We start from the raw sequence: 57,671 nt of genomic DNA on the forward strand, positions 1-57,671 counted from the left end.
ACGCTTGGGGCCCTGCCGGTCACGGCCAACGGCAAGATCGACCGCCGCGCCCTGCCCGAGCCCGAGATCTGCGTCACCGAGGGGCGTGAGCCGCGTACGCCGAGGGAGGAGATCCTCTGCGGCCTGTTCGCCGAGGTCCTCGGGGTCGAACGGGTCAGCCTGGATGACGGCTTCTTCGACCTGGGTGGGCACTCGCTGCTCGCGACCAAGCTGGTCAGCCGGATCCGCACCGTCCTCGGAGTCGAGCTGCCGATCAGGGCACTCTTCCAGAATCCGGACGTGGCCAGGTTGGAGCGGTACCTGGCCACCGAGCAGGCCGGTACCGTACGGCCCGCCCTGGCCGCCATGACCCGGCCCCAGCACGTCCCGCTGTCCTTCGCCCAGCAACGCCTGTGGTTCATCGAACAACTCGAAGGGCCGAGTGCCCTCTACAACACGCCCTTCGCCGTACGGCTCCACGGTTCCGTCGACACCCGGGCGTTGGAGGAGGCCCTCGGGGACCTGGCCGACCGGCACGAGGCGTTGCGGACGGTCTTCCCCTCGGTGGACGGCGTGCCGTACCAGAAGGTGCTTGAGGACGCCCGGCCGGTGCTGCACCTGACGGGTGAGCTTTCCGAGGTCGTCGGCCGTGCCTTCGACCTGGCGGCTGAGCCGCCGCTGCGGGCCTGGTTGCTGTCGTACGGTGCGGACGAGCACGTGCTGGTCCTGCTGCTGCACCACATCGCCGGGGACGGCTGGTCGCTGCGGCCGCTGTTCGACGACCTGGCCGCCGCCTACCAGGCACGACTGGCCGGGGACGCCCCTGACTGGGCGCCGTTGCCGGTGCAGTACGCCGACTACGCCCTCTGGCAGCGCGACCTCCTCGAAACCGTCCAGGACGAGCAGCTCGCCCACTGGCGCAACGCACTGGAGGGGATGCCCGAGGAGTTGGCGCTGCCGTACGACCGGGCCAGGCCCGCTGTCCCCAGCCACCGGGGCGACCTCGCCGAGTTCAGGGTGGACGCGGAACTGCACGGGCGGCTGGTCCGGGTGGCGGCCGAGCGGCAGGTCAGCCTGTTCATGCTGTTGCAGGCCGCCGTCGCGACCCTCTACAGCCGCCTCGGAGCCGGAACCGACATCCCGCTCGGCACCCCCACGGCCGGACGCACCGACGAGGCACTCGACGACCTGGTCGGCTTCTTCGTCAACACCCTCGTCCTGCGCACCGACCTGTCGGGAAACCCGACCTTCACCGAACTGCTCGACCGGGTCCGCACGACCAACCTGGACGCCTACACCCACCAGGACGTGCCCTTCGAACGGCTCGTCGAGCACCTCAACCCGCCCCGTACGCCCGCCAGACACCCGATCTTCCAGACCGTCGTCACCTTCGACAACCAGACCCGCGCCGAGCTGGACTTCGCCGGGCTGCGCGGGACCATGGAACCGGTCGGTGAGGCGCACGCCCAGTTCGACCTCAATGTCACCTTCACCGAGACCCCTGACGGCCTGACCGGTGCGATCGGGTACGCCTGCGACCTGTTCGACCACGGCACCGCGACGGCTCTGGCCGAGCGGCTGGTCCGGGTGCTGCGGGCGGTGGCCGACGACCCCGAGCTGGCGGTCGGCGCCATCGACGTGCTCTCCGACCAGGAGCGGGAACTGCTGCTGGTCACCCGGAACGACACCGCCGTGGAGACCGACTTCGGCCGTTGCGTCCACGAGCTGTTCGAGGCCGAGGCCGCCGCCCACCCCGGCACGGTCGCCGTGGTCCTCGGCGAGACCGGTGTCACCTACGCCGAGCTCAACGCCCGCGCCAACCACATCGCGCGCACCCTGCTCGACCGGGGGCTGGTTCCCGAGGAGCCGGTCGCGGTGCTGATGGAGCGGAGCGTCGAGCTGGTCGCCGCGATCCTGGCCGTGGCGAAGGCGGGCGGCACCTACGCGCCGCTCGACCCGCGTTATCCGCTACCCCGGCTGCGGCACGTGCTGGACGCGACGGACGCCCGTTTCGTCCTGGTCGACACCGAGCACACCGGGCACCCGATCGCGCAGGACCCGCTCAGGAGCGTCCTGGAGATCACCGGCTCCGGAGCCGTGGCGGAGAACCCCGGGCTGAGGATCCACCCCGACCGGCTTCTCTACGTGATGCACACCTCGGGTTCGACCGGCCTGCCCAAGGGGGTCGGGGTCACCCACCGCAACGTCGTCGACCTGCTGGCCAACCCGCAGTTCCTGACCGGCGCGCACGAGCGGACGCTGCTGCACTCGCCGACCGCGTTCGACGCCTCGACGACGGAGGTCTGGGTTCCGCTGGTGACGGGAGGCCGGATCGTGCTGGCCCCGCCGGGCGCGCTGGACGCGCACACCCTGGCCAGGACCGTCGCCGAGCACCGGGTGACGCTGGTCCAGGCCCCCTCGGGGCTGCTCAGTGTGCTGGCCGCGGAGTCGCCGGAGAGCTTCCGCGAGGTGCGGCAGGTGTGGACGGGCGGGGACGTGGTCTCGCCCGCCGCCGTCCGCGACCTGATGGCGACATGTCCTGGAATAACGGTTGTCGCGGTCTATGCCCCGACGGAGACCACGGCCATCAAGACCTGCCACATCATGACCGCCGAGACCGGCGTCCCCGCGACGGTCCCCATCGGCCGTCCGATGCGCAACACCAGGGTCTACGTCCTGGACGCCGGGCTGCGACCGACCCCGGAAGGGGTCGCGGGTGAGCTGTACATCGCGGGCACCGGCCTGTCCCGGGGCTACGTCGGCAAGCCCGGCCTCACCGCAGAGCGGTTCGTCGCCTGCCCGTACGGCCCGCCCGGCGAGCGGATGTACCGCACCGGGGACCTGGTCCGCTGGAACGCCTCCGGCGAACTGGAGTTCGTCGGCCGTGTCGACGACCAGGTGAAGATCCGTGGCTTCCGGGTCGAGCTCGCCGAGGTCGAGGCGGTCCTGGCCGCCCACTCCTCGGTACGGCGCGCCCTGGTGGTGGCCAGGGACAACCGGCTGGTCGCCTACGTCACCGGGGAGGGCGATCCCGAGCAGGTGCGCGCCTACGCCGCCGGCAGGCTGCCGGACTACATGGTGCCCGCCGCGGTCATGGTGCTGGACGCGCTGCCGGTCACGGCCAACGGCAAGGTCGACCGGCGCGCGCTGCCTGAGCCGGACTTCGGCACGGCCGGAGAGGGACGGGGACCGCGCACCCCGCGGGAGGAGATCCTGTGCGGCCTGTTCGCCGAGGTCCTCGGCGTGGAGCGGGTGGGCGTCGACGACGGCTTCTTCGACCTGGGCGGACACTCGCTGCTCGCCACCAGGCTCGTCAGCCGCATCCGCACGGCCCTGGGCGTCGAGATGTCCGTCAGGACCCTCTTCCAGCACCCCGACGTCGCCGGGCTCAGCCGTCACCTGGAGCAGGCGGGACGGGACGACGTCCGCCCGCTGCTGCTGCCGGTCGTCCGTCCGGAACGGGTGCCGCTCTCCCCCGCCCAGTCGCGGCTGTGGTTCATCGAGCAGATGAAGGGCACCGGCGGCCTCTACAACTCGCCGCTGGCACTGCGCCTTTCCGGCCCGCTCGACCTGGCCGCCCTGCGGGAGGCGCTCGGCGACGTGGTGGAACGGCACGAGGTGCTGCGCACGGTGTTCCCGGTCGAGGGTGGCCTGCCGTACCAGGAGGTGCTGGCCGGGGTGCGTCCCGAGCTGCACGTGCGGGACGTCAGGGACGAACGGCACCTGCGTGAGTGCCTCGGTCTGGCCCAGGGGCACGTCTTCGACCTGGCGGTCGAGCCTCCGCTGCGGGCCTCGCTGTTCGTCCTTGGTCGTGGGGAGCACGTGCTCGCGCTGGTCATGCACCACATCGCCGGGGACGGCTGGTCCATCGGGGCGCTGCTGCGCGACCTGGGAGAGGCCTACGCGGCGCGGCTGGCCGGGGAGGCGCCCGGCTGGGCGCCGTTGCCGGTGCAGTACGCCGACTACGCCCTCTGGCAGCGCGACCTCCTCGAAACCGTCCAGGACGAGCAGCTCGCCCACTGGCGGCGGACGCTGGAGGGGGCGCCCGAGGAGCTGGCGCTGCCGTACGACCGGCCCCGGCCGGTGATCCCGACGAACCGGGGCGACTCGGTCGAACTGCGGATCGGTCCGGAGACGCACGCCGCCCTCACCGCCCTGGCCAGGAGGGAGAACGCCAGCCTGTTCATGGTGGTCCAGGCGGCGCTGGCCGTACTGCTCGGCGGGCTCGGCGCGGGCACCGACCTGCCGGTCGGCACCGTGATCGCCGGGCGCACCGACGACGCGCTGGACGACCTGGTCGGCTTCTTCGTCAACACGCTCGTCCTGCGGACCGACCTGTCGGGCGACCCCACCTTCACCGAGCTGCTCGGCCGGGTGCGGACGCTGGACCTGGACGCCTACGGTCACCAGGACGTGCCGTTCGAGCGGCTGGTCGAGGCGCTCAACCCGGCCCGTTCGATGGCCAGGCACCCGCTCTTCCAGGTGATGCTGACGCTGCACGACACCACGGGAGAGGCTCCTGAGCTGCCCGGCCTGCGTGCGGAGGTCATGGAGCTTGAGACCGACGTCGCCAAGTTCGACCTGTCCTTCGGCCTGTGCGAGACACGCACCGGAGACGGCCTGACCGGGGTGCTCGAATACGCGACCGACTTGTTCGACCGGATCACGGCCGAGGAGATCGCGGGACGGTTCGTCCGGGTGCTCGAAGCGGTGGCGGCCGATCCCGGCCTGCGGGCCGGTCAGGTGGACGTGCTGACCCCCGCCGAACGTGAGCGCCTGCTGCGCGGTACGGAGTTCACCCCGGCGCCGAGCACGCTGAAGGACCTCTTCGAGGCGCAGGCGGCCCGCACCCCGGAACGGGTCGCGCTGACCTTCGGTGAGGAGGAGCTGACCTACGCGGAGCTGGACGCCAGGGCCAACCGGCTGGCGAACCTGCTGGTCGAACGCGGGGTCGGTCCTGAGGGCCTGGTCGCCCTGGCGCTGCCGCGCTCCGCGGACCTGGTCGTGGCGATCGTCGCGGTCATCAAGGCGGGTGGCGCCTACGTGCCGATCGACCCCGGCTATCCGGCCGACCGCATCGCCTACACCCTCGACGACGCGGCCCCGGTCCTGCTGGTCAGCACGGCCCCGACCGTGGCCGGGCTGCCCGCGACCGCGCTGCCGTACGTGCTGCTGGACGAGCTGGACCTCGGCGGCCACACGGTGACCGGCCCGGTGACCGGCCCGGCGCCGGAGAACCCCGCCTACGTCATCTACACCTCCGGCTCGACCGGCAGGCCCAAGGGCGTGGTCGTCCCGCACGGCAACGTGGTCCAGCTGATGTCCGCGACCGAACGTCACTTCTCCTTCGGTCCCGACGACGTGTGGACCCTGTTCCACTCCTGCGCCTTCGACTTCTCCGTCTGGGAGCTGTGGGGCCCCCTGCTGTACGGCGGACGCCTGGTGGTCGTGCCCTTCGAGGTCAGCCGCTCGCCGAGGGAGTTCCTCGGCCTGCTGGCCAGGGAGCGGGTCACCGTGCTCAACCAGACCCCCTCGGCCTTCTACCAGCTCGTCCAGGCCGAGGCGGAGGACCAGGAGACCGGTTCGAAGCTGGCGCTGCGCAGCGTCGTCTTCGGCGGTGAGGCACTCGACCTGAGCAGGCTCGCCGACTGGTACGGCAGGCACCCCGACGACGCGCCGGTCCTGGTCAACATGTACGGCATCACCGAGACCACGGTGCACGTCTCCTACCGGGCCCTGGACGCCGCGACCGCGGAAGGGCAGAGCCGCTCGCTCATCGGGACCGCCATCCCCAGCCTGCGCGCCTACGTTCTGGACTCCGCGCTGCGGCCCGCCCCGGTGGGGGTCGCCGGGGAGCTGTTCGTCGCCGGGGAGGGCCTGGCCCGGGGTTACCACGACCGGCCCGCGCTGACCGCGGAACGGTTCGTGGCCGACCCCTACGGCCCGCCCGGCACCCGGATGTACCGCACCGGGGACCTGGCCCGCCGGACCCGCGACGGGGAGCTGGAGTACCTCGGCAGGATCGACGACCAGGTCAAGATCCGGGGCTTCCGCATCGAGCTCGGCGAGGTCAACGCGGTCCTCGGCGCCCAGCCGGGTGTCGCGCACAGCGCGGTCGTCGTCCGGGACGACCGGCTCGTCGGTTACGTCGTCCCCAGAGGCGGTGCCGGGATCGGGGCCGGGATCGACGTGGCCGCGCTGCGGGCCGTACTGGCCGCGACTCTGCCCGAGCACATGGTGCCCGCCGCGCTGGTCGTCGTCGACGCGCTGCCGCTGACCCCGAACGGCAAACTCGACCACCGGGCGCTGCCCGCCCCCGAGTACGCCGCCGCCCAGGACGGTCGAGGACCCAGCGACGCGCGGGAGGAGGTGCTCTGCGAGCTGTTCGCCGACGTCCTCGGCCTGGACAGGGTGGGCGTCGACGACAACTTCTTCGACCTGGGCGGGCACTCGCTGCTCGCGGCCAGGCTGGTGGCGGAGGTCCGGCTCAGGGCGGGGCTCGACGTGGGCGTCCGCGACCTGTTCCAGGCGCCGACCGTCGCCGAACTGGCCGCGCTCGGCGGTTCGCCGAACCGGGAGGCCTTCCCCGTGCTGCTGCCGATCAGGGCACGCGGGACGCGCAACCCGCTGTTCTGCGTGCATCCGGCGGCGGGCATCAGCTGGGTCTACACCGGCCTGCTGGGGCACATCGACGCGGACCGCCCGATCTACGGTCTCCAGGCGCCCGGCCTGGGCGACCTGTCCCTGCACCCGGCCAGCGTGGAGAAGCTGGCCCTGACCTACGTCGAGCAGATCAGGGAGGTCCAGCCGGAGGGCCCCTACGCCCTGCTCGGCTGGTCCTTCGGCGGGGTGGTCGCGCACGCGGTCGCCGCCGAGCTCCAGGCCATGGGTGAGCGGGTCGAACTGCTCGCGATCCTGGACGGCTATCCGGAGCTCGACGAACGTCCCGCCGACCGGGACCCCGCCCTGCTCGCCGCCATCCTCACCTCCCTCGGGCAGCCCGTGGGAGAGATCCCCGCCTGGCCGGAGACCCCGCAGGAGCACGCCGCGCTCGTCGCGCACGGCCAGGGACCGCTGTCCGGGCTGAGCGGTGAGGCCGTCGCCCGCGTCATCGGGGTGTTCCTGGCCAACCTGGCGCTCGCCGCGGACAGGCCGAGACGGGCCTACGACGGCGACGTGCTCTTCTTCCTCGCCGCCGCGGACCGTCCCGGCGACGCCCCCGACCCGGCGGCCTGGCACCCGCACGTGACCGGCCGCCTCGACATCCACCCCGTCCCCGTCACACACGGCGAGATGACCGGCGCGGACGCGCTGTCGGTCATCGGTCCCGTGCTCGACTCGCACCTCTGAACCCCTCCCTGAGATTGGACGAAAAATCATGAACAAGTACGACATTCCCGAGCAGTGGCACGGCCAGGCGTCCACCCCGATCGCCCCCGCCGACGCCTACAACGGATACATCGCCGCGAACGTGGTCTTCGCCCTGGACCGCCTCGGCCTGATGGAGCGGATCGGCAGGGGCGACAGGCTCTACACCGAGGACTACGCGGGCAACGGGCGGGCGGTGGCCCTCCTGCGCGCCGCGACCTGCTGCGGCTACCTCAAGGCCGACGACGACGTCTACATCCCCACCGAAGCCGGCCAGGAGATCGCCCGCTCGCGCGGCTACTTCACCTGGGCGGTCGGCGGCTACAACGAGGTGTTCGCCAACGCCGGGCAGCTCACCGGGGGCTTACGCCACTACGACCCCAGCGACATCCACCGCGAGGAGTCGATGGTCGCTCTCGGCTCCGCCCAGTGCGACCAGGCCATGTTCGCCGCGCTGCTGGACGAGGTGCTCGACGACGTCGAGTTCGGCACCATCGCCGACCTCGGCAGCGGCAACAGCGCCCGGGTCAGCCGGGTCGTGGCCCAGCGGCCCGGAACCCGCGGCATGGGCATCGACATCAGCGAGCCCGCGACCCTCATGGCCAGGCGCGACATCGCCGCCGCCGGCCTGCAGAACCGGGTCCAGGCCGTCCAGGCCGACGTGCTCGACGTCCTCGACAGGCAGCGGCAGCTGGAGATCACCGGCGAGGTGGACACGGTGATGAGCTTCTTCCTCCTGCACGACCTGCTCGCCGACCCGAAGACCCGCGCCGACATCATGCCGCGGATGCGGGAGGCCTTCCCCAACGCGCGCAGATTCATCCTGGGCGACACCATGCTCCGCGACCGGATCGACCACGAGAGCATGCAGCCGATCTTCTCGGTCGGGTTCGAGCTGGCCCACGCCATGATGGGCATCCCCCTGCACACCAGGTCCACCTACGACCGGCTCTTCACCGACGCGGGCCTGCGCATCGCCAGGGTCGAGCCGTTCGCCACCCCGCACTCCTGGCTCTACGTCCTCGACGTGGTGTGATGATGAAGCATCTTCTGGCACAGAACGAGAACCCCTTCGGGCCGCTGCCCTCCGTCCGCGCCGCCCTGGTCCGGGCGATCGACGGCCTCAACCGCTACCCCGAGTTCCGGCCCGCCTCGCTGACCCGGACGATCGCCGCCTGGCAGGGTGTCCAGGACTCCGAGGTGATCGTGGGCACCGGCTCCGCGGGCGTCGCGCACGACCTGTTCCGCGGTCTGCTGCGCCCCGGCGACGCGGTCCTGCACAGCGACCCCTGCTTCGACGTCTACCCCATGCTCTGCGCGATGGCCCAGGCCGAGTCGGTCGCCGTGCCCCTCGGCGCCGACGCCCGGCACGACCTGGCCGCCATGGCCGGGAGGATCGACGAACGGACCCGGCTGATCGTCCTGTGCAACCCGCACAACCCCACCGGGACGGTCTACACCTGGGACGAGCTGACCGCCTTCTTCGCCCTGGTCCCGCCCTCGGCGGTGATCCTGCTGGACGAGGCGTACGTGGACTTCGCCCCCGACCTGGGGGCGCCCGAGGTGGCCGGCCGACTGGCCGACTGGCCCAACCTCGTGGTCCTGCGCACCTTCTCCAAGTCACACGGCCTGGCCGCGCTGCGGATCGGCTACGCGCTGGCCAACGCCGAGATCGTCGAGCGGGTCACCCCGCACCAGGTCCCCTACACCCCCGGACAGCTCCAGCTCGCCGCCGTCCAGGCCGCGATCGCCGCCGACGACGAGGTACGGCAGCGCATCCGGCTGATCTCCTACCAGCGTGACCGGCTGCGCGGGAAGCTGGTCGAACTCGGCTGGTCGGTCACCCCGAGCCGGACGAACTTCCTGTGGATCACGGCGGGCGACCCCGCCCGGCTCGACCTCGCGCGAGCCGCCCTCGAACGGCACGGCGTGGCCGCCCGGACCTATCCGGGACGGGCCATCCGGCTGGCCGTCGGCGACCAGGTGGCGAACGACGCGGTGATCACCGCACTGTCCACCCTCAAGAACGAGAGCACCATGCCTGTTGACGTCACCCTGGACCACATCGAACTCTACGTCGAGGACATCGCCTCGCAGATCGACCGGCTCACCACGGGCTACGGCTTCGACCTGCTGATCCCGCCGAGCCGCCGCGCCGGCTACGAGGAACAGCTGTCGGCGCTGCTCGGCCAGGGCGGCATCCGCATCCTGCTCACCCAGCCGTTGTGCGCCGAGCACCCGGCCACGGGCTACCTGAGACGGCACGGGGACGGCGTGGCCGACATCGTGCTGCGGGCCTCCGACGCGGGCGCCGTCTACACCGAGCTGATCGAACGCGGCGCGGACGGCCTGTCCCGGCCCGCCGGACGCGCCGGATGCGTCGTCGCCACGGTCTCCGCCTTCGGCGACGTCGCGCACACCCTCCTCGAACGCGCCCCCGGCGTCCCCGCCGACCGGATTCCCGGGCTACCCGACCCGCTGTCACCGGGCGAGGGAGGGGTCGGGCTGCGGACCATCGACCACTTCGCGATCTGCCTGCCGCTGGGCGAACTGGACAAGACAGTCCGCCGCTACAACGAGGTCTTCGGCTTCTCCACCATCTTCTCCGAGCGGATCGAGATCGGTGCGCTGGGCATGGACTCGACGGTCGTGCAGAACGCCGACCGGACCGTCACCTTCACCCTGATCGAGCCGCTCTCGGTGAACTCCGGCGGCCAGATCGTCACCTTCCTCGCCGACCACGGCGGCGCCGGGGTGCAGCACGTCGCCTTCGACTCGCACGACATCGTCGAGACCGTCGGTACGATGGCCCGGCGGGGCGTGCCCTTCCTGCGCGCCCCCGAGGTCTACTTCGACCGGCTGCTCGACCGGCTCACCCCGATGCGCCACTCGGTGCAGCAACTCCAGGACCTGCACCTGCTGGCCGACCAGGACCACGACGGCCAGCTCTACCAGATCTTCACCCGCTCCGAGCACCCACGCGGCACCCTGTTCTTCGAGGTGATCGAACGGGCCCGCGCCAGGACCTTCGGCAGCAACAACGTGCGCGCCCTGTACGAGGCGGTCGAACTGCAGAACAGCGCCAGGGAGAGCACGGGGAGCCCGGGGAGTGCGGAATGACCCGGCTCGCCGTGACGGACTTCGCGGCCGAGGCGAGAGCCGTACTGGACACCTCGGTCTGGGACTGGCTCGACGGGGGCGCCGAACGCGAGTGGACGGTCGCGGGCAACAGGGCGGCACTCGACCGCGTCGCCCTGGTCCCCCGCGTCCTGGCCGACGTCTCCGGCTGCGACATCAAGACGACGCTCGTCGACAGCGGGGCGAACCTGCCGGTGGCGATCGCGCCGGTGGCCTACCACCGGCTCTTCCACCCCGAGGGGGAACTGGCCACCGCGCGGGCCGCCGCCGCGGCGGGCGTGCCCTTCACCGTCGGCACGCTGAGCAGCGTCGGCCTTGAGGAACTCGCCGAGACCGGCGCGGTCCTGTGGTTCCAGCTGTACTGGCTGCGCGACCGGGGCCGCCTCCTCGACCTGGTACGGCGGGCCGAGGAGGCGGGCGTCGAGGCGCTGGTCGTCACGGTCGACGTGCCCTTCATGGGGCGGCGGCTGCGGGACGCGGCCAACGGCATGACCCTGCCGCCGACGGTCCGCGCCGCGTTGCTGGACGAGGGCTCCTCGGGCCGCGCCCACCGGTCGGCCCGGGACTCCTCCGCCATCGCCTCGCACACCGCCGAGATCTTCTCCCCCGCCGTCACCTGGCACGACATCGCCTGGCTGCGCGGCCAGACCCGGCTTCCCCTGCTGCTCAAGGGGGTGCTCGACCCCGAGGACGCCGTGCGCGCGGCGGCGGAGGGGGCGCGCGGCGTGGTCGTCTCCAACCACGGCGGCCGCCAGCTCGACCAGGCCGTCCCCGCGGCCATGGCGCTGCCCGCCGTGGCCGAGGCGGTCGCGGGGCTGCCGGACTCACGCTTCCAGGTGCTGGTCGACAGCGGCATCCGCAGCGGCTCCGACATCCTGTCGGCCCTCGCGCTCGGCGCCTCCGGCGTCCTGCTCGGCCGGCCGGTGATCTGGGGTCTGGCGGCCGGAGGCGAGAGCGGCTGCGCACGGGTGCTCTCCCTCCTCGAAACCGAACTGCGCAACGCCCTGGGGCTCGCGGGCTGCCCGGACCTGCGGTCCGCGACGCGCCTGCGGGTCGCCCGCATGCCCTACTTCCCGGGAAAGACGCCATGACCGTACGGACTCCACTCCGAGACGACCTGAGCCTGGACGACCTGCACGGCTCGCTGACCGACCCGGCCATGAGCTCGATGAACCTGCTCAACGAGATATCGATGCGTTACCCGGCGGCGATCTCCTTCGCCGCCGGGCGACCGGCCGAGGACTTCTTCGACGTCGCCGACGTCCACGAGTACCTGGAGGTCTTCCACGACCACCTGCGCACCGAGCGGGGCCTGACCGAGCGGGAGGCCCGGAGCCTGCTGCTCCAGTACGGCAGGACCAAGGGAATCATCCACGACCTGGTCCGTGAACACCTGCGGGTCGACGAGGACGTCCACGTCCCCGCCGAGTCGATCGTGGTGACCGTCGGCTGCCAGGAGGCGATGTTCCTGGTGCTGCGGGCGCTCGCCACGACGCCGCAGGACGTGCTGCTGGCCGTCTCCCCCACCTACGTCGGCCTGACCGGCGCCGCCCTGCTGACCGGGTTGCCGGTCTGGCCGGTGCGCGGCGGGGAGGAGGGGCTGGACCTGGCCGACCTGCGCGCCCAGATCGACCGCGCCAGAGCCCAGGGGCTGCGACCCCGCGCCCTCTACCTGGTGCCGGACGCGGCCAACCCCACCGGGGTCAGCCTGCCCCCTCACGTGCGTCAGGAGGTGCTGAGCCTGGCGTCGGCCGAGGACATCCTCCTGCTTGAGGACAACCCCTACGGCTTCTTCGGCGGGGGCGAGCCGCTGCCGACCCTCAAGGCCATGGACACCGAGCGAAGGGTCGTCTACCTGGGATCCTTCGCCAAGACCGCGCTGCCGGGCGCCAGGATCGGCTATGTCGTGGCCGACCAGCGGATCTCCGACGGGTCGCTCCTGGCCGACCGGCTGGCGATGATCAAGAGCATGACGACGGTGAACACCTCGCCGATCGCCCAGGCCGTCATCGGCGGCGCCCTGCTCAAGCACGGCTGCAGCCTCCGCGCGGCCAACCGCAGGCAGATCGACCTCTACCGCAGGAACCTGCGGCTCGTCCTCGACGGGCTGGCCGAACGCTTCCCGCCCGGCCGCGGGGTCACCTGGACCACCCCGTCCGGCGGCTTCTTTCTCGTGGTGACCGTCCCCTTCCCGGTCGACGACGAACTGCTCGAACACTCGGCGAGCCACCACGGCGTCATCTGGACGCCGATGTCGCACTTCTGCCCGGACGGCGGTGGGGAACGGCAGCTCAGGCTCTCCCTCAGCCAGGTCACCCCGGAGACGGCCGGTCAGGGCCTGGACCGGCTGTCCGCCCTGATCGAGGAACGGCTGCGCTGAGCGGGACCTCCAGCGTGCGGGGTCTCCGCTCTTCCGCCCACGGCCTCCGGGACGCGGTGACCGTCAGCCCGGCGGAGGATGATGCAGGGATGCTGATCCGTATTGAGGCGTCCGAGTTGCCGGGGCGGGAGTGCGAGCGGGCACCGGGTTTCCCCGGCTACCGGAACATTCACGTGGGAGTGCAACGAAGGGAGCACCCCGGCGAGTTGCTCGACCCGCGTCCGGCGGACGTTCCCTCGGTGGTCTGGGAGCTGGAGGCGACCACGAGCCGCAGGGAGACCGGGTGGGACCTGCGGGGCCCGTATGTGCAGGGCAGGCCGGGCGGCCGGTTCGTGTACCTGTCGTGGGGGGCGGTCGACGACGCCGGGGTGTTCTCCATGTTCCGCCGCGCGAAGCTCATGCTGGACGGAGTCCCCGCGGCCGTGCTGGACACCGCGGTGGAAGGCGGGCTGCTGGTGGCGCGGCTGGGGCTGACGGACTCCCACGGTCACCCGTTGTGCGCGGCCGTCCGCCCGCCGCTGGTGGAGTGGTCGGCCCCCGCTCGCTGAAACCCTCCGTCGGCGGGACAGGCGCCGAGGGGACGGCGGTTCAGTAGCCGATGGTGAAGCGCCGCTGGACGAATCGAGGCAGTTCCGCCTCGTCGACGAGGGCGACGGCGGCGTCCTCCGAGGAGATGCGGCTGCGTCCGTCCGCATCGAGGACCGGCTGGTCGCCGCCGATCCTGAATCGGCCGGTGCGCGGGCCGGGGGCGATCTCCTCTGCCGGGCTGAAGTAGGTCCACAGCCGGTTGGAGGTGCGCAGGACGTTCAGGGCGTCCCGGTGCCCGCGCACGGCGGCCGCGTACTCCCTGGGCAATCCCAGCTGGTCGAGGCTCCGGTGCAGGAGTTCGTCGGAGTCCGCCCGGGTGAGGCCGGGCTCGATTTCCAGGCTGCCCGCGCCGCCGATCACGATCAGCCGGGTCCGGGGGTGGCTCTCCAGCGCCTTGAGCAGCGCCCGGGCGGCGCCGGCGTAGACCGTGGGGTCGGCGATCGAGCGCGACACGGTGTCGTCGAAGTCTCGGGCGGCGTTGCCGGGCTGGTATCCGCTGATCAGGACATCCATTCCGGGCAGGACCGCGGCGATGCTTTCGGCGTCGAGGACGTCAACGGTCTTCCAGACGATGTTCTCCCGGTTCTTCTGCTCTTCGCCGATCCGGGTGGCGTCGCGGGTGAGCGCCGTGACGTGATGCCCTCGCAGGAGGGCTTCGGTGACGACACGGCTTCCGATGCCGCCGGTGGCTCCGATGATTCCGATGCGCATGGGTCTCCTCGTTCATTGAGTGGCGTGAAGGAACTATACGGCGTGAAGTTTCCGTACGCCAGTCATCCAAGTGACGCTGTAGAGTGATCGCTGTGGGAAGCATGGGAGGACGACGCGAACGGCTGCGGGCCGAGACCACAGCGGAGATCAAGCAGGTCGCGCTCAAGCTGATGGCCACGGGCGGACCCGACGCGATCACCCTGCGGGCCATCGCCCGCGAGATGGGCATGACCGCCAACGCGATCTACGGCTACTTCGCCACCCGTGACGACCTGGTCACCACACTGATCAACGAGGTGTACACCGCGCTGGCCGACGCCGTGGACTCCGCATGGGCCGAAGCCGCCGCCGCTCATCCGGCCGGTCGGATCCAGACATGGGCGCGAGCCTTCCGGGACTGGGCCCTGGCCAACCCCGAGGGATTCCGCCTCATCTACGGCGACCCCGTGCCCGGTTACCAGGCACCCGAGGGCGGTGCCGCCCCGGACGCCGCACACCGGGTCTGCACCGGCATCGCCGCCCTCGCCGACGCCGCCTGGCCGTACGCCGAATCTCTTTACGCGCACAGCGACTTCCAGTGGTCCGACTTCGACGACGGGCTGCTCGGCAAGGTTCGTCCGGCGTTTCCCGACCTGCCACCGGCCGGCGTGGCACTCGCACTACGCATCTGGGGCCATCTGCACGGCCTGGTGTCACTGGAGATCTACGGACACCTGCACACCCAGACGATCAACCCCGACAAGCTCTTCCAAGAAGAACTGACCCAGCTCGTCCGATCACTGGGCGTTGCGCCCGAAGCATGACAGCGACCGCGGGCCTGCCCCGGGCCCAAGCACGTCCGCGTCGCGACGCGGTCTTCTCGTCGCCCGCCCCTGAAGCCCGTAGACGGACGAGGCACGCGGGCTTGGCCGCCGCCCAGAGGGATTTCGGCATCAGGGGCCGGAAAGCCGAGCCGACGTCGACCGATGAGGACCGCACCTGTGAGCGCCGCCGGATCACTCACCCAGCGTCGACGCGGGAACAAGGAACCGCCGAGTACGGCCTACGGCGGCCGGTACAGGCGAGCCGAGGCGGCGGGTCGCCAAGGGTGGGCCGGGACAAGCCCGGGTTCGCGGTGATCGTGCGATGGGAACCACCGGGTCACCGGCCCCCGGCGTGGTTGATCGAACCGGAAGCCGATGGGTGACGTCAAGGCAGCGGGTACACGAGGGCGTCCCCTCCGCCCTCGGGGCCTCCGCTGATCAGGGCGACCCCGGTGGAGCCCTCGTAGACCGAGCCGCCGCTGTCTCCTTCGGCCGCCTGAACGGTGGTGAGGGCCAGGCCGTAGACCGGCCCGTCACCGTAGTTGGTGGTGACGTCAAGGCTGACGACCGTGCCGCAGGTGGTGCCGGTCGTGGCGCCGGTCTTGCACAGCTCCTGGTTGATCGACGGCCTGCCGAACCGGGTGATCGGCTGGATGCTCCCGTCGGCCTGACGGACAGCCGAGGGAAGCTGCCAGCCGGTGGTGGGGGTGATGTAGGAGATGTCGCCGCCCGGATAGTGGAAATCGGTGATCCTACCCAGGAGCTGGCCGGCCAGACCCCAGGTGATCCCGGCCTTGCGGCAGTGTCCTGCGGTGAGGACGGCCGGCTGCCCGTTCCTGGTGACGTTGAAGCCGGTCGTGCAGTAGACGCCGCTCTGGGTCACGATCTGCTGGCCCCCGTAGACGGTCTCGGCCAGGGCGGCGGAGCCGGTCATCGGCGGACGGAGCGGTGCCGTCGCGGTGGAGACATAGGGCCTGACGGGTTCATCCACGGTGAACGTGCTGGTGAGATCGGAGGGGCCGGCCGTCAGGAAGGATCTGGTCGTGACATCGAGGGGGCCTTTCAGTACCGCGATGCGGACCTTGCCTTCTGCGGCGTTGATGTACCAGTACTGCGCGTTGCCGGCTTTTCCCTGTTCGGCGAGCCGGTCGAGCTGTGCCTTCAGCTCTGTCAGTTCGGGAAGCGGGGCCGCCGTCCGCGGGGTGCTCGAAGAGGCGGAGGCGGGGAGCGCGTATCCGGAGACGATCACTGTGAGGACCGTCGCGAGGGCGTGGGAGAAGAGTCGGGGGAAGCGCGATCGCACAGGGGACTCCTGTAGCCAGAAGGGTTCAGTAACACACAGATATCTACCAACTACTTAGAGTCACCAAACCCGGGATCTACGTCCGGCGGGTAGGAGGTCCTTCCTGCGACCGTGTCCTCAACCGTCAGGCAACCCGCTCCAACGCCCCAACAGGAAGGCGGAGCGACCGCCGGTCAACTGAGCCGAGCCGATTCGGGTCCGATCCGGCGAGCCACGAAGCGGGGCCATGCGGCCGAAATATGGCAAAGAGGAAGGTCCCCGTTCCCGCCGATCGGTGCTCACCTGAAGGTGCCCCTCTCACTTGGCCATGAGGAGCCACCCATGAGAATTCGCCGCTTACTCGCAGTCCTCCTCGCGACGGCGTTGAGCACCGGCATCCTGGCCGCACTCGCACCCGCCCCCGCGATCGCGTCCACCGGCCGCCAGGCAAGTGCGGTCACGAGCATCGTGTGGATGCCCTACTGGAACTACGAAGTCGGCGACCTCGTCTACGGCCTGACCAACCGTTCCGCTATGTACAGGTGCCTTGTCGACCACTTCTCCATGCCCGAGTGGGCACCGGAGGACGCCCCCGCCCTGTGGCAGCGGATATGACCCGTCCCCTCTCCATGGCGGACTTCTGCGGCGTCACCCACCGGGGAGAGCGAGCAGGACGGTCGACGGGCCTTCGTCGGCGCGGGTTCGAGCCGTTGACGTAGGCGGTCCGCGCAGGGCCGCAGCGTACAGCCGGTCCCAGGACCGGACGAGATCGCGTACGGCTCGTTCGACACGAACCATGAGTGGTACCGAATGCGTACGCGCCGCCGTCGAACGCCGTGATTTCTCGACAGCGACCACCGTCAGCGCAGCCGTGACACAACCATGACACGGCGCGGACGAGGCCGGGACGCGGCCGATCGACAGTGGACGAGGTCGACGGCGAGAGAGCAGGGCCTCGAACCGCTCCTGACCTGAACCGTTCTCCGTGGGCTGGAAGCCCTGCCTGCCAGGTCGGAGGCGGTCTGCGGCACGGTGACCGTACCGGTCGACGGGTCGAAGCCGAACGGGCCGCCTGCCCAGGGGCCCGGCCCGATGTGAGGCCATGACCCGGTGCCTGCGTCGGGCCGGGGGCGTCTCCCCCGTCAAGCAGGGCGAGATGAGCCGGCCGTGACCGTCCTTCGGGCGGAAGGCCACGGCGAAGATGATCACGAAAAGGAGAAGGCGTGACTGATGACAGGAACCGGGGTTGGCGTTCGCCGGTATGGGGCGCCGCCGGTGTCGTCATGTTGACGATGGCCTGTGCCGGGCCCGCCACCGCCGCTCCGGCGCGGGCCGGGAACGTGCAGAGGGCGATGGAGGAACTGGCCAGGGTCCCCGGGGTCGTGGGGGCCGTCGGCGGGGCCTACGTCGATGGGAGATCCATCGGGCTGGGCAGCGCAGGCTCCCGGTTGCTGAACGGCAGGGGCGGGAGGATACCCACGAACGCCCGCTTCCGGATCGGGTCGCAGACCAAGGAGATGGTGGCCACCGTGGTGCTGCAACTGGTCGAGGAGGGCAGGCTGGGCGTGGACGACAAGCTCGGCGACCTGCTGCCGGTGGTGGCGAAGGAGAACCTGGTGGCGCGCGCCGATGAGATCACGGTACGGCAGATGCTCCGGCACACCTCCGGCATTCCCGACTGGTACGCCAAGGAGCCGAACCCGGACGGGAGCGAGGGAGACGTCTCGTTCGACGTGTTCGACTTCACGACCCCCTATCAGCCGCTCGATCTGGTGAAGTGGAGCCGCGGTCGGCCCCGTACCGGGGAACCGGGTGAGAAATACTCCTACTCCAACACCAACTACACCCTCCTCGGCATGATCATCGAGAGGCTGACCGGCCACGACCTGGCCACCGAACTGCACAGGCACCTGTTCGGCCCGCTCGGGATGACCAGGACCTACCTTCCCGTCAGGCCGCCGGAAGGCATCAAGGGGCCACACGGCCATGGCTACTACCCCGACGCCGACGGCGAACTGCGCGACGTGGACCGGTTCAACGCCGGTTTCGGCGGAGCGGCCGGAGGGGTGGTCTCCACCGCGCACGACGTGAGCGCCTTCAAAAGGGCGTTCTCCCAGGGCAAGCTACTGCCGCCGGCACTCCAGCGAGTCCTGACGGACCGGTTGCCCAACGACCCACCCCCGGGTGGGGGCGGCCCCGCCTTCTGCGACGGCGAACTCGACGGCTTCTTCATGGGCGGGAGCACCGCCGGATACCTCGCCATGACCTTCTCCACGAAAGACGGCAGCCGTCAGCTCTCGATGTCGACCACCCTGAGCGTCAAGGACATCAGCGGGCCGGCCGAAGGCATGTTCAAGGCTGTGGAGACCGTCTTCTGCCCATCCTCGTCAGCTGATTGATAATGATCCGTTCTGGGTCTATCCCGTATTGGTCTTTCCCTCGTCTGCACATCGAGCCCTAACCTGCGCATATGACGCTTCAACTGACCGCAGCACCGGACATCGCACTCACGCACACCGCCGATTTCGAGTCCGCTCTCACGGGTCTCGCGAAGGCCGCGGCCACCGAGCCCGGTGTGCTCGACGACGGATTCCGGCGCGACCCGACCCACCCGGGCCCTCCCCGATGTCGTGACCTTCGTCGGCGACCTCCCGCTGCGGCCGGCCACCGACTCCCACGCGCTCCTCGAAGCCACCTCCGTCCTCACCCAGATTCCGATGCTCCGTACCCAGCGAGGCCGGCGGCAGTTCTCAGCGGGAGCTTCCAGGTCACCCGGAGCGTTCTGGACGGAGGTCGTCATGCATAAGTTGGTGGTCCTGTATTCCAAGCCCGCCGACCCTGACCACTTCCGCGACTACTACGTGACCAACCACCTTCCGCTGGTCATGGATTGGCCCGGCCTGCTTGCGTGGCGCTACAGCTTCGACGTGGCGGCCACGGGAGAAGCGCCGTATTTCGCGGTCTTCGAAGGCGACTTCGCTGACGCCGCCGCCATGGCCGCGGCACGGGAGTCGCCGCAAGGCCGGCGACTGGCCGCCGATGTCGCCAACTACGCCACCGGCGGTGCGGTCATCATCCACTATCCGGTGCAGGACGGCACCGGCTGAGGCAGGACGGTACGCTCCGGTGCGCGTTCGGTCGGCCGTCGCGGCCGGGTCGGGCTGTCGGTGCGACGCCGTTCGCGGTTGCCGGTTCGTTGAGCGTCAAGGGGGGCCGATGTCCTGGCCGGATGTCACGGTGGTCGATGCGTGCGTGCGGCGTGACGGCCGGGGCGGCAGCCCCACGGCCGTCACCGACGACGACCCGGCGGCGACGGACGCGGACCGGCGTGCGGTCGCTGCTGCGGCCGGCACCTCGCACGCGGCGTTCCTCGGCCCGGAGCGGACGCCGGACGGTGGCCGGCCGGTCCGGTTCTTCACCGCCACCGCCGAACTGTCCGGCTGCGGCCACGGCACCGTTGCCGCGCAGGCCGTCCGGTTGACCCGCGCCGCGCTGGGCGAGCTGAACGACCGCCAACACACCGGCGGGCGCACGTTCGACACCGTGGCGATCCGCCGACCCGCCGGCATCGAGGTGTGGTTCGACCAGGGCCTCGTCGCGCTGCGTCACCCGGCGCCGGACGAGAGCGCCGCGATCGTCGCCGCGCTCGGGCTCACCGCGGACGACCCGCATCCGACCGACGCGCCACGGATCGCCGCGCCCGGCGCACCACGCATGCTGGTACCGGTCCACGACCGGTCGGCGCTGCTCCGGGTCCACCCACACCTCGGCAGGCTGACAGCGGCGTGTCGGCGGTACGGGCTTCTCGGCTGTTTCGTGTACGTACCGCCGGTGGGCGACCGACCGGGTGCGGCACGGATGTTCGCGCCGGCGATCGGCGTCGACGAGGACGTCGCCAACGCCAACAGCACCGGCTGCCTGGCCGCCCACCTGCTCGACACGACAGGGGCGCAGACGGTCACGATCGAGGTGGAGCAGGGCGACACCCTCGGCCGACCGGCCAGCGTGCTCGCTTCGGCCCGACGCGGACCGGCGGGCATCACGACCCGGGTCGGTGGGTTAGCGGTGGTCCGCGACGGACACCGAGGCGACGACTAGACCGTCCTCTTCTACGATCCGCGCATGGGGCTTTCGCGATGGCACTCATCGGCCTGGTCCGTGTCAGCACCGACAAGCAGAAGACCAGCTTCGGGAGGAGGACGCCCACAAGGTCAGCCAAGGCGCGGGCCGGAAGCTTCTTTCGTCTCCCTACCTACCTTTTGGCGTTCGACCCCGACCCCTGCCGCTTGTCGGCCTGGGAAACCCCGAAACGCTGGGCCTCCCGGTCTGATCGATGCCCTGCGGCACGCCCGTTGCGTCCGCTCCATGACCTGCGGCGCGTCGGTCGCGTCCGTAGAGGTCGCCGGTCCTAAGGCAACAGGACAACGGCTGAGCGGGCTTCGAACCCCCGGGTCATGTCATGTCGCGCCGATCGCGCAGGATTTCGACGCCGTCGCCGTCAAGTTCATCGCAGAACACCGAGCGTCCGGTCGTGGCCATCACCAGCGCCAGGGTGGTGCCGGACACCAGCGGGCCGGAGCCCGTGGTGAAAGGGCCGTCGGCGGCGACGAGCCGCAGGCCGGCGATCCGTCTCTTGGCGGCGACGACCAGGTCCGAACTCCGGTAGTAGTCGGCCACCCGGGTGAGGGTCTCGATCGGGTAGTCATGGCGAATTCCCAGCGGCCGTCGGATGTCCTCGGCGTGCACGATCGTCTCACCCAGCATCGCGATGACCGGGAGAGGCGGCTTGGTGGTGCTCGTGATGACGCGGCGGAACCTGTCATGCGTCTCGGCCGCGGTCGCGCCCAACTGTTCGGCCAGCCGCATGGCGACCTGCTTGTCGAAGTCGAACCGGTAGCGGATCACCCCCGTAAGCCACCGCACACCATTGAGGCTCGCCCCTGCGGTGAGGTGCGCCAGCACCTCCCGCACCGTCAATCCGGCGCACAACGACGGCGTCGTCCACTGCTCGTCGACCAAGTCCACCAGGTCGCCCGCCAGAGCCGCTCGCTCGGCATGCACCAGCGGCCAGAGGTCGGCCACGTGAGCGCCCCGTGCTTTGGGTGCCGGATCGGTCATGTCAGACGGCCTTTTCTCGTCAGTCACAGGAGTCCTCGCGTCAGGTTGGTTAGGACGGTCGAAGGTGAAGACTTCCGCCAGGGGACGAAATCGTCGCTCATGAGCGACAATTCCGGCCAGTTTGCCGATTCAGGCCCTTCTGGATCTGTCCCCAGCGGGATCCCAACGCCCGCGATCCCCCCTCTGATCCGAGGGGCGCCGATGACGGAACCGTGACAGCGGCAGACCGGGACGAACCCACTGCCCAACAGACGGCCGCCGAGCAGATCGGGCCACCCTACTTGCCTGACGTGGCTACCGACCTTCAAGCGGCTGACCAGATAGTTCATTCAGCTACGACCGGACGATGCCTCGGGAACCCTTGAGGAGTTCGACCGGGCGCGGTTCGACGCCTGCCTTGACCACCTCGTCGCCACCGTCCCCGGGGCGGTCGGTTAGGGGTCGAGGAATCTCCGTGCCGGAGCGTGCGCCAAGCGTTCCGAGTCTTCCTGGATGGTTTGACCAGGGGTGAATAGTCCGCTGAATTCTTCGCGGGTCGCGTTTGCCGGCCTTCGGAGGATGTCCTGTCTGACGTGGTGAGTGCGGCGCGGACCGGTCGACCCCACTCGGGCCGGGTGGTCAAGTCCGCTCCCTTCGCCGTGTGGTTTGCGCCGGTGCCGTCCGCCGGGTTCCACATCGTTCTCCAGGGAACGTGCTGGCTTCTCCCTTCGCAGGGTGAGCCGATCGCGCTCGGACCGGGTGACGTGGCGTTCCTGCCGCGCGGATCCGCACACGGGCTGGCCGACGACCCGTCCACCCCGGCGAGCGATCCGCCCGCAACGTTCACCGGAGTCCGTGATGACCGCGCCGACGAGACGTCAGCCGAGCGGCCGCCCACGGTGGTCATGCTCTGCGGCGCCTACCTCCTGGACGGCTCCAGGCCACATCCGCTCCTGAACGACCTGCCCGAGGTCATCCACCTGCCGACACGGGTAGGGCGCCACAGGGAACTCCGCGCCGCGATCGAACTCCTCGGCGTGGAACTGGACAACGACGCCCGCCCAGGCTCCGACACGATCCTGCTCACCCTGCTGGATCTTCTCCTGCTCTACATCCTGCGCGCGTGGTTCGAACAACGGCGCCTCTCCAGCCACTCCGCCACCGGCTGGGCCGCGGCCCTGCACGACCCCGCCGTCGCCGCCGCCCTCCGCGCCATCCATGGAGACCCCAGCCGACAATGGACCGTCGAGGAGTTGGGCGCGCAGACATGCCTGTCCCGTGCCGCCTTCGCCCGGCGATTCACCCACCTGGTCGGCCAGCCACCGCTCACCTACCTGACATGGTGGCGGATGACCACCGCCGCCCGGCTCCTGCGCACCTCCGACGCCCCCGTCAACACGATCGCCCAACAGGTCGGCTACAGCTCGCAGTACACCTTCACCCATGCCTTCAAACGCCAGTACGGGTCACCGCCCGGCGGTTACCGGCGCCGCGTCGGCTGAAGCACGACACCCGCGTCGGGATCTTCGAGGTCCGGCGGCCTATGACAGTCGGTTAACGGCGTCCAAGAGGCCGCGCGAGCCCTGGAAGCCTGTTCGTGGCGAATCCAGACAGGAGAACGGGCGGGCTTCCCGGTGCTCGGGTCCGGCGGAACGACCCGTTGGCGGCACGTCATGCAGCCGAAATATGGAAACCGGGAATCCCCGGCTTCGCCGACCGTCCTCCTCTGAAGGCGTTTTTCCACCCAGCCGTCAGGAATCGGTAACACCCCGATTCGGCCGGTGGGTGGGAACGCGGGCGCCGCGACAGCCACACCCCGTCGTCGCTGGGGCCATCGCACGGCTGCCGCGCCTGCGGCGTCGCCGAGCGTGATTGGGAAGTCGTTCGATCGCCCCGCCCTGGCTGAGACGGCCCTGTCACACTTCGCCGACGACGTGACCTGACCGTTTCCGCGGGACGCGTGCTAAGTTGGCCACATGACCAATTTGGCCGATCGACCAAACTCGGCGCGAGGCGACCGGCGTCGCGAGCAGCTGGTGGAGACCGGCATCGCGCTCCTGGACGAGCAGGGGTGGCCCGGCGTCACCACGCGCGCGGTGGCCGAGCGCGCCGGAACCAACCCCGGCCTGATCCACTACCACTTCGGCGGACTGCCCGGCCTGCACGCGGCGATCTTCCGGCGGGCCACCGACCTCATCATCAACCCGCTCGTCGAGGAGTTGCTCGGCGCCGACGACGAGCGGGCCGCCCTCACCACGATCGCGACCCTGCTGCCCCGTACGGCGGGCGACGGGCCCACCCGGCTGGCCGCGGAACTGATCGTCGGAGCGACCCGCGACCCCACACTGGGCGCGGTGCTGCGCGACGAGCTACGCCAGGCCCGGGGGCGGATCGCCGAGCGCCTGAGCCGGTCGCATCCCGACTGGCCGCCCGGCCGGTCGATCGGGATCACCACCCTGGTCGTCGCCGCGATCGACGGGCTGATGCTGCACTACATGATCGACAGCGAGCTTCCCATCGGCGAGGCGCTGGCCGTGGCCGAGCAACTGCTGCCCGGGGAGGACGGATGAGGGTCCTCATCAGCGGGGGCGGGATCGCCGGGCTCACGCTGGCGTACTGGTTGCGGCACCGCGGCATCGAACCCGTCGTGGTGGAACACGCGCCACACGGTCGCCTGGGCGGGTACGGGATCGACTTCTTCGGCACCGGATACGACGTGGCCACCCGCATGAGCGTCCTCGACCGGCTGACCCCGCACCGGTTGCCGGTCGACGCGGTCGAGTTCGTCGACGCCTCAGGGCGTTCCCAGGCCAGTCTGACGCCGGAGCTGCTGGAGCGGATCATCCGGGGGCCACACCTGCCGCTGATGCACTCCACGCTGGAGGGCGCCCTGCTCGACGCCGTCGCCGCCGAGGTGGAGATCCGCTTCGGGGAGAGCCTCGCCGAGGTCCGCGACACCGGCACGGCCGTCGAGGTCGGCTTCACGGGCGGTGGCAGGGAACGGTTCGATCTGCTGGTGGGGGCCGACGGCATTCACTCGCGGACCCGGGAACTCGTCTTCGGCCATGAGGAGCGGTTCGTCCGTCACCTCGGCTGCCGCCTGGCCTCCTACCCGGTGACCGACCGCTACGGCTGGGGCCGGGTGCGCGCCCACTACACCGAGCCGGGACGTCAGGTCGTCGTCTATCCCAATGATGAGCCCGGTCGCCTGGTCACCCTGCTGTTGTTCCGCTCGTCGTACGGCGAGAGCGTTCCGCGTGAGCGGCGCCTGGACCTGCTGCGGGCGCGGTTCGACGGCGCGGGCTGGCTCACGCCGTCGTTGCTGGACGACGCCCCCGCAGGGGAGTCCATCTTCATGGACACGATGGCCCAGGTCGTGATGCCCGCCTGGCATCGTGGCCGGGTCGCCCTGGTCGGCGACGCGTGCGGCTGCATGACCATGGTCTCGGCCCAGGGCGTGTCCATGGCGATGGCCGGGGCGTACGTGCTGGCCGAAGCGCTGGCGTCCGAGCCCGGCCACGAAAGAGCCTTCGCCCGCTACCAGGCGCGGATGCGTCCCCAGGTACGGCGTCGCCAGCGCAACGCGCTGTTGTTCGCCCGGATGCTGCTGCCCGTCACCCGAGCCGGGCTGACGGCCCAGAGCCTGGCCAACCGGCTCATCACACGTCACCTGTTCGCACCCGTCCTGCGCCGGCAGTTCTGCGCGGACAGTTTCCTGCCCCCGGCCAGCGTCGAATTCGAGAGAGGCTGAATCATGGAGATCGTCAACAGGCCCGCCCCGCCGACCGGGATACGTCGCAGGCTGTGGCGGCTGCCCATCCTGCTGTACCGGGCGGGTCTGGGGGCGCTGATGGGCCACCGCGTCATGCTGCTCACCCACACCGGACGGGTCTCAGGACGTCGTCGCCAAGCCGTCATCGAGGTCGTCCATCACGACGAGCACGGCTACTTCGCCGCCTCCGGGTTCGGAGTCAAAGCCGACTGGTACCGCAACGTCATGGCCGCTCCCGAAGTGACGATCCAGGTCGGCGGCCGCGTCCTCCAGGTGACGGCCACCCCCGTCGAGACCGAGGCGGGGGCCGAGATCATGGCCCGGTACGCGCCCCGCCACCCCGCCGCGGCCCGTCGGCTCTGCAAGATCATGGGCTTCGCCGTTGACGGCAGCCAGGAGGACTACCGCGAGGTGGGCAGACGCATCCCCTTCGTCTGCTTCACTCCGCGCCGGCCCCACAGCGGCTGACCAACCGGCGACCGCCGCCGGATCAAACGCTTCACCGACCCCTCCCGAAAACGGGCGAACTCCCGCGAAATGCCTCTGGCCGATGCGTTTCGCCACTGTTACCGCCAACGTCGGAGCGTCCGGTCCGTGACGGCCACCGCTTCGGTGATCATCGAGCTGTACCCGAACGCTCGCGCCGGGGCCCACCATCGGCGCCGACCCGGCTCTGCGTGCGCTCACCGGGCCGATCTTCGATCCGCCCTCCGCCGGAGGCCTGACCGCCTGATGGGTGGCGGGCGCCGCCGCTGTCCTCGCCAGTCTGTTCGCCACCTGGCACACCCGCACCGAGAAGGAGATCGGCGAGCCGATCAGTGCCGGGACGGTCGGCCGTCACGCGCCTCCGGCGGCCGCCGTACTCGTGGCCGGTGCGGCGAACCTCGCCGTCGCCTTGCTCGGCGCGCTCGGTCTGGCCGTGCGGGGACCGCCCGTCTCCGGGGCGCCGACCTCTTCGACCGCTCGCCGGCGGGGACGGGCTGGGTGTTCACCGTGCTCGCGGCGCTGATCGAGACGGCCCGCGCCGCAACGCCATCGCCGTCCCCGGTCCGGCCTTCCTCCTGCGGGCGGTGCCCTCCCTGGGACCGCGGTGCATCCTTTTGTCGGCGCCGCCCGCCCGCAAGTCCCCGAGGAATCGGCGTCCGGCCCGTACGGCGGAGCGAGTGGGCAAACGACGGCTGTCCTCCAGACCGGGCAGGGGCAGCCCGCCCCGAGATCGCCTCCCACGCGGCTCGCAAAGTTCGCGAAAGCCGGTGTCTCCTGACTGGTGGCTTCGGCATCCGTAACGGCGGTACCGGATGGCGGGAATGGCAGGCATGCCGTTCCTTCCGCGCCGTCGTCCTTCCCGCCGGCAGGCCGTCACACTCCCGCCACTGCGCACTCCCCGGTCGGCCCTCTGGTGGGTTGCCTGCGTGGCCGTGCTGGTGACCGTCGCGGTCGCCGCCACGCTGTGGTGGCTCCTGGCCGACCCGGCCGCGACCGTTCCCATCTCGAACCCCAGCACCGGTGGATCGGGGAACGCGCGAGGAGAGGTGCTACGCACCGCACTGGCCGCCGGGGCCGCCGTCGGGGCGGCGGTCACGCTGGTGCTGGCCTTCCGCCGCCAGCACCACCAGGAGGTCACCGCCGCGCATACCACCCACGATGCCGTCGAGCGCCGGGTGACCGACCTGTATACGAAGGCGGTCGAGCAGCTCGGTCATGAGGCGTCCGCGGTACGGCTGGGCGGCCTGTACGCACTGGAACGCCTGGCGCAGGACAACCCCGGCCACCGGCAGACCATCGTCAACGTCATCTGCGCCTACCTGCGCGTGCCCTGGGTGTCACCCGACGATGCCCAGCAGGACCTGGCGCCGGCTGTCCCGCGCGCGGCCATCGCCGGGGCCTCCACCCCCGCCACTGGCGCAACCCGCACGAGGAACTCCAGGTCCGCCTCACCGCCCAGCGCATTCTGGGTGAGCACTTACGCGACGACCGCACACCGGATAAACGCACCGCCGAACCGGCCGGCCCCCAGTTCTGGGAAGGCATATGCATCGACTTGACCGGCGTCACCCTCACTAGCCTGAACTTCCGCAACTGCCACGTCACGGAGGCCGACTTCAGCAACGTAACCTTCGCCGGGCGTGCAACATTCTTCCGAGCGACCTTCATCGAGGTCGCCTGGTTCGTTGGAGCAACTTTCACCGGGAGCGCTGAGTTCACCAGGGTGACCTTCACCCAGGCCGCCTTGTTCTTTGGGGCTACCTTCACCAAGAGAATCGGGTTCCATGAGACGACCTTCGCTGAGAACGCCCGGTTTGATGAAGTGACCTTCATTGAAGGTGTTGATTTCGTCGACGCGACGGCTGTTCCTATGGATGATCATGTGTGGCCGGATGGATGGCACCTGGAGATGACGTCCGACGGTAGGGGTTACCTGGTCGCAGACGACGCGAGCGAGAAAGCTTGACAATCCTCCCTGCGTTCGCGCATCAGGTGGTGAGTCCTTACCAGTCGACGGCGACGCGTGGCCAGGCTGAGGGTGTGGTCGACGGCGGTGTGGGAGACCGGGAAACCGGTGACTGCGGTGGCGGAACCGGCTGGACGCAGCTGGGGACTGCAGGGTGTTCACCGGTCTTCCTGCCCACTGTGCTCGGCTGATCCGCGGGTGTCCCAGGATCTGGCGTAGGTGTGTGAACCGTCATCGGGGGTGTCGTCGGGTGGGCGGGTACCAACCTGTCGCACAACGACACAGGCGGTGTAGAGGTGCGGGTCTCGTTGGATCATCGTGGCCTTGCCGTTGACGATGCAGACTTCGGCGTCGTCTCCGAAGAACTCCCAGCCGCGGCTGAGCGCCTCGTGGGCCAGATCCTCCAGGCTGTCTCCGGCAACGGTGACCCGCAGGGTGATCGGGGAGGGCGACTCACTCATGACTGTCGTTTCCGGCTGAACTCAGAAGGAAGATCACAAAGATCACCCTAGCTCTTGAGAAGGCGCATTATCAGGAGCCAGACAACCGGGCCGACACCAACCGACACGCTCAGACGTGTCCTGGCTCAGTCGAACTGGCACCGACTCAATAGAAGTGGTGCGGAAGGCGGTGAACGTGGCGCGCGGCTCAGCGAAGGTGGCACATCGCCATGTGGCGCCGTCTCGTCTCGCGTTCGAGAGTTCCGTGCGTGCCACTTCCACTGAGCCGATCAGCCCCTACGAACGGTTCAGTGGAAGTGGCGAACCACAGGCCAGAGCCTCGCGTCTGCGCCGCTCTCGCTGAGTCAGGACAAGACGTGTCCTGACTCAGTCGACTGGCGCCGATCCAGTAGAAGAAGTGGTGCAGAAGATGGTGAACAAGGAACTGCTTGGCCGCGCCCCCATCTCCATCACTGCTGGCATCCACGCTCATGTCTGGCTTCAACGCAACACCATCGAAAAAATAGCAGGTGCGCTCGCCGATAGCCCCGGATACCCGCAAGATCAAGACAATCCCGCCTCTCGGCGAGAATTTATCGGATTGGGAGCGAAGGGTGATCAGGGCTGAAGCATCAGCGGAAAGTGGATCCTCGTTCCAGTCTCCAGAACGGTATGTTCCTGGAAGCCATGACCTCTCTCAGATCCTCGACTCCATTCCGGGCCGCGAAGTCAAGCTCTTCGGGATAAACGGGTATCGCCATTAAGAACTCAACGTGTCTTCCATCGGCCATGGACGCGGCCGGCAAAAAATCCCCAAGAGGGGCGACCACGAGGAATCCGCTCATTTCAGAATCGTCCACCAGATTTTCTGAGAGACGAATAATATGTCCTGAGTCTAGTCTTCTCCCGGTGAAGCTGGAGTAACCACCCAGCCTGGCCAAGGGTTCGGCAATGTCGTCTCGCTCCGGAGCAAGGCCCACGAAGAACTCTTGGCGGTGAAGTAGATCGCCTCCGGGGATCGAATGGTCGCTCGCTCCCAGCGTCGCATAAATGTTAACTCCATCGGTTACAGGAGAGGGGTCCCACTTCAGGATGTCAACCCTGAATTTTCCTTTAGCGAATGACGCCTCACGAACGGGATCCCCCAGCTTGTCCGAATAATAATCACGGACGCTTTCATAATGATTCACGGACTACCCCCAAATGGCCACCACTGGCCCGACGGCCACGCTGACGGCCACCATTGTCCCGACCCCTCACCGAGAGGCTTATCCTGCTTGCTGGAATTGCATGGCTTACATGCACCGGTTGTGTTGCCTGGACGATTCACCCGCTTAGAGCGAGTATCCCTGTCGTTAAGCCATCCGCCAGAATCCCAGTCCCTCTTCTGTGGGTCGACATGCTCGAATTCGGTGGACGGACCCTGTCCACAGTACGGACACACGGGAGCCTTCGAAATGGCGTCACTTCTAACCCTCACAGTGGGCCGCTTATAGAAGCGACGCTCATAATCAGGGTTCAGGCCCTTTTCGCAGATGCCGAAGGCATCGTCGTTGTGGACAAGAACCGCCCGGCTGCCTGCCAGGACATGATAGGTGTGGAGGCCGTCAACGGTCAGGTTGTGGACGCGTTGGGTGGCGGTTCGCTTCTTGAGGGCGGTGATCTGGACGTGGGTGCCGGCTGAGGTCTGCAGCCACATCCCGGGCTGGAGGTCGGCCGCCTTCACCCAGGTCCGCAGGGACGGGATCCAGAAGGGGTGTTCGTCGGTGGCGGTGATGAGGTCGGTGGCCTTGCCGCGGTCGCCGTCGATGTCGACCGTTATGTCGACGAGGTTCTTGACCCCATCCCCGGTGATCAGGGTGACGACCGGTCTGGTGGCCGTGACGCCGGAGACGGGGTCGGTCGCCACGACCCGGTCTGCGACCTTGACGTCCTCGATCGGCTTCGTCGAGCCGTCGGCCATCAGCACCCGGGTGCCCGGCACGAAACTGTTGCCGCCGGGTCCGCAGGTCGCTCCTGTGGTGCCTGGCGGGTCCGTCATCGGCAGGTCTGGAGTCACCTGGTCCAGGACGTTGTCGACGAATTCGTCGATCGTGTTGTCGACGAATTCCTCCACGACGTCCTTGGCGCAGCTTCGCAGGCTGGAGCAGCCGTCGAAGCCGCCGAGGTCGGGGAGGTCGACCCCTGTGAAGCGTGCGGACTCTTCGAAGGCCTCTGTGGCGAGGTCCAGTTTGGTGGTGTTGTGAGTCGGGCCCTTTGCACCCGACCCCGAACCCTTTCCTGTTCCTGGACGCGCGGTCTTGCCGGTGCCTGAACGGGTCGTCTTGCTCGAACCCGATCGGGTTGTCTTGGTGGAGCCGGCTCGTGTTGTCTTGCCCGAACCCGGACGGGTCGACTTGCTTGAGCTTGGCCGCGTCGTCTTGCTGGTGCCCGGGCGGGTTGTCTTGCCCGTACCGGGCCGCGCTGTCTTGCTCGTGCTGGGACGGGCCGTTTTGCCGGTGCCCGGGCGTGCCGTTTTGCTGGTGCTTGGACGGGCGGTCTTGCCTGTGCCGGACGAGCCTTTTCTTCCTCCGCCACCCTTCGCTGACGCCTGTGGTTTGCTCGTCTGTGGCTTGGATACCTGCGGCCTTGCCGGTTGCGGCTTCGCCGGTGCCTTGGCCGCCGGAACCTTGGGAGAGGCGGGTTTGATCGCCGGAGGTTTGAGCTTCGGCTTGACCTTGGCGGCCGCCCCTATCACGCGCGGGAGCGCCCGGGCCGCCACCCGGACCGTTGCCCGGATCACGATCGGGGCCAGCACCCGGACCGCGACGATCAGCAGCGGGATGCAGATCGGGCAGTGTCCGCTGGGGTCGGTGTTGGCCAGCGGGTTGGCGTTGCCGTAGGTGTAGCGGTTGAGATTGATCGACGGATACGGCGACAGCGTCCAGTCGTCGCGGGAGGCGAACCCGCCTGTGCCCGGCATGTACCAGCGGGCGTGCATGTTGACCTTGCCGGTGGCCGGGTCGGTGTACTCGCCCTGATAGCCGAGTGCACGCTGGGTTCCGGTTCTCGCGACCACCTCGCCGAACGGGCTGTAGGAGGCCGAGTCGACCAGGCCGGTACCGGAGAAGGTGGCGACCACGTCGTCGTGCAGGTCGCTCATCACTCCCAGCCGCTGGCCGCCCTCCTCGATGCCCAGCAGGTCTCCCGACGGGCCGCGGCCGTATCGCGACTTGACCGTGCCAGCGCCGTCGGTGATGGCCACGATGTCGTTGGCCATGCCCGAGTAGACGAACCGCTGGTCGTCGTTCGCCTGGTTACGGGAGACCACCCGGCCCAGCGCGTCATAGCCGTAGGTGACGTCCCCGTCGGAGATCAGCTGATCGTAGGCGTCAAACGTCAGGTTCTTGGTGGCGCCCGCGGTCGTCTCGCTGGCGAGGGTGCCGCGCGGGGTGTAGGTGTAGTCGGTTCCGCCCCCGGAGACCAGCCGGTTGCGCTCGTCGTAGGTGAAGGTCTTGTCACCCGCCGACGTGCGGTTACCTGCGGCGTCCCAGGTGTAGGAGGTGGTGTTGCCGTTGGGCGCCTTCCACGAGGTGAGTCGGCCAAGCTGGTCATAGCCGTAGGTGTTCGTGCCCGCTCCGGCGGTACCTTCGGTGGTCTTGGAGACGAGGTCGTCGTCCCGGTTCCACTCATAGACGATCTTCGCCAGCTGGGTGCCCGCTGAGTTCTTCAGCGTGTGCGAGGTCAGCCGGTCCATGGCGTCGTAGCCGAACCCCTGGGTGGTGGTGGGGGTGGCCGAGGTGAGCGTGGTCAGCCGGTCGGCCCCGTCGTAGCCGTAGGTGAACGACCGGGCGGAGACCGGGTCGGCGGCCGTGGTCAGGCGTTCGCCCTTGTCCCAGCCGAACGTGGCCGTGCCGGAGGCGTCGGCGCGCTGCACCGGGTTGCCTGCCGCGTCATAGCCGAATGTCGCGATCTGGTTCGACGCCTTGCTGACCTTGGTGAGCAGGCCACGGTCGTTGTATTCCAGCGTGTAGTCGCCGATGGCCGTCTGACGGTCGGCGGCGTCGTAGCCGAAGGTTCGATCCGGCGTCGTCACCGCCGCACCGGTACCGGTCTGCTTGGTCAGCCGGCCCAGCGCGTCGTACTGCCGGTCGACCCGGATTCCTCCCGGCTGCTGGACCGAGACGAGCTCGCCCGCCACGTCGTAGACGTTGGTCCAGGTTCGATCCACCGCCGCCGGGTGCGCCTGGGTGGACGGTTCGATCACCGACTCGACCAGACCCCAGCTGTTGTAGGTCGTCCACACGGTGTTGCCGCGCCCGTCGGTGGTGCGGGTCAGCGCGCCGGTGGCGTCGTAGCCGTAGGTCGTGGTGATCGTCGTGTTCGCGGCGACCGGCTCGACCAGCTCGACCAGCTCACCGAGCGCGTCATAGCGCATCGTCGTGACACGACCCTCGCCGGAGGTGGTGCGCACCTGGTTGCCCGCCGCGTCATAGCCGAAGGTGGTCGAGCGCAGGGTGGAACCGTTGCCGCCCAGGTCCTTGGCCTCGATCTGCCAGCCCGCCAGGTCGTATTCGACGGCGCTGGCATTACCGAGCGGATCGGTGCTCTTGGTCGTACGGCCCGCCAGGTCGTAGGCCGTCGTGGTGACGTTGCCCAGCGGGTCGGTCTGCGACGTCACCTCGCCCGCGGCGTTGAGCCCGTACAGACTGATCTTGTCGCCGGGGGCGACAGCCTTGGTCAGGTCGTCGGCGTCGTTGTACTCCGTCCGGGTGGTCAGCGCCACGGGGGTGGGCCTGCGTTCGATCACCGTGCGGGTGATCTGGCGCCCCAGATCGTCGTAGGTCGCCTCGGTACGGGCACCCGTGGGGTCGGTCTCGGCCAGTTGCTCACCGAGGAGGTCATACTCCAGGGTCCGCTGCCCGCCGGGGGCCGGATCGGTGAACCGGACGGGGTTGCCGAACGCGTCGTATTCGGCCGTGCGGACCGTGCCACGCTCATCGGTGACGCTGGTCTGCCTGCCCGCCGCGTCGTAGGCGTAGCTGACCTTCGGTACCAGCGTCTGCCCACCGGGCTGGGTGTAGGACGGCGCGGTCACCGATGTGACCCGGCCCACCTTGTCGAAGGCGGTAACCACCGTGCCGCCCTCGGGGTCCACGGAATGGGTCTGGCGGCCCGCGCTGTCGTAACCGCTCCTGGTGGCGGGCCTGGCGGTCGTGACCGTCCCGTTCTTCTCCACCCTCACCTGCGGATAGCGGGCCTCGACGAGCTGTCCGGCCAGGTCGTAACGGTAGGTGGTGGTGAAGTCGGCCGGATCGGCTCCGCTCACGTGTCCACGCGGGTCGACCACGGCCGTGACCAGGCCCCGCTCGTCCACCGTCCGGGTCGTGATGATGTCGTCGGCGCCGTTCTTCACCGTGCGATGGGTGAGGATGTCGTCGGAGTTGTAGGAGAACTCCGTCGCCTCCTGCCGAGTGCTTCCCGCCCCGGTGAGGGTGGTCTTGACGACGTTGTCGTTGGCGTCGTAGACGTAGGCCGTCTTACGGGCCAGCCCGCTCGGGTCGAAGGTCTCCGACGTCACCCGGCCCGCGGCGTCGTAGACGTAGTCGGTGCGTTCCCTGCCGCCCGAGTCCAAGACCGAGACGAGGTTTCCGGCCGCGTCGTAGCTGTTGGACTCCAGCACCACGTCCCGCGGGGTGGTGGAACCGTTGAGTTTGACGTCGTCGGCGATGACCTGTGCGGGCAGGTCGTCGGTGAAATAGGTCTGGGTCAGCTTGCGGCCCATCGCGTCCACCGTGGCCGCCAAGCGTCCCGCCGGGTCGTAGGCATAGGACTCCAGCACCTTGTCCTGCGGCGCCTGCGGGCTGACCGGGCTTCCCGTCCAGTTCTTCAAAGTACGGGAGGCCAGCTCACCCCGGACGGTGTAGCCGTACTGGAAGAGATTGCCGACCTCGTCGGTCACACTGGTCCGTGCTCCGACCTCGTCCCAGGTGTAACGGACAACCGCGCCCTCCGGGCCGGTCACCGACGCGGCACGGCCGTGGTCGTCGTAGGTGTAGGTGGTCTTACGCTCGGGGTCTCCGCCGGTCAGGTCCACCACCGTGTCGCTGAGGCTGTTGCCGTCGGCGTCGTAGGTGTACCGCGTCTGCGCGGTGTGGGTGACATCGGTGACCTCGTTCTTGACCCCCGGACCGGTGTGGGTGGCCAGGCGGCCCGCCGCGTCGTAGGTGAAGGTCGTCGCCACCCCGTTCGGGTTCGCCGTGGAGACCTCGGTCCGCGAGGTGATCCGGCCCAGCGCGTCACGCTGATATTTGACGACCAGCCCCGAGGCGTCAGTCTGCTCGGCCAGGTCCCCGGCCGCGGTGTAGCGGTAGGTCGTCTCGTTGTTCCTGGCGTCCTTCTCCGACTTCACCAGCCCGGCCGGTGTGTCACCACCACCGACCGCGGACTCGGTGCCGTCGGTGTAGGTGTAGGTCACCGAGCGACCATTGGGGAAGTCTGGGGTGGCCGGGGTGGTCACCTTGGCCGGCTCACCGTAGGTGGTGTACTCGGAGGTGGTGGCGTAGGTGTTGTCACTGCCGCTGGTCGAGCGGGCGTCCCGGTCGGTGATCACTTGGTCGTTGCGTGGGTCGAACTCGTCACTCGTGTTGCGGTAGTAGGAGCGGTAGGCGGTCTGGCAGTTTCCTACTGCCCGGCAGGTCGTGGCCGCGGTGACGTTGCCTCGGGCGTCGTTGGCCTGTTTGACGGTGTTGCCGTTGGGGTCGGTGATCTTGGCCAGGAACCCGCCGGTGTCGTACTCGTAGGCGGTGATCTTGCCGAGCTGGTCCTTCCGGCTCACCAGACGGTCGCCGCGCCAGGCGTCGTGGGTGTAGTTGAGGGTGTTGTTCTTGGGGTCGGTCACGGTGATCGTGGACAGGCCGTCGCCGTCGACGTGGTCCGCCTCGCCCAGGGTCCAGGTGCCGCCGTTCTGGTCGGTGTGTGTGGCGACCCGGTCGGTGGTCGTGCTGTAGGTGGTCGACATCCACACCCGGCCGGAGGGCAGCGTGACCTTGTTCAGTTTGGAGGACTCTTCGGCGCGGGCGTTGTAGTGCGCGCTGACCTGCTGAGGGGTCAGTGCGTGGTCGTAGACGGCGAACTCGTCGATGAGGCCCTTGAAGCCGAATTCGGCCGGATTGGGCCGTCCGGCCGGGGAGCCGGGAAGGGAGGAGTCCGCGGCGCCGCTTCCGATCATCGCGGTGGGAAACCAGGTCCCGGTGTCCACGCCGTCGTTGAGCGTGCCCGCGGCCGCGCCGTCCACGTACAGCTTGGTGGTGTCGTCGGCGGCGGTGATGACGGCGTGGTGCCACTGGCCGTCGTTGACCGTCTGCGTGGAGGTGATCGGCGTTCCCCCGAACCAGGCGTTCAGTTGTCCGCGCAGCTTGCCGTCGACGCCCACATACAGGCCGGGAACGTTGATGCCCGAATCAAATGGGTTCCAGGAGTTGGATCCGGCCCAGAACAGGAATCCCGAGTCGGTGGTCTTGAACCAGGATTCGACCGACATGCTGGTGCCCAGTTGGGGCAGCAGTTCGGGCTGTTCCATCCCGGAGGAGGTGCCGCTGCCCTGGAAGTTGGCCGAGGCGTTGGAGGTGCCGCTCAGTGCGCCGGGTTTGCCGGTCTGGACGCCTGCGGGGAGGTTGGCGCAGCCGACCATGTCGGCTTCGTCGGGGAAGCAGGTGTACGGTCCGCCTTCTCCGCCGGATCCGGACAGGGTGTTGCCCATCCGCCAGTAGCCGACGGGCAGATCGTCGAGCACGACGTCCTTGTAGCGGGAGCCGGTCGTGTAACCGTAGGTGGTGCAGTTGGGGGCGGCCAGCGGGGAGCAGACCTGGGCGAGGCGCTGTCCGTCGTAGGTGTAGGTCCAGGTGAGCGGCTGGCCGTCCACCGGGTCGGTGGCCACCGACGCGACGTGGTCGCCGCTCCAGGTGAAGGACAGGGAGCGGCCGCCCGTCGCGGTGACCTGCGTCAGTTTGCCGCCGGTGTCGTAGGTGAGGTCCTGGGTACGGCCGCGCTGGTCGGTCACCTTCGTCAGACGGCCTTGGGCGTCGAAGAGGTAGGAGGTGGAGGACTTGTCCATCAGCTTCCAGCCGCCTGCGGTGACCGTGGCCAGGGTGGCGTGGATTCCGGGAGGGGGCTGGAAGAAGACGGGGCTTCCCGCGGCGGCTGCCTTGGCGGCGAAGCGCAGTTTGCGGCCGTCAGGGTAGGTCACCATGAGGGTCTGCGGGGTGCCGCCCTGGGGTTGGATCTTCATGTCGTAGCGGGTCGACCACCCGGCGCCGAAGATTCCGTCGAGGCGTCCGTCGAGGCTGTTGTAGGAACGCACGATCGACAGCGGCGGCCCGGGGGTGGCGACGGTGGCGTCGGTGAAGGCGGTGGTGTAGTTCCCGGCCAGCTGGTGGAACTCCTGGCCGTTGACGCCTCGGGTCGCCAGCTGTGAACCGATGACGGGCTGCCGGACTCCGGTGACGAAGACTAGGTTGCTGAGTGTGTTCGCCTCGCCGGTTACGGTGTCTTGTACCGAGGCGCTCCAGGTGTAGGCCTTGCCCCACTGCAGCACTCCGGCGGGCACCCTCCATCCCGCCTCGATCCAGCTGCGCCATCCGGAGTCGGCGCAGCCGGTGCTGCTGCCCGCCGGGCAGACCTTGTAGCGGTACTCGTCATTGCCGCCTCCTGCGTTAGACCCCGCGGCATTGGCGCGCAGGTACGGCGTCAGCGTGTCCACCTGCTCATTGCTCTTGGGGAAGTAGGTCGCGATCCATGGGCTGTACAGCGTCAGCGTGTTACGGCCCTTGGGCAGGAGAACCCCCGAACCGGGCCTTTTGGGCGACGTCCACGTGGCCTTCGGTTCGCTGCGGGTATCAAGCGGCAACGCCCCCTTGGGGAGCTTCGGCTCCGAGGCTGAAGCCTTCGCCGTACCCGCACCGCTTTGCGACTGGGTGGCCTTCGTGTCCACGAAGTGCGAAAGCCCGGCGGCCGACCCCTGCATCTGCTTCGGCGTCTCCACCACCCGTCGCGCAACAGGCGCCGTCTGCCCCGCGTATACGGGTTGAGCAGGTAACTGCATCAAGCCGGGAAAAGAAGCAAGCAGTACAAGGGAGACAAAGCGAACCGAATTGGGCCATGACAAAGTACGGCGCATACGCCGTCACCCTCCGGACCATCAATAGGCAGCCCAACAACCCGCCCCATCAGGTCCCAAGCTCGCATAAGGGACAAGGTTGGCGGTTCAGAGCATGCGTCTCGTTAGACCATCAGAAGGTACACATGGATTTTTGTAGCGAACAAGAACTACATAAGTAACAAATAAGTCAAACGCAATACCATAGTGACATTTACCACTTTTTTTCCTGCTTGATTTATCGTTGAGCTGGTGTACCCAGAGGCGCTTCGTCGTCCCCCGCGAAACGACGCGTGCTGCTCTTACACACCCCGACCGACGTCTCTGCGCTTGAAACACGGCGGGTGATCCGGGGAAATCACCGTGAGTCTCCATGCAGGGACGTTTCCTACAGTTCGAAGACCTGGTCGACGACGGCGGTCTGCTCGGACGCGCCAGCGCGGAAGTGGCGGGCGCTGGTCTCGACAGAGGAATGCCCGAGCAGGGCCTGGACCTGAGCGGGTTCGGTGCCGCCCTCGGGCAGCCGGGTGGCTGAGCCGGTGCGCGGGCGTAGGCCCGGAAGTCCGTTGTCGACGGCCAGGACGACCTGATTGATGCCGGAGACACCAGCCGGGCCGTAGACGAAGCGCGGGCCTGCCGCCTTCCGTACAGATGCGTCATCGCTGGCGCACCGGGCCCTGCCACGGTCGCAGCATCCTGGCTGGCCCGGCCCACGACGGCGCCGACGATCGGCGCGGTGCCCCCGTAGGCTTCACGCCTGCTGCTCAATGTGGTGCCGATCCGAGCGGAGAGCCGACCACGGAGCGACCTGCGTGCGGAGCGGAGCTCTTGCGGAACGGAAAAGCTCGCTGAACGTCGGCCGGGCTGCTGCTCACCGGTTCCGCAGGCCGGGCCTGCAGCAGGACGAGCACTTGAGCCGGTTCCCGAGGCTCCCCATGAGGCGGATCCGGTCTGCTGACGTGACAGACGGCGGGTAGTCGTCGACGGCCATGGAGTTGTAGAGGCGTGCGCTTCTGGTGGTGAGGCGCAGGAGGGCTCGGCGGGGTCCTGCGGGCAGGGCGGAGATCAGGCGGGCACCCTGGGCCAGTCCCAGCGCGCCGAGGCGGGATGCGGGGACCAGGGTCCTCGCCGCGCTCAGCGCGGCCGCGCGGCTGCCGCGCACGTGCTCGGCCATCGCCCGCTCGTAGGCGGGGAAGGCGCGTTCGTGGTCGCCGCCGGCCCGCGCCAGCTCCCCGGCGAGGACGTACGCGCCGACGACGGCCAGGCTGGTACTGCCGCCTACGGCCGGGCCGGGGCTGTAACCCGCGTCGCCGACGAGCGTCACCCTCCCCCCGCGTCCAGGTGTCCATGCGGAGCTGCGTGACCGAGTCGAAGTAGAACGCCGGGGTGTGGTCAAGCTCGTCCAGCCAGCGGTCCACGTCGGCGTGCATGCCCTTGAACGCACCGCGCAACAGCTCCTTCTGCCGTGGCACGTCACGGTGGTGGTGGTCGAGCTCACGCTCGCTCCGGAACAGGAACAACGCCCGCGCGCCACCGAGGCGCCGCGAGCCGTACATGCCGACGGTGCGGCCGGCGCCGACATGGATGAGGATCTCCCCATCGCGGCCGGAGACGTCAGGCAGGGTGAGCACCCCGAGGTAGGCCCCGATGAAGGCACCGAAGCGGGACTCCTCACCGAAGACGAGGCGGCGCACGTTGGAGTGCAGCCCATCCGCGCCGACGACGAGGTCGAAGCGGCGCGGCGTTCTCGAACCGCACCTCGCCGTCCGGCGAGATCGCGGTGATCGAGTCACCGAAGACATACTCGACGTCGTCACGTGTGGCGTCGTGGTAGATCTCGCTCAGGTCGTCGCGCATGATCTCGACGTGCCGGTCGGAGGTGACGCTGAAGATCCTGGAGAGGTCCACCCGGACGGGACGCCGTGCGCCCTCCCGGTGGACGACCATCCGGTTCACGCCGGTGGTCCGCTCCTCGATGCGCGGGAGCACGCCCATCTTCTCCGAGATGTTCACCGCAGGCAGGAAAAGATCGACCGCGTGACCGCCGGTCCTGCGCGGAGCCGGCGCACGCTCGACGACGGTGGCGGAGAAGCCGTGCCTGGTGAGCCAGTACGCCAGCACCGGACCGGCGACACTCGCGCCGGAGACGAGAATCCGCACGGTGTCCCTCCTTCTCATCCGGTCACTCGTACGGCGTGGGCCGCGGTGAAGGTCAGCAGGGAGGCGGCGGTCCGCGGCGGATCCTCAAGCAGGGCGAGTGCCCGAGACCGGGCAGCAACTCGACCTTCGCCCCCGGAACGACGCGGTAGGCGGAGGCGGATGAGGACCGCCACCTGCGGTCGTCCTCGCCGAAGATCACCAGTAGCGGCTTGCCCAGGACGGCCAGCCGGTCCGGCAGCGCCCGCTGCTCCATGTAGGAGCGGGTGGCCCGCATCGTCGCGGTGAACGTGTGGTAGGTCATACCGCGCACCTCGTCCAGGAGCTCTTCCGGGATCCGGTAGCCCGCGCGGCTGAAACCGGTGCTCGCGAACCGGCGGAGTTGCTCGTCGGTCGGTGGCCACCGCGAGGGGTCGATCGTGACGGACTCCGATGCGACGAAGGCGTCCAGGCTGGGTCCGGTGTTGACGAGCGCGAGCGCGGTCACCAGGTCGGGCCGCTGTTCGGCGAGGGCGGTGGCGACCACACCGCCGCTGGAATGACCGACGACCACGGCGTGCTCGACGCCGAGCCGGTCCAGTGCCGCGCCGGCCCGGCGTGCCTGTTCCGGGATCGCGTAGTCGCGGTCGGCCGGTTTGGCCGACCGGCCGTGCCCGAGCAGGTCGATCCGGATGACGCGGTGGGGCCCTGTCAGCAGCGCAACCATCGGGTCCCACGAGCGGGTGGAGGACGCGGACCCGTGGATGAGCAGGAGCGCGGGGGCGTCGCGGGGGCCGTCCTGGCACACGTGGATGTCGCAGCCGTCCAGCGACAGGGTCGAACTCTCGGCGCCGTCGTTCGCGTACGGCCGGCCGTCGGAAACAGTCATGAGCCCACTGTCTCCGCCGGCGTGGGCCGGTGGATTGGACGAATGTTTCCCTCAACCGGCTCTCGTAGCATGGGACGGTGCGTACGTTCGTGCATGGCGCGGCTGTCTGGGACGTCGCGTGCCCGCGACGGCCCAGCCGGGTGGCCGGTGTCACCATGGCCGGGTTCCGTGTCCGTGACCTGGACACGCTCCGGATGGTCCCGCACCCGGCCGTGACGCTGCTTCTGGAGTTCGGCGCCGGTTCGCCCGTCCTCGACGGCGCCGCGGGGCAACAGCAACGGGGAAGCGTCGTCGCCGGGCCCGGGCTGGGGTCCGGAGGCGCGGTCCTGGCGCGGGGAGAGAACGTCGAGTGCGTGCAGGTGCGTCTGTCCCCGGTGATCGCAGGCGCCGTTCTGGGCGTCTCCCCCGCCGACCTCGACGGTGCCGTCGTGTCCCTGGGCGACCTGTGGGGCCGGGAGGCGTCACGGATCCGCGAGCGACTGTGCGATGCCCCGTCGTGGCAGGATCGCTTCGCGTTGACGGACGCACTGCTCGTCCGCCGGTATGAGGCGGGGCCGCCGGTGGATCCGGAGGTGGCCTGGGCCTGGCACCGGATCGTCGGCAGCCGTGGTCTGGCCCGGGTCGACGGGCTCGCGGCCGAGGTCGGGTGGAGCCGTAAGCGGCTGTGGTCCCGGTTCCGGTCGCAACTCGGCCTGCCGCCCAAGCGTGCCGTGAGGCTGGTCCGCTTCGACCATGCCGCCCACCGCCTGGTCGCGGGTGAAGGCGCGGCCCAGGTCGCGGCCGACGCCGGCTACGCCGACCAGTCCCATCTGCATCGTGATGTCATGGCGTTCACCGGAACGACCCCCGCGACCGTGGCCGGCGAGCCGTTCCTCGCCGTTGACGACATTGCATGGCCCGGCCGCGAAGCGCCCGCCAGGCCGCACCTCTCCAGGGACCTCCGGCTCGGTCACCGTCCGCAGGACGCCTGACGGTGGTGGACCGGCGACCGCCGTGAACCGGTGATCGGCTCGGTCGTCCTCCACACCTCCATCGGTGGCACAAGCGTCTTCGTCGCCGAGGCCGTCGTGCGGGCCGCCTTGCGCGACGTGGGCTCGGCCGCAGCCGGCGGATCCAGCGCGTCGCCGGCTTCCGCGCCCAGACTCCCCGCGTGTGCGAGGAAGCCGTGTTGTCGGATCACGGGCGACCGGTGTCCCGGAAAGTTCTTCGAAGAAATCCCGGAGGCGGTGTCGGATCGGGGCGGTGGTGTTCGTAGCAGGGGTAAGGCCGTTCATACGGGACGGTGCCAAGGCAAGTCAGGGCAGGGGAACCGCGATCATGAAGCTGACGACCATGACTCAGGTCACCATCGACGGAGTGATGCAGGGAAACGGCGGCGCGTCGGACGAGGACCGCAGGAACGGGTTCGAGCGCGGCGGATGGGCCCTGGGCAAGGGTGACGACGAGACCCGCGCGTTCATCAACCAGACCTACCAGTGCGCCGACGCGTTCCTGTTCGGGCGGCGGACCTACGAGCTGTTCGCCGACTCGTGGGGGACCATGACGGTTCAGGACGCCCCTGCCTGGGAGCCTGTCATGCGGGCGTTGAACACACGGCCCAAGTACGTGGCGTCGACCACGCTCACCGATCCGGCGTGGCCGGGCACCACCGTCCTGTCCGACGACCTCGCGAGCGCCGTCGCGGACCTGAAGGCCGAACCGGGAGGTGAGCTGCAGGTGCACGGCAGCGGCGTCCTGATCCGCTGGCTGCTGGAGAACGACCTGGTCGACGAGATGACCCTGATCGTCGTCCCCGTGGTTCTCGGGCAGGGCGTGCGGTTGTTCCCGGAGGTCGGCCCGGATCTCGCGCTCGACCTGGTCGAGTCGCGGGTCGACTCCAAGGGCGTGGCGATCCAGGTCTACCGGCCCGCCGGACGCCCGCGGTACGCGACGCCTTGAAGTTCCCGACCGGTACACCGCACAGCCCCGACACCACAGGAGATGATCTTCAGATGCGATACCTGGTTTCCGTGATCCACGACCGGGCCGACCTCGCCACCCCGGACGAGGACGCCGCGATCGACGTGTTCAACGACCGACTCCAGGCCGACGGCCACTGGGTTTTCGCCGGGGGCCTCGCCTCGCCCGGCACGGCCACCGTCATCGACAACCGGGGTGGCGAGGAGATGGTCACCGACGGGCCTTTTCTGGAGTCCAAGGAGTATCTCGCCGGTTTCTGGATCATCGAGGCGGCCGACCTCGACGTGGCTCTCAAGCTGGCGGCCGAGGGGTCGAAGGCCTGCAACCGGAAGGTCGAGGTGCGGCCGTTCCTGTGAACGGGATCGACGTCCGTGAGGCGATCACCCGGGCCCACCGTGAGGAATGGGCGCGGGTGGTCGCCTCCCTGACCAGGCGCTTCGGTGACCTCGACATCGCCGAGGAGGCGACCGCCGAGGCGTTCGCCACCGCCGTCCAGCGGTGGCCGGCCGACGGCGTGCCTCCCAGCCCGGGGGCCTGGCTGACCACCACCGCCAACCGGCAGGCCATCGACCGGATCCGGCGCGAGAACAAGCGCGACGACAAGCACAGGAAGGCTCAGATGGCCTACGGCGACCCGCCCGAGCCTCTCGGCGTCATCGACGACGACCGGCTCCGGCTGATCTTCACCTGCTGCCATCCGGCGCTGTCGATGGAGACCCGCGTGGCGCTGACGCTGCGCATGGTCGCCGGGCTGACCATGTCCGAGATCGCCCGCGCCTTCCTGGTGACGGAGAGCGCCATGGGGCAGCGGATCACCCGTGCGAAGGCCAAGATCAAGGCGGCCCGCGTCCCCTATCGCGTGCCGTCCGCCGAGGATCTCCCGGCCCGTGTCTCCGGTGTGCTCGCCGTCCTCTACCTCGTCTTCAACGAGGGTTACCTGGCCACCGGTCCCGACACCGACCCCCTGCGTCACGATCTGACCGCCGAGGCGATCCGGCTCACCCGCCTGATCCGTGCCCTCCTGCCGGACGACGGTGAGGTGGCCGGGCTGCTGGCGCTGATGCTCCTCATCGAGGCTCGCCGGCCCGCCCGGGTCTCGGCCGACGGCGAACTGGTCGCTCTCGACGAGCAGGACCGTGAGGCGTGGGACACGGCGCTGATCGCCGAAGGGCACCGGCTGGTGCGCGAGCGTCTGGCCGCCGCGGCCACGGGAGCGGCACCGGGTCGTTACCAGATCCTCGCGGCGATCAACGCCGTGCACACCTCCGCCCGCGACATGCGCGACACCGACTGGTCGCAGGTCCTGGCCCTCTACGACCAGCTCGTCCGCCTCGACCCCTCACCGGTCGTCTCCCTCAACCGGGCCATCGCGGTCGCCGAGCTCGACGGCCCGGAGGTGGCGCTGGCGATCGTCGAGCGTCTTGAGCACAGGCTGGCCGGCTATCACGCCTACCACGCCACCCGTGCCGACCTGCTGCGCCGGCTGGGCCGCGGCCGGGAGTCCCGCGCGGCCTACGACAGGGCCATAGACCTGGCGGGTAACGCCGCCGAGACCGCCTACCTGACCCGCCGCCGCGACCAGCTGCGGTAACGCCCGCAGGAGGGGGCGGCGTCAGCCCTTCCGGCTCGCGAGGACGTTCATGTAGTGGTTGTTGATCATGATGCCGAGGATGTTGCCGAACGGGTCGCGCACCGAGGCGGTGACGAACCCGGGGCCGCGCTCGGTCGGCTTGTCGAACGGGACGGCCCCCATCTCCAGCAGCCGCTCCCAGGCCGCCTCCAGGTCGTCCACCGCCCAGTAGACGATCGCCCCGCCGTTCTCGGCGCTCCAGCCCTGCGGGGCGAAACGCGCGTCGATGATTCCCAGCTCGTGCTGGTAGTCACCCACCCGGAACTCCACATAGACCGGCTCGCCCTGCTCGGGCCGCTGGAAGTAGGCCTCCGTCCCGAGGAACTCGGCGTACCAGTCACGGGCGGCGGCGACGTCGTGCGCGTAGAAGCTGATGGTGGTGAGTCCGCGAAGCATGTCCTGCTGCCTTCCGCTCGGTGGCTTGTGAGATCGATCCTGTCAGCCAAAGTGCTCATGGAATGAGCGCTTTTATTGGCAGGATCGAAGTATGAGAGCAGATCGTCTGGTGGCCGTCCTGTTGCTGATGCAGTCACGTGGCCGGGTGACGGCGGCGGAGATCGCCGCCGAGATGGAGGTTTCGGTCGCCACGGCCCGCCGTGACCTGGAGTCCCTGTCGGCCGCGGGCATCCCCGTGTACCCGCAGTCCGGACGCGGCGGCGGCTGGGCCCTGCTCGGCGGTGCCCGCACCGACCTGTCCGGGCTCAAGGCCTCCGAGGCCAGGGCGCTGTTCCTGCTGCTCGGCCCGGCCGCTGCGATCGCGCCAGAGGCCAAGGCGGCGCTGCGCAAACTCGTGCGCGCCCTGCCGACGACGTTCCGGCAGGAGGCCGAGGCGGCGGCGGACGCGGTCGTGGTCGACTCCGCCCGCTGGGGCGAGCACCGCCGTACGCGGCCCGTGCTCGTCGACCTGCTGGAGGACGCGGTGGTCCGGCGCCGGAGGACCCGCCTCACCTACTCCGGACGCGAGCGCGTCGTCGAGCCGCTCGGCCTCGTCGACAAGGACGACACCTGGTATCTGATCGCCGGAACCCCCGACGGGCAGCGGACCTTCCGCGTCGACCGGATCGCCGACGCCGAGATCACCGAGGAACCGGCCGAACGCCCGGAGCGCTTCGACCTCGCGGCGGCCTGGGACGAGGTCGTCACCGCGATGGAGGCACGACGCTCGACGACCACCGCCACCGCGACCGTCGAGGCCCGCTACCTACGCGTCCTGCGCGACCGCTTCGGCCGCCACTGCGAGGTGATCTCCTACGGCGAGAGGGTCCGGGTCACACTCACCGCCCCGACCGCGCTGGACATCGCCCGCCAGCTCGCGGGCTGGGGAGACCTCGTCGTCGTGGAGGAACCACGGTCCGTCCAGGACGAGCTGGCGAAACTGGCCGCCCAGCTCACCGCGCTGTACGGCCGGCAGGACCGTTAACCCCGTCTCTCATGGCCGAGACGCACGGAGGGGCCGACGGTGGTGCTTGCGGTAACGCGGAAACACCCACGCGTGGGATCGATCACGGGCCGGCCCCGCCGACATCCTTGGTGACGTCACGACCACGTTGCCAAGATCGACGGGAACCTAGTCGCGGTCCCCGTCCTCCTTGAGGGTCATCGTGGGAGCGCCCCGGACGCAGGTGATCCTGACGGTGACCTTGTCGTTCTCGGATTCGAACTCCAGCGAGGCGTAGGGCCCCGGCCCCTCGCTCACATCGTCGGTGGCGTACCCCTGCGCCGGACTCCACGCGAGAAGGGACGCCTGGCCGGTCACGCAGGTGCCGACGACGGACCCTCCGGGGGTGGTGAAGGCCCGGCTGACTCCCCCGGCTCCCTCGGAGGGAGAGGGCGGACCGCCCGTCTCCCCGGCCGCCGTGGCCGCGGCGAGCGCCTGGGTGATCTCGGCGTGGCTCATCGGGGAGACGACCTGCCGGCTCAGCCCCTGTCCCAGCAGGGCGATCGCCCAGGTGGTGGTCGCCGTCGTGGCGCAGGCGACCGCCACCCAGCCGAGCACCGCGGCAAGCGAGCGACGTTTCACCCGGCCAGCCTGCCATGCCGAGTCCTAACGCTTGCCTAACGCCGGTTCAACGCCAAGGAGGAACCGGCCGCGACGCCTTCCGATGCTCATACGGTGGAGGTGATGGCACAGTTACTCCTCGTCGAAGACGACGCCGCCGTACGCTCCGCGCTGATGCGGGCTCTGACCGAACGCGGCCACGCGGTCACCTCGGCCGTCACCGGCATGTCCGGGCTGCACAGGGCCGTCGAGGATCGTCCGGATCTGGTGATCCTCGATCTCGGCCTGCCCGACATCGACGGCCACGAGGTCGTTCGCATGCTGCGAGCGGTCAGCCCGGTGCCGATCATCGTCGCCACCGCCCGTGACGACGAGCAGGAGATCGCCCGCGTTCTGGACGCCGGGGCCGACGACTACCTGGTCAAACCGTTCGGAGCGGTCCAGCTCGACGCCCGTATCCGCGCCGTGCTCCGCCGCCTGCAGGGGGAGGACGACGCCTCGCAGCCCCTGGTGGTGGGCGAACTGCGCATCGACCCGCGCAGTCGCCACGTCACGCTGGCGGGCCGCCCCCTGGACCTGCGGCCGAAGGAGTTCGACCTGCTGTGTTACCTGGCGGCCCGGCCGGACCAGGTGGTCAGCAAACGCGAACTGATGACGCAGGTGTGGCAGTTGCCCTACGGCGGCGCCGACAAGACCGTCGACGTCCACCTGTCCTGGCTGCGTAACAAACTGGGCGAGTCGGCGCAGCAGCCGCGCTACATCCGCGCCGTCCGCGGCGTCGGCGTGAAGCTGGTGGACCCGGCGACATGAGGCGGCGTCTGCTCGTCCTGGTCGCCTCCATGGTGTCCCTGGCGTTGGTGGCCTTCCTGGTGCCGCTGGCGCTGCTGGCACTCATGCTGGCCGCCGACCGCGCCACCGCCGACGCGCTCGTACGCGCGCAGTCGCTGGTCCCTGTGGCCTCGGTCGGTACGGGCCCCGCCCTGGAGCTGGCCGTGGAACAGGCCAACGGCACCAACGGCCACCCGTTGACCGTCTTCCTGCCCACCGGTGCGGTCCTGGGTGAGCCCGCCCCCCGCTCCGAGGCCGTACGGCTGGCCTTCACCGGGCGCAGCCTGACCGCCCAGGCGCGGGGCGGCAGGGAGATCCTCGTCGCCGTCGCGGGCCGTTCCGCGGGCACGACCGTCATCCGCGCCTTCGTCTCCGACGCCGACCTCACCAGAGGGGTCAGGCGCGCCTGGCTGATCCTCGCGCTGGTGGGAGCCGGTGTGCTGGCCGTCAGTCTGCTCGTCGCCGACCGGCTCGCCCGCTCACAGATACGTCTCATCACCGGCATCGCGCGGGTCTCCCACCGGCTCGCGGCCGGAGACCTCACCGCCAGAGCACCTGGAGAGGGCCCCGAAGAACTACGGCAGGTGGCCGGAGCGCTCAACCACCTCGCCGAGCGCATCCGTGTCCTGCTGGCCCAGGAACGGGAGGCGGTGGCGGATCTGTCCCACCAGCTGCGAACCCCGCTCACCGTGCTGCGGCTGGAGGCCGAAGGGCTGCCGGAAAGCGAGCAGGCCGCCCGCGTGGGCGCCGCCGTGGAGTCGATGGAACGCATGGTCACGCGGGTGATCAAGGAGGCGCGGCGTGCCCGCCATGACGCACCGGGGGAATGCGACGCCGCCCGGGTCGTGGCCGAACGTCTGGAGCACTGGTCGATGCTGGCCCATGACCAGGACCGCCTGGTCAGCCAGGAGCTTACCGATCCTCCCCTGCCGGTGGGCGTCGGAGAGGAGGCCCTGACGACCTGCGTCGACGCCCTGCTGGAGAACGTCTTCGCCCACACACCCGAGGGCACGGACTTCGAGGTACGGCTGTCGGCCCGTGACGGCGGCGGAGCCGTACTCCTCGTCACCGACCGGGGGCCGGGGTTCCTGCACCCAGGCGCCGCCACGCGCGGAGTCAGCGGCGCGTCCTCGACCGGCCTCGGGCTGGACATCGTCCGCCGTACCGCCGAACGTTCCGGAGGCTCCATGACGCTGGCCGACGGCCCCGCAGGCGGCGCCCGCGTCACCGTGGAGTTCGGGCCCGGTCCGCGTTAACCCGCGTTTAGGACTGCCACAGGCCCGCGCTATCACCCAGCACGGCAGGTTTGGAGACGTCAGCAAGGACGTCTACCGCACCGGAGGTTCGGATGCGCAAGCCCATGATCATCGCTGGTATCGCCACGGCGGCCGTACTCGTGGCGGGCGGCGGAGCCGCCATGACGGCCGCCAACGCCGAGCCCACCCCTTCGGCCACGACGTCGGACGCCCCCGGGGACCACGGCGCCGCCAAGGCACCCAAGGTCCTCAGCTCGCAGGCGGAGAAGACGGCCCTGGAGCAGGTCCCCTCGGGCTGGGTGACCTCCGCCGAGCTTGAGACCGAACACGGCCGCCGGACCTGGCAGATCGAGGTGAAGGGCGGCGACGGCAGCGAGCGGGAGTTCGTCGTCGACGCCGAGACCGGCTCCCTGGTCACCGGCAAGGCCGACGACGACCGCCGCGACGACGCGAGCAGGCACGACGCCGAGGACGACGACTGAGGACCTCCGCCCGTTTGCCGATCGGCCCACTCCGTCACGGGCGGGCCCTCGGCGAGCAGGTCGAATCCGGCCGGGCGGACGGTCATCACCGTCGCCGCGCGCCGGGTCAGGGCCGTACGGTGATCGGTCAGGCGGCGAGGCGGGTGATCGCGGCGACCGACAGGTCCACGTCCGCCTCCGTCGTGGTGGCGTTCGACACCGAGATCCGCATCAGCCGCCGTCCCCGCCAGGTCGTGCCGCCCGCCCAGCACGTGCCGCCCGCCTGAACCGCGGCGATCACCCGTTCGGTGTGCGCGTCGTCCCCGAACCCCACCAGCACCTGGTTGAGGACCACCTCGTTCACCACCTCGAACCCGGCCGAGGCCAGTCCCTGGGCGAACCGGCGGGCCAGCGCGCAACAGCGCTCGACCAGCGCCGCGACTCCGTCCCTGCCCAGCTCCCGCAGTCCGGCCCACACCGCGAATCCCCGGGCCCGGCGCGACGACTCAGCGGTGAGGTCGGCTCCCACGGGCGCGCCGCCGGAACCTGTCAGATAGGCGGCCGCGTAGGACATCGCCGCCGCGTGCACGTCGGGCCGGGCGCAGAACGCGAAGGCCGAGTCGTAGGGAAGGTTCAGCCATTTGTGGCCGTCGCAGGCCCAGGAGTCGGCGAGTTCCACTCCGTCGACCAGATGCCGGGTCGCCGGGCTCGCCGCGGCCCACAGCCCGAACGCCCCGTCCACGTGCGCCCACCCACCGTGCCTGTGGACCAGTTCGCACGCCTCCCCGAGCCGGTCGCAGGCACCGGTGTTCACGTTGCCCGCCTGGAGACACACGATGGCCGGCCCGGAGGCGGCTCGCAGCGACATCCGCAACGCCTCGATGTCGATGGCACCGTTCGGTCCGGCGGGTACCGGTTCGATCACGTCCGTCCCGAAACCGAGCAACCGCAGCGAGCGGTCGATCGTCCCGTGCCGCTCCTCCCCCGCGATCACCCGGATCGGTGGTGCTCCGAGCAGCCCGCGCCGTTCCACGTCCCACCCGGCCTCCGCCAGCACCCGGTGCCGGGCGGCGGCGAGCCCGGCGGTGTTGGCCGCCTGGCAGCCCGTGACGAATCCGGTGGACGCCGACGCGGGGATCCCCAGCAGGTCCTTCAGCCAGGCGCCCGCCGCGGCCTCGGCGGCGATGGCCGCGGGTGAGGTGACGGCGTTGGTCGCGAGCTGGTCCCAGCCGGCGGTCAGCATGTCGGCCGCGGTCGCGGCGGGCAGCGCGCCGCCGACGACGAATCCGAAGTATCTCGGGCCCGCGCTCGCGACCAGGCCCGGTTCGGCCGCGGCGAGCAGCTCGGCCAGCACCCGCTCCGGTGGGGAGGGGTCCCGGGACAGCGGGCCGGAGAACGCCCTGGTCAATGCCTCCTGGTCGACCGGCACTCCCACCGGCCTGCCGGGCAAGGACCGGCGGTAACCGGTGGCGTGGTCGGCGGCCGTGCGAAACAGCCGGTTCGGTTCCTCTGCCAACGCTTCTCGTCTCCTCGAAACCGGCTTCGTGCGCTCAGGACCGGCGTCCGCCGAAGCACCAGTTGTGCACCTCGATGCCGGCGTATCCGTCCGGGGTCAGTACGGCGCGCGCCGTGTCCGCGTCCGGAGCTCGGACCAGTGCCGCCGTCCCCAGCCAGCTCTCGCCGTCGTCGGACAGCAGCGGCCCGTACGCGATCAGCCCGTCCCGGGGGGCGGGGACGGCGAGGTCGGCAGGCTGCCCGGAGCCGAGGCCGAGCACCAGGTATCGGTCGCCGCCGGTCCGGCCGCCGGGGAAGTCCCACATGGTGCGTCCCAGCGCGTTGCGCCACCGGCGCAGCAGGACGTCGCGGTACGCCCCGGCCTGGTGGCCGGGTTCGTCGAAGGCGAACGCGCGGGCGGCGGCGGGATCGGGCAGGTCGACGATGTGCACACTCCCGGTCGGGGTGTCGTCGTCGTCGAAGGTCGGGCCACGGGCGATCATCTCGGCGGCGTACCGGTCCATATAGGACCAGTGCTCCTCCAGCAGCTCGTGACGCAACACCACCGAACCGGGCCGGTCACGGTGGTAGCAGAAGAACTCCATGCCTCATTATCGCGATATATCCGAAAAGTCCGTCAGGTTGAAGGGGCCAGGTCGCGGCGGTGCAGGAGCGCCAGCCCCGCGACGACCAGGGCGCCCGCGACCGCGGTCAGCCCGAGCAGCGGCGCGACCGTGGAGGAGGCGTCTCCGAGCAGCGCCGGCGGCACGTGCACGAACGGTGAGAGGTCCTGAACGCCCCCACCGACCAGTCTGAACTCCGCCAGCAGGTCCACGAGCAGGATGAGGCCGAGCACGCTCCAGCTCGCGGCCGCCGCCTGCCGGGGCAGCACGCCGAACAACAGCGTCGCGAACCCGACCACGGTCCAGACGGCGGGCAGATAGGCCAGCGTCGCCCCGGCGATGCGGAGCGCGTCGCCCTCGTAGGCGAGCCCCGCACCCGCCCCCAGGACGGCCAGCGGCAACGCCGGGCCCGCGACGGCGAACACCAGGTGGCTCAGCGCCCAGCGCAACCTGCCGACCGGGGCGGCCAGCAGCAGCTCGGCCCTGCCCGCGGCCTCCTCGCTCCGGGCACGCAGCGCCGAGACCAGCGCGAACGCCGTGACGATCTGGCTGAGCACGTACATCACGAACGTGAAGAACACCTCGGAGACGCGCGCTCCCGGACCTCCGATCGTCGCTGCGAGCTCCCGGAACTGCGGCGTGTCCACCTGGCTGTCCAGCCCGCGCGCCGCCATGCCGAGCAACACGCCCAGCAGGCAGAACCCGATCCCGGAACCCACGATCGTGCCCCGGTGCAGCCGCCAGGCCAGGCCGATCCCGCCCCGTAGTGTTCCGGCGGCGGGCCCCCGCCGGGCGGCCAGCAGACCACCGGCCACGTCGCGCCGCGTGGACAGCGCGAACGCGGCGGCCGTCAGCGTGGCGACGGACACCACGGCGACTCCCAGCACCCACCACCGGTCACCCGCGTAGGGCCTGGTCAGCCTGGCCCAGCCGAACGGCGAAAGCCACGCGAGCCAGGAGACGCCACCGGCGTCGGCCAGTGAACGCACCGCGAACAGCAGACCGCCCGCGGCGACCGCGACGCCGCGCGCCGTACCCGAAGCCGCGGTCAGCTGCGCGGTGAGCGCGGCCACCGCCGCGAACGCCCAGCCCGCGGAGGCCGTCGACAGCCCGAACAGCACCGATGAGCCGGCGGGCAGGCCCTCGCGGACCAGGCCGGGGACCGACAGCAGGCCGAGCAGCAGGTTGGCGGCCAGCACGACCGTGAGCGCGGCGGCCAGCGGGGCGTGACGGCCGACGACGCCCGAGGACAGCAGTTCGCGCCTGCCGGCCTCCTCCTCGGCCCTGGTGTGCCTGATCACCAGCAGGATGCTGACCAGGCCGCCGATCAACGCCCCGGACGAGCCGAGCGTCCAGGCGGTCAGGCCGCCGAGGCTCGCCTCGTGGACGGGGCCGCGCATGGCCAGCTGGGCGGGGTTGCTCATCGAGGCCGCGGTGAAGGCGTCGCGGGCGGCCTGGTCGGTGTACAGGGAGGCGGTCGCGGAGGCGACACCGGCCGGGAGCAGCGCGCTGATCATGATCCACACCGGCAGCAGCACGCGGTCCCTGCGCAGGATGAGCCGGATCAACGTCCAGGTCCCGGTCACGCCGCGGCTCCCTCGTAGTGGCGCAGGAACAGCTCCTCAAGCGTCGGCGGCCGCGTGGTCAGCATGCGCACGCCCACCCTGGACAGCTCGCCGAGCACGGCCGTGAGCGCGTCTCCGTCCACCTGGCAGCGCAGCAGGGCGCCGTCCACGGTGAGGTCGTGCACGCCGGGCAGCGAGGCCAGGCCGGGCACGGGTCCGGCGAGCTGGGCCGTGACCGAGGTCCGGGTGAAGTGCCGAAGATCGGCCAGGCTGCCGGACTCGACGGTACGGCCCGCGCGGATGATGCTCACGCGGTCGCACAGTGTCTCGACCTCGGACAGGATGTGGCTGGACAGCAGCACCGTACGGCCGTCGCGCTTCTCCCGCAGGACGCACTCGTTGAAGACCGCCTCCATCAGCGGGTCGAGGCCCGAGGTCGGCTCGTCGAGGATCAGCAGTTCGACGTCGGAGGCGAAGGCGGCAACCAGCGCCACCTTCTGCCGGTTCCCCTTGGAGTAGGCGCGGCATCTCTTGCGCGGGTCGAGTTCGAAGCGTTCGAGCAGTTCGGCGCGTCGCCGGGGGTCCAGGCCTCCGCGCACCCTGCCCAGCAGGTCGATGACCTCACCGCCGGTGAGCGAGGGCCACAGGGTGACGTCGCCGGGCACGTAGGCGAGCCGCCGGTGCAGCTCGGTCGCGTCCCGCCAGGGATCGCCGCCGAGGAGTTCGGCCCTGCCCGAGTCGGCGCGCATCTGGCCGAGCAGGACGCGTGTCGTGGTGGTCTTCCCCGAACCGTTCGGTCCGAGGAAGCCGTGCACCTCCCCTGTCCTGACGGTCAGGTCCAGCCCGTCCAGGGCCCTGGCCTGCCCGAAGCTCTTGACCAGGGCCTCGACCCGCACCGCCGCGCTCATCGTCGCTCCTCTAACTTGTCCAGCCCGGTCCGTGCCTGTTCGAACAGTTCCCGGCCGAGGAACTCCGGCCGGATCAGGTCGAGCTGGGCCTTGCCGACGCGTACGGTGCCCGGGGCGGAGTAGACGTCGGTGCCGAGCGCGCGGGAGACGTGCTCGTGCAGCACCGTGATGCCGAGTTTCATCGCGGTCAGCACGGTCGCGCGGGCGCGGTGGTCCGCCTCCGCGTGCCCCTCGCGGGCCAGGTGTTCCTCCGTTATGGCGACGAGCTCGTCGAACATGGCGGCCGCGCCGGGCGAGCCGTCCACGAGCGCGCGGCCGAGGTACTTCATCAGCGGGGGCGCGGTGCGGTGGACGTTCTCGATGAACTCCGGCCTCTCCAGGTTGCGGCCGGTGATGCCCACGTCGACCTGTTCACGCATGTAGCCGAGGACGTAGTCGTCGCACGCCTGCCTCAGCTCCTCCTTGGTGCCGAAATGATGCTGCACCAGGCCGGGTGAGACGCCGCTCGCGGCGGCGATCCCCCGGATCGTGGTCGCCCTGACGCCCTGCTCGGCGAACAGCCCGAGCGCGGCGTCACGGATGCGGGCCCGTGTCGTCAGGTCCTCTTCGGATATTGGTCGCACGTCCAAGAGTCTATACGCATGTATTGGAACCAATTCAAGTGTTCAACCCACTTCGGCCTGCCGTACGGCCTCATGCTCGGCCGGGACGCGGTAGGCGCGCAGGGGGCGGTTGACGAGGCCGACGGAGACGACGGCGAGCGCGGCCGTCAGCCCGCCCACCAGAAGGGCCACCGGAGCCGACGTGAGGGAGGCGAGCACCCCTCCCCTGAAGTTGCCGATCTCGGGACCGGCGATGCCGATGACGTGCTCGACCGAGGACACCCGCCCCCGGTACTGGTCGGGGGTCTCAAGCTGTACCAGCGCGCCCCGGGTGACCACGGAGACGGTGTCGGCCGCACCGGCGACCGCCAGGCAGAGCAGGGCGAGCCAGATCGGCCCGGCCACGCCGAACCCGGCCAGGGCGAGCCCCCAGACCGTGGCCGCGACGAGCTGGACGAGGCCGCCGCGGCGCAGACGGGTGACGGTCCCGGAGAACAGGCCCGCGCCGATCCCGCCGAGCGCGAGCGCGGTCAGGAACAACCCCAGGGTGCGCGGGTCGCCCGCGAAGCGGATCTCGTTGACCAGGGGGAAGAGCGCGACCGGCATGGCCAGGACGGTCGCCGCGAGGTCAACGGAGAAGGAACCCCACAGGGTGGGGCGTTGGAGGCTGATCCGCCAGCCTCCCCTGACCGGCCCGCGCCTGCTCCGCGATCCGCCGTCGGTCTCCGGCCCGTCCTCCGCCGTGAGGGCGGGCATCGGGGGCAGCCTGACCACGGCGGCCAGTGACGCGAGCCCGGCCAGGAACTGGATCGTGTACGCGGCGGGATAGTGCCACCGTGCGAGCACGAAACCGGCGAGGGCGGGCCCGACGAGCATGGACGCCTGGAAGGCGATGTTCTGCAGGGCGAGCCCCGCGGCGACCTGGTCGGCGGGCAGCAACCGGACCGGGAAGGTACGGCGGGCGGGCGCTCCGAGCGCCGAGCAGCCGGACTGGGCGGCGACCAGGGCGAGCAGCAGCGCGACCGACCGGTTCCCCGCGGCGGCCTGCGCCACGAGCCCCGCGGCCGTCAGGGCCTGGCCGACGGTGGTGAGGCGGACGAGGCTTCTACGGTCGACGGTGTCGGCCAGCGACCCGCCGACCAGGCCGAGGGCCAGCAGCGGCAGACCCGTGGCGAGACCGATGACCCCGGTCCAGAACGAGCTGTGGGTCAGGTCCCAGACCTGTAGCAGTACGGCGACGACGGCGATCTGCCGGCCGATCGAGGAGAGGGAGGAACCGATCCACAGGTCGCGAAAGTGCCGGCTGTCGCGGAGGGGCCGGACGTCCATCAGCCTTTCGCGCCAGCTCACGGCCGGGTCTCCCCCTCCGCGGAAGCCTCCGCGGGAGCCACTGTGGAAGCCTCCGCGGAAGCGGTCTCGGCGGCCGGGAACTCACCGAGATGGGAGAGGATCCGCTCTTTCATGGACCGCCGGGCCAGCGCGCTCTCCAGCTCGGCGACGACCGCGCTGAGCCGGTGGGGGATCTCGTCGTCGAGCTCGGCGACGGCGGCCTCGGTCGCGCGCCACTCGGCTTCGAGGAAGGGGATGAGGTCGCGGGCGCGGTCGGTGAGGGTGACGCGCCGGGTGCGGGCGTCCGTGCCCGGTTCCGAGTTGACCAGGCCCTCGCGGCGCATCACCGAGATCGTCTGGCTCATCGCCGAGTGCGAGCGGCCCAGGGATTCCGCCAGCTCACGGATCGTCAGCGGGCCGGTGTGCGCGAGGCGGATCAACGGATGGACGAACCGGGAGCGGACGCCTTCGATGCCCCGATCCGTGTACAAGGTCTCGATCTGGCGGTCCAGGTCGCCCAGCAGGGTGTGCAGCGCGTCCCAGCGACCGGGCGACGCGGTGGGGTCCAAAGATGTCACAGCGCTAATATAACAGCGCTCATACGATTTGATGGCTTGTAACGGCTGCTACATTCCATGATGTGTCTGACTCTCAGCAGGCGGGCCGGTGGCTCGTCTTCCTGGTCAAGATCCCCGCGGAACCGTCCCGGCACCGGGTGGCCGTATGGCGGGAACTGCGCAAAATGGGCGCCCTGTCGCTCGGGCAAGGAGTGTGGGCCGTACCGGACGTCCCCGTGTTCACCGACGGTGTCACCCGGGCGGGCGAACTCACCGGACAGGCGGGCGGCCAGTTCGTCACGCTTGTCGCGGCCGGGCGCGACAGCGGCGACGCCGAACGACTGCGGGAGATGTTCACCGCGGCGCGCTCGGCGGACTGGACGGAGTTCCTGGCCGACTGCGGCAAGTTCGAGCAGGAACTGGCCAAGGAGATCGGGATCGGCAAGTTCACCCTGGCCGAACTTGAGGAGGAGGAACAGTCGCTGGAGCGGTTGCGGCGCTGGCACCGTGACCTGACGGCGCGGGACGTCTTCGGCGCGCCCGAGGCGGCGCAAGCCGGACGGCGGCTGCGCGAGTGCGCGGCGGCGTGCGAGGACTACGCCGAACGGGTCTTCGCCGCGCTGCACGAACTGCCGGAACCGGGACGGACGCGGTGACAGGACAGGCCCAGGCCGCTCCGGCCCGGCAGATGTGGCCGCTGTACGCGGCCGGGTTCACCACCGCGTTCGGCGCGCACGGGATCGCCGCCAACCTCGGCGGCTTCTCCGATGACGCCGTCACCTCCCTGCTCGTCCTCGGCGGCCTGCTCGCCCTCTACGACGGGGCCGAGGTGCTGCTCAAGCCGCTCTTCGGCAGCGTCGCCGACCGGATCGGCGCCCGGCCGGTACTGCTGGGCGGCCTGGTGGCGTTCGCACTCGCCTCCGCCGTCTACGTCGTCGCCGACAGCCCCGGATGGCTGTGGGCCGCCCGCCTGGGACAGGGCGCGGCGGCCTCGGCGTTCTCCCCGTCGGCCTCGGCCCTGGTGGCCCGCCTCAACCCGGCGGCGAAGCTCGGGCGGGCCTTCGGCGGATACGGCTTCCACAAGTCGATCGGCTACACCCTCGGCCCGTTGCTGGGCGGACTGCTGGTGTGGGCGGGCGGACTGCGGTCGCTGTTCGCGGTCCTCGCGGTGCTGGGTGTGGTGGTGGCGGTGTGGGCCGCGCTGGCCGTGCCCGCCGTACCGCCGCTGCCCAAGAGCCGTCAGACGGTCCTCGACCTGGTCAGGCGTCTGGCCGACCCGGCCTTCCTCGCGCCCACCGCGGCGCTGGCCGCCGCCACCGCCGCACTGTCCGTCGGAGTCGGGTTCCTGCCCGTTTCCGGCAGGGCCGCCGACCTGGGCACCGTCGCCACCGGTGCCGCCGTCTCCGTCCTGGCCGCCTGCGCGGCGATCGTGCAGCCCCGCACCGGACGCGCGCTGGACGAGGGGCGCCTGACGACCCGAGCCGGCATCGTGGCCGGGCTGCTCATCACCGCCGTTGGCCTGGCGGGCGCGACGCTGCCCGGCCTGGCCGGCGTCCTGGTCGCCGCCGTACTGATCGGCGTCGGGACCGGGCTCATCACCCCGCTCGGCTTCGCCGCTCTCGCCGCCCGCACTTCTCCCGAACGCATGGGCCAGACCATGGGAGCCGCCGAGCTCGGCCGCGAACTCGGCGACGCCGGAGGCCCCCTGCTCGTCGCCGCCGTCGCCACCGCGGCCTCCCTCACCCACGGATACGCCGTCCTGGCCATCCTGCTCGCCCTTCCGCCCCTCATCGGCCTCCTCCTGCGCCGCCTCTCCCCCGAACGCCCGGCGAGCCCCTGACCACGTGCCCCGTTCGCCCGCCGTCGGACACCTGTCGGAAAGGTGGGGTGTGTGTGGCGGAAGGGGCAGGGAAGCATCTGTAGACACCCATAGTCATTGAATGAACACTTAGCGCGACAGTTCGTATCTCGCGAGAGGACGCATCATGCCGACTGCGCGCATCGCCTCCGGACACACCGCCCCCGGGCAGGGCTGGCAGGCTTACGGACCCAACGGCATCTACATCGACGTCGACACCACCGCGGCCCACTTCACCGGAGCCCCCGTCTACGTCACCTCCATCGGCAGCACCGGCGGCAACCAGTGGTCGCTGGTCGGCCCCAGCGCCGTCTACGACGCCACGGCGAGCAAGTTCCGCGTCTACGTCCAGTGGAAGGACAGCAGGCCGCTGACGCCCGCCATCGCCCAGCAGTACGGCTGGTACATCAACTGGATCGGTTACGACAACC

At 70.0% G+C, this 57,671-nt stretch carries 49 protein-coding genes (1 of these 49 running past the window's edge); 31 read left to right on the forward strand and 18 right to left on the reverse strand.

Features of this window, described 5'->3' with window-relative positions:
* From ACIBVQ_RS33190 to ACIBVQ_RS33215, 6 genes are all read left to right on the forward strand, one after another.
* Nucleotides 1-7,329, forward strand: a 7,329-nt coding sequence (locus tag ACIBVQ_RS33190; protein WP_399182326.1) for an amino acid adenylation domain-containing protein, incomplete at its 5' end; no start/stop codon positions are given.
* 28 nt (nt 7,330-7,357) lie between these two features.
* Nucleotides 7,358-8,383 (forward strand): hypothetical protein, encoded by a 1,026-nt coding sequence (locus ACIBVQ_RS33195; protein ID WP_362913246.1) that lies wholly within the window; start codon nt 7,358-7,360, stop codon nt 8,381-8,383.
* Complete coding sequence (gene hppD / locus ACIBVQ_RS33200; RefSeq protein ID WP_399182328.1) at nt 8,383-10,467, forward strand: 4-hydroxyphenylpyruvate dioxygenase; 2,085 nt, start codon at nt 8,383-8,385, stop codon at nt 10,465-10,467. Before ACIBVQ_RS33195 ends, hppD begins: the two co-directional genes overlap by 1 nt.
* On the forward strand, nt 10,464-11,576 hold the full coding sequence (locus ACIBVQ_RS33205; protein WP_399182330.1) for an alpha-hydroxy acid oxidase: 1,113 nt from the start codon (nt 10,464-10,466) through the stop codon (nt 11,574-11,576). Before hppD ends, ACIBVQ_RS33205 begins: the two co-directional genes overlap by 4 nt.
* Nucleotides 11,573-12,865, forward strand: coding sequence for a PLP-dependent aminotransferase family protein (locus tag ACIBVQ_RS33210; RefSeq protein ID WP_399182332.1), 1,293 nt, complete (start codon nt 11,573-11,575; stop codon nt 12,863-12,865). Before ACIBVQ_RS33205 ends, ACIBVQ_RS33210 begins: the two co-directional genes overlap by 4 nt.
* 89 nt (nt 12,866-12,954) lie before the next feature.
* Nucleotides 12,955-13,413 carry a DUF5990 family protein gene (locus ACIBVQ_RS33215; RefSeq protein WP_399182334.1) on the forward strand — a complete coding sequence of 153 codons (459 nt, stop codon included), beginning with the start codon at nt 12,955-12,957 and terminating at the stop codon, nt 13,411-13,413.
* Nucleotides 13,414-13,453: 40 nt separating this feature from the next.
* Here the strand turns inward: ACIBVQ_RS33215 and ACIBVQ_RS33220 are convergent, their stop codons facing one another.
* The gene (locus ACIBVQ_RS33220) at nt 13,454-14,164 is read right to left on the reverse strand and encodes an NAD(P)-dependent oxidoreductase (RefSeq protein ID WP_399182336.1); all 711 of its coding nucleotides are present in this window, start codon (nt 14,162-14,164) and stop codon (nt 13,454-13,456) included.
* 101 nt (nt 14,165-14,265) lie between these two features.
* Here ACIBVQ_RS33220 and ACIBVQ_RS33225 point away from each other — a divergent pair, with 101 nt between their 5' ends.
* A complete protein-coding gene (locus ACIBVQ_RS33225; protein ID WP_399182494.1) occupies nt 14,266-14,967 on the forward strand; it encodes a TetR/AcrR family transcriptional regulator in 702 nt (233 codons plus the stop codon).
* 385 nt (nt 14,968-15,352) lie between these two features.
* Here the strand turns inward: ACIBVQ_RS33225 and ACIBVQ_RS33230 are convergent, their stop codons facing one another.
* The gene (locus ACIBVQ_RS33230) at nt 15,353-16,270 is read right to left on the reverse strand and encodes a S1 family peptidase (RefSeq protein WP_399182338.1); all 918 of its coding nucleotides are present in this window, start codon (nt 16,268-16,270) and stop codon (nt 15,353-15,355) included.
* A 321-nt stretch (nt 16,271-16,591) separates the two neighbouring features.
* Here ACIBVQ_RS33230 and ACIBVQ_RS33235 point away from each other — a divergent pair, with 321 nt between their 5' ends.
* The 4 genes from ACIBVQ_RS33235 to ACIBVQ_RS33250 all read left to right on the forward strand — a co-directional run bounded on the left by ACIBVQ_RS33235 (nt 16,592) and on the right by ACIBVQ_RS33250 (nt 20,347).
* A complete protein-coding gene (locus ACIBVQ_RS33235) occupies nt 16,592-16,864 on the forward strand; it encodes a carbohydrate-binding protein (RefSeq protein ID WP_399182340.1) in 273 nt (90 codons plus the stop codon).
* Nucleotides 16,865-17,472: 608 nt separating this feature from the next.
* Nucleotides 17,473-18,648: a serine hydrolase domain-containing protein gene (locus tag ACIBVQ_RS33240; protein ID WP_386194142.1), complete on the forward strand. Its 1,176-nt coding sequence runs from the start codon at nt 17,473-17,475 to the stop codon at nt 18,646-18,648.
* A 399-nt stretch (nt 18,649-19,047) separates the two neighbouring features.
* On the forward strand, nt 19,048-19,356 hold the full coding sequence (locus ACIBVQ_RS33245; RefSeq protein WP_386194140.1) for an EthD family reductase: 309 nt from the start codon (nt 19,048-19,050) through the stop codon (nt 19,354-19,356).
* A 109-nt stretch (nt 19,357-19,465) separates the two neighbouring features.
* Entirely contained in the window at nt 19,466-20,347 is an 882-nt protein-coding gene (locus tag ACIBVQ_RS33250) for a PhzF family phenazine biosynthesis protein (RefSeq protein ID WP_399182343.1), read from the forward strand.
* Nucleotides 20,348-20,701: 354 nt separating this feature from the next.
* Here ACIBVQ_RS33250 and ACIBVQ_RS33255 read toward each other — a convergent pair whose 3' ends face one another.
* Nucleotides 20,702-21,367: a maleylpyruvate isomerase family mycothiol-dependent enzyme gene (locus ACIBVQ_RS33255; RefSeq protein ID WP_399182496.1), complete on the reverse strand. Its 666-nt coding sequence runs from the start codon at nt 21,365-21,367 to the stop codon at nt 20,702-20,704.
* A 563-nt stretch (nt 21,368-21,930) separates the two neighbouring features.
* Here ACIBVQ_RS33255 and ACIBVQ_RS33260 point away from each other — a divergent pair.
* From ACIBVQ_RS33260 to ACIBVQ_RS33290, 7 genes are all read left to right on the forward strand, one after another.
* Nucleotides 21,931-22,848 carry an AraC family transcriptional regulator gene (locus tag ACIBVQ_RS33260; protein WP_399182498.1) on the forward strand — a complete coding sequence of 306 codons (918 nt, stop codon included), beginning with the start codon at nt 21,931-21,933 and terminating at the stop codon, nt 22,846-22,848.
* 474 nt (nt 22,849-23,322) lie between these two features.
* Nucleotides 23,323-23,916, forward strand: a complete 594-nt coding sequence (locus ACIBVQ_RS33265; RefSeq protein ID WP_362785303.1) for a TetR/AcrR family transcriptional regulator — start codon at nt 23,323-23,325, stop codon at nt 23,914-23,916.
* Nucleotides 23,913-25,097, forward strand: a complete 1,185-nt coding sequence (locus tag ACIBVQ_RS33270; RefSeq protein WP_399182345.1) for an FAD-dependent monooxygenase — start codon at nt 23,913-23,915, stop codon at nt 25,095-25,097. The genes ACIBVQ_RS33265 and ACIBVQ_RS33270 overlap by 4 nt, the downstream gene beginning before the upstream one ends.
* A 3-nt stretch (nt 25,098-25,100) precedes the next feature.
* A complete protein-coding gene (locus ACIBVQ_RS33275; protein ID WP_399182347.1) occupies nt 25,101-25,586 on the forward strand; it encodes a nitroreductase family deazaflavin-dependent oxidoreductase in 486 nt (161 codons plus the stop codon).
* Between the two features lie 268 nt (nt 25,587-25,854).
* Nucleotides 25,855-26,127: a hypothetical protein gene (locus ACIBVQ_RS33280; protein ID WP_399182349.1), complete on the forward strand. Its 273-nt coding sequence runs from the start codon at nt 25,855-25,857 to the stop codon at nt 26,125-26,127.
* A 307-nt stretch (nt 26,128-26,434) separates the two neighbouring features.
* Complete coding sequence (locus ACIBVQ_RS33285) at nt 26,435-27,163, forward strand: hypothetical protein (RefSeq protein WP_399182351.1); 729 nt, start codon at nt 26,435-26,437, stop codon at nt 27,161-27,163.
* On the forward strand, nt 27,160-27,570 hold the full coding sequence (locus tag ACIBVQ_RS33290; RefSeq protein ID WP_399182353.1) for a pentapeptide repeat-containing protein: 411 nt from the start codon (nt 27,160-27,162) through the stop codon (nt 27,568-27,570). Before ACIBVQ_RS33285 ends, ACIBVQ_RS33290 begins: the two co-directional genes overlap by 4 nt.
* Before the next feature lie 158 nt (nt 27,571-27,728).
* Here the strand turns inward: ACIBVQ_RS33290 and ACIBVQ_RS33295 are convergent, their stop codons facing one another.
* Entirely contained in the window at nt 27,729-28,031 is a 303-nt protein-coding gene (locus ACIBVQ_RS33295; protein WP_399182355.1) for a hypothetical protein, read from the reverse strand.
* Nucleotides 28,032-28,428: 397 nt separating this feature from the next.
* Between ACIBVQ_RS33295 and ACIBVQ_RS33300 the strand changes: the two genes are divergently transcribed.
* Nucleotides 28,429-28,638 carry a hypothetical protein gene (locus tag ACIBVQ_RS33300; protein ID WP_399182357.1) on the forward strand — a complete coding sequence of 70 codons (210 nt, stop codon included), beginning with the start codon at nt 28,429-28,431 and terminating at the stop codon, nt 28,636-28,638.
* Between the two features lie 4 nt (nt 28,639-28,642).
* Here ACIBVQ_RS33300 and ACIBVQ_RS33305 read toward each other — a convergent pair whose 3' ends face one another.
* Complete coding sequence (locus ACIBVQ_RS33305) at nt 28,643-29,200, reverse strand: suppressor of fused domain protein (RefSeq protein ID WP_399182359.1); 558 nt, start codon at nt 29,198-29,200, stop codon at nt 28,643-28,645.
* A complete protein-coding gene (locus tag ACIBVQ_RS33310; RefSeq protein ID WP_399182361.1) occupies nt 29,197-37,032 on the reverse strand; it encodes a polymorphic toxin-type HINT domain-containing protein in 7,836 nt (2,611 codons plus the stop codon). Before ACIBVQ_RS33310 ends, ACIBVQ_RS33305 begins: the two co-directional genes overlap by 4 nt.
* 487 nt (nt 37,033-37,519) lie before the next feature.
* Here ACIBVQ_RS33310 and ACIBVQ_RS33315 point away from each other — a divergent pair, with 487 nt between their 5' ends.
* Nucleotides 37,520-37,681: a hypothetical protein gene (locus ACIBVQ_RS33315; protein WP_399182363.1), complete on the forward strand. Its 162-nt coding sequence runs from the start codon at nt 37,520-37,522 to the stop codon at nt 37,679-37,681.
* Between the two features lie 336 nt (nt 37,682-38,017).
* On the opposite strand, the gene ACIBVQ_RS33320 is transcribed toward ACIBVQ_RS33315, so the two are convergent.
* The 3 genes from ACIBVQ_RS33320 to ACIBVQ_RS33330 all read right to left on the reverse strand — a co-directional run bounded on the left by ACIBVQ_RS33320 (nt 38,018) and on the right by ACIBVQ_RS33330 (nt 40,171).
* Nucleotides 38,018-38,470 carry a hypothetical protein gene (locus tag ACIBVQ_RS33320; protein WP_399182365.1) on the reverse strand — a complete coding sequence of 151 codons (453 nt, stop codon included), beginning with the start codon at nt 38,468-38,470 and terminating at the stop codon, nt 38,018-38,020.
* Between the two features lie 347 nt (nt 38,471-38,817).
* Nucleotides 38,818-39,306 carry a hypothetical protein gene (locus tag ACIBVQ_RS33325; protein WP_399182367.1) on the reverse strand — a complete coding sequence of 163 codons (489 nt, stop codon included), beginning with the start codon at nt 39,304-39,306 and terminating at the stop codon, nt 38,818-38,820.
* A gap of 52 nt (nt 39,307-39,358) precedes the next feature.
* Nucleotides 39,359-40,171: an alpha/beta fold hydrolase gene (locus ACIBVQ_RS33330; protein WP_399182369.1), complete on the reverse strand. Its 813-nt coding sequence runs from the start codon at nt 40,169-40,171 to the stop codon at nt 39,359-39,361.
* A 77-nt stretch (nt 40,172-40,248) separates the two neighbouring features.
* Here ACIBVQ_RS33330 and ACIBVQ_RS33335 point away from each other — a divergent pair, with 77 nt between their 5' ends.
* The 4 genes from ACIBVQ_RS33335 to ACIBVQ_RS33350 all read left to right on the forward strand — a co-directional run bounded on the left by ACIBVQ_RS33335 (nt 40,249) and on the right by ACIBVQ_RS33350 (nt 43,721).
* Nucleotides 40,249-41,142 (forward strand): helix-turn-helix domain-containing protein, encoded by an 894-nt coding sequence (locus ACIBVQ_RS33335; protein WP_399182371.1) that lies wholly within the window; start codon nt 40,249-40,251, stop codon nt 41,140-41,142.
* 346 nt (nt 41,143-41,488) lie between these two features.
* Nucleotides 41,489-42,109, forward strand: coding sequence for a dihydrofolate reductase family protein (locus tag ACIBVQ_RS33340; protein ID WP_399182374.1), 621 nt, complete (start codon nt 41,489-41,491; stop codon nt 42,107-42,109).
* 53 nt (nt 42,110-42,162) lie between these two features.
* Nucleotides 42,163-42,486, forward strand: a complete 324-nt coding sequence (locus ACIBVQ_RS33345) for a YciI family protein (RefSeq protein ID WP_399182376.1) — start codon at nt 42,163-42,165, stop codon at nt 42,484-42,486.
* Nucleotides 42,483-43,721: an RNA polymerase sigma factor gene (locus ACIBVQ_RS33350; RefSeq protein ID WP_399182378.1), complete on the forward strand. Its 1,239-nt coding sequence runs from the start codon at nt 42,483-42,485 to the stop codon at nt 43,719-43,721. The genes ACIBVQ_RS33345 and ACIBVQ_RS33350 overlap by 4 nt, the downstream gene beginning before the upstream one ends.
* Nucleotides 43,722-43,742: 21 nt before the next feature.
* Here ACIBVQ_RS33350 and ACIBVQ_RS33355 read toward each other — a convergent pair whose 3' ends face one another.
* Nucleotides 43,743-44,156, reverse strand: a complete 414-nt coding sequence (locus ACIBVQ_RS33355; RefSeq protein WP_399182380.1) for a VOC family protein — start codon at nt 44,154-44,156, stop codon at nt 43,743-43,745.
* A gap of 91 nt (nt 44,157-44,247) precedes the next feature.
* On the opposite strand from ACIBVQ_RS33355, the gene ACIBVQ_RS33360 reads away from it, so the two are divergent.
* A complete protein-coding gene (locus ACIBVQ_RS33360) occupies nt 44,248-45,180 on the forward strand; it encodes a helix-turn-helix transcriptional regulator (protein ID WP_399182382.1) in 933 nt (310 codons plus the stop codon).
* A 147-nt stretch (nt 45,181-45,327) separates the two neighbouring features.
* On the opposite strand, the gene ACIBVQ_RS33365 is transcribed toward ACIBVQ_RS33360, so the two are convergent.
* Nucleotides 45,328-45,780, reverse strand: a complete 453-nt coding sequence (locus tag ACIBVQ_RS33365) for a hypothetical protein (RefSeq protein WP_399182384.1) — start codon at nt 45,778-45,780, stop codon at nt 45,328-45,330.
* Nucleotides 45,781-45,882: 102 nt separating this feature from the next.
* On the opposite strand from ACIBVQ_RS33365, the gene ACIBVQ_RS33370 reads away from it, so the two are divergent.
* From ACIBVQ_RS33370 to ACIBVQ_RS33380, 3 genes are all read left to right on the forward strand, one after another.
* Nucleotides 45,883-46,569, forward strand: coding sequence for a response regulator transcription factor (locus ACIBVQ_RS33370; protein ID WP_352012366.1), 687 nt, complete (start codon nt 45,883-45,885; stop codon nt 46,567-46,569).
* Entirely contained in the window at nt 46,566-47,843 is a 1,278-nt protein-coding gene (locus tag ACIBVQ_RS33375; RefSeq protein WP_399182387.1) for a sensor histidine kinase, read from the forward strand. The genes ACIBVQ_RS33370 and ACIBVQ_RS33375 overlap by 4 nt, the downstream gene beginning before the upstream one ends.
* A gap of 92 nt (nt 47,844-47,935) precedes the next feature.
* Nucleotides 47,936-48,325, forward strand: a complete 390-nt coding sequence (locus tag ACIBVQ_RS33380) for a PepSY domain-containing protein (RefSeq protein ID WP_399182389.1) — start codon at nt 47,936-47,938, stop codon at nt 48,323-48,325.
* 127 nt (nt 48,326-48,452) lie between these two features.
* Here the strand turns inward: ACIBVQ_RS33380 and ACIBVQ_RS33385 are convergent, their stop codons facing one another.
* Genes ACIBVQ_RS33385 through ACIBVQ_RS33415 form a run of 7 tightly spaced genes read right to left on the reverse strand, consistent with a single transcriptional unit; the run spans nt 48,453 to nt 55,403 of the window.
* Nucleotides 48,453-49,820, reverse strand: a complete 1,368-nt coding sequence (locus ACIBVQ_RS33385) for a pyridoxal phosphate-dependent decarboxylase family protein (protein ID WP_399182391.1) — start codon at nt 49,818-49,820, stop codon at nt 48,453-48,455.
* Nucleotides 49,821-49,854: 34 nt separating this feature from the next.
* Complete coding sequence (locus tag ACIBVQ_RS33390) at nt 49,855-50,403, reverse strand: YciI family protein (protein ID WP_399182393.1); 549 nt, start codon at nt 50,401-50,403, stop codon at nt 49,855-49,857.
* 32 nt (nt 50,404-50,435) lie between these two features.
* A complete protein-coding gene (locus ACIBVQ_RS33395) occupies nt 50,436-52,007 on the reverse strand; it encodes an ABC transporter permease (protein ID WP_399182395.1) in 1,572 nt (523 codons plus the stop codon).
* Nucleotides 52,004-52,894, reverse strand: coding sequence for an ATP-binding cassette domain-containing protein (locus tag ACIBVQ_RS33400; protein WP_399182397.1), 891 nt, complete (start codon nt 52,892-52,894; stop codon nt 52,004-52,006). Before ACIBVQ_RS33400 ends, ACIBVQ_RS33395 begins: the two co-directional genes overlap by 4 nt.
* A complete protein-coding gene (locus ACIBVQ_RS33405) occupies nt 52,891-53,517 on the reverse strand; it encodes a TetR/AcrR family transcriptional regulator (protein WP_352012359.1) in 627 nt (208 codons plus the stop codon). The genes ACIBVQ_RS33400 and ACIBVQ_RS33405 overlap by 4 nt, the downstream gene beginning before the upstream one ends.
* Nucleotides 53,518-53,559: 42 nt before the next feature.
* Nucleotides 53,560-54,846: an MFS transporter gene (locus tag ACIBVQ_RS33410; protein ID WP_399182399.1), complete on the reverse strand. Its 1,287-nt coding sequence runs from the start codon at nt 54,844-54,846 to the stop codon at nt 53,560-53,562.
* A complete protein-coding gene (locus ACIBVQ_RS33415; RefSeq protein ID WP_399182401.1) occupies nt 54,843-55,403 on the reverse strand; it encodes a MarR family winged helix-turn-helix transcriptional regulator in 561 nt (186 codons plus the stop codon). Before ACIBVQ_RS33415 ends, ACIBVQ_RS33410 begins: the two co-directional genes overlap by 4 nt.
* A 62-nt stretch (nt 55,404-55,465) precedes the next feature.
* On the opposite strand from ACIBVQ_RS33415, the gene ACIBVQ_RS33420 reads away from it, so the two are divergent.
* From ACIBVQ_RS33420 to ACIBVQ_RS33430, 3 genes are all read left to right on the forward strand, one after another.
* Nucleotides 55,466-56,038 carry a Chromate resistance protein ChrB gene (locus ACIBVQ_RS33420; protein WP_362913168.1) on the forward strand — a complete coding sequence of 191 codons (573 nt, stop codon included), beginning with the start codon at nt 55,466-55,468 and terminating at the stop codon, nt 56,036-56,038.
* Nucleotides 56,035-57,222 (forward strand): MFS transporter, encoded by a 1,188-nt coding sequence (locus ACIBVQ_RS33425; RefSeq protein ID WP_399182404.1) that lies wholly within the window; start codon nt 56,035-56,037, stop codon nt 57,220-57,222. The genes ACIBVQ_RS33420 and ACIBVQ_RS33425 overlap by 4 nt, the downstream gene beginning before the upstream one ends.
* A 145-nt stretch (nt 57,223-57,367) precedes the next feature.
* Nucleotides 57,368-57,671 carry the 5' portion of a hypothetical protein gene (locus ACIBVQ_RS33430; protein ID WP_352012354.1) on the forward strand. 5 nt of this gene lie beyond the right edge of the window, so 304 of the gene's 309 nt are visible here — the first part of the coding sequence; its start codon is at nt 57,368-57,370; its stop codon lies beyond the right edge, outside the window.

The sequence above is a fragment of the Streptosporangium sp. NPDC049376 genome (assembly GCF_044466505.1).
Lineage (GTDB): Bacteria > Actinomycetota > Actinomycetes > Streptosporangiales > Streptosporangiaceae > Streptosporangium.

What these genes read in the sequence shown, in the direction of transcription:
- ACIBVQ_RS33195 (WP_362913246.1), top strand. Translation starts at nt 7,358, where the DNA reads ATGAACAAGTACGACATTCCCGAGCAGTGGCACGGCCAGGCGTCCACC.
- hppD (WP_399182328.1), top strand. Translation starts at nt 8,383, where the DNA reads ATGATGAAGCATCTTCTGGCACAGAACGAGAACCCCTTCGGGCCGCTG.
- ACIBVQ_RS33205 (WP_399182330.1), top strand. Translation starts at nt 10,464, where the DNA reads ATGACCCGGCTCGCCGTGACGGACTTCGCGGCCGAGGCGAGAGCCGTA.
- ACIBVQ_RS33210 (WP_399182332.1), top strand. Translation starts at nt 11,573, where the DNA reads ATGACCGTACGGACTCCACTCCGAGACGACCTGAGCCTGGACGACCTG.
- ACIBVQ_RS33215 (WP_399182334.1), top strand. Translation starts at nt 12,955, where the DNA reads ATGCTGATCCGTATTGAGGCGTCCGAGTTGCCGGGGCGGGAGTGCGAG.
- ACIBVQ_RS33220 (WP_399182336.1), bottom strand. Translation starts at nt 14,164, where the DNA reads ATGCGCATCGGAATCATCGGAGCCACCGGCGGCATCGGAAGCCGTGTC.
- ACIBVQ_RS33225 (WP_399182494.1), top strand. Translation starts at nt 14,266, where the DNA reads ATGGGAGGACGACGCGAACGGCTGCGGGCCGAGACCACAGCGGAGATC.
- ACIBVQ_RS33235 (WP_399182340.1), top strand. Translation starts at nt 16,592, where the DNA reads ATGAGAATTCGCCGCTTACTCGCAGTCCTCCTCGCGACGGCGTTGAGC.
- ACIBVQ_RS33245 (WP_386194140.1), top strand. Translation starts at nt 19,048, where the DNA reads ATGCATAAGTTGGTGGTCCTGTATTCCAAGCCCGCCGACCCTGACCAC.
- ACIBVQ_RS33250 (WP_399182343.1), top strand. Translation starts at nt 19,466, where the DNA reads ATGTCCTGGCCGGATGTCACGGTGGTCGATGCGTGCGTGCGGCGTGAC.
- ACIBVQ_RS33255 (WP_399182496.1), bottom strand. Translation starts at nt 21,367, where the DNA reads ATGACCGATCCGGCACCCAAAGCACGGGGCGCTCACGTGGCCGACCTC.
- ACIBVQ_RS33265 (WP_362785303.1), top strand. Translation starts at nt 23,323, where the DNA reads ATGACCAATTTGGCCGATCGACCAAACTCGGCGCGAGGCGACCGGCGT.
- ACIBVQ_RS33270 (WP_399182345.1), top strand. Translation starts at nt 23,913, where the DNA reads ATGAGGGTCCTCATCAGCGGGGGCGGGATCGCCGGGCTCACGCTGGCG.
- ACIBVQ_RS33275 (WP_399182347.1), top strand. Translation starts at nt 25,101, where the DNA reads ATGGAGATCGTCAACAGGCCCGCCCCGCCGACCGGGATACGTCGCAGG.
- ACIBVQ_RS33285 (WP_399182351.1), top strand. Translation starts at nt 26,435, where the DNA reads ATGCCGTTCCTTCCGCGCCGTCGTCCTTCCCGCCGGCAGGCCGTCACA.
- ACIBVQ_RS33295 (WP_399182355.1), bottom strand. Translation starts at nt 28,031, where the DNA reads ATGAGTGAGTCGCCCTCCCCGATCACCCTGCGGGTCACCGTTGCCGGA.
- ACIBVQ_RS33315 (WP_399182363.1), top strand. Translation starts at nt 37,520, where the DNA reads ATGCAGGGACGTTTCCTACAGTTCGAAGACCTGGTCGACGACGGCGGT.
- ACIBVQ_RS33330 (WP_399182369.1), bottom strand. Translation starts at nt 40,171, where the DNA reads ATGACTGTTTCCGACGGCCGGCCGTACGCGAACGACGGCGCCGAGAGT.
- ACIBVQ_RS33340 (WP_399182374.1), top strand. Translation starts at nt 41,489, where the DNA reads ATGAAGCTGACGACCATGACTCAGGTCACCATCGACGGAGTGATGCAG.
- ACIBVQ_RS33345 (WP_399182376.1), top strand. Translation starts at nt 42,163, where the DNA reads ATGCGATACCTGGTTTCCGTGATCCACGACCGGGCCGACCTCGCCACC.
- ACIBVQ_RS33355 (WP_399182380.1), bottom strand. Translation starts at nt 44,156, where the DNA reads ATGCTTCGCGGACTCACCACCATCAGCTTCTACGCGCACGACGTCGCC.
- ACIBVQ_RS33360 (WP_399182382.1), top strand. Translation starts at nt 44,248, where the DNA reads ATGAGAGCAGATCGTCTGGTGGCCGTCCTGTTGCTGATGCAGTCACGT.
- ACIBVQ_RS33370 (WP_352012366.1), top strand. Translation starts at nt 45,883, where the DNA reads ATGGCACAGTTACTCCTCGTCGAAGACGACGCCGCCGTACGCTCCGCG.
- ACIBVQ_RS33375 (WP_399182387.1), top strand. Translation starts at nt 46,566, where the DNA reads ATGAGGCGGCGTCTGCTCGTCCTGGTCGCCTCCATGGTGTCCCTGGCG.
- ACIBVQ_RS33380 (WP_399182389.1), top strand. Translation starts at nt 47,936, where the DNA reads ATGCGCAAGCCCATGATCATCGCTGGTATCGCCACGGCGGCCGTACTC.
- ACIBVQ_RS33390 (WP_399182393.1), bottom strand. Translation starts at nt 50,403, where the DNA reads ATGGAGTTCTTCTGCTACCACCGTGACCGGCCCGGTTCGGTGGTGTTG.
- ACIBVQ_RS33400 (WP_399182397.1), bottom strand. Translation starts at nt 52,894, where the DNA reads ATGAGCGCGGCGGTGCGGGTCGAGGCCCTGGTCAAGAGCTTCGGGCAG.